50 protein-coding genes (1 of these 50 running past the window's edge) are annotated in these 57,671 nt (G+C 42.4%); 14 read left to right on the top strand and 36 right to left on the bottom strand.

What is annotated here, in order from left to right; all coding sequences use genetic code 11:
* From ftsY to gloA, 16 genes are all read right to left on the bottom strand, one after another.
* Positions 1-993 carry the 5' portion of a signal recognition particle-docking protein FtsY gene (gene ftsY, locus HWQ44_RS29660; RefSeq protein WP_292725524.1) on the bottom strand. Its footprint begins 678 nt before the window's first position, so 993 of the gene's 1,671 nt are visible here — the first part of the coding sequence; it begins with the start codon at positions 991-993; its stop codon lies beyond the left edge, outside the window.
* 254 nt (positions 994-1,247) lie between these two features.
* Positions 1,248-1,889, bottom strand: a complete 642-nt coding sequence (gene nusB, locus HWQ44_RS29655; protein ID WP_292725523.1) for a transcription antitermination factor NusB — start codon at positions 1,887-1,889, stop codon at positions 1,248-1,250.
* A 162-nt stretch (positions 1,890-2,051) separates the two neighbouring features.
* The gene (locus HWQ44_RS29650; protein ID WP_292725525.1) at positions 2,052-2,816 is read right to left on the bottom strand and encodes a DUF502 domain-containing protein; all 765 of its coding nucleotides are present in this window, start codon (positions 2,814-2,816) and stop codon (positions 2,052-2,054) included.
* Positions 2,817-3,441: 625 nt separating this feature from the next.
* Positions 3,442-4,350, bottom strand: coding sequence for a glycosyltransferase family 2 protein (locus HWQ44_RS29645; protein ID WP_292725522.1), 909 nt, complete (start codon positions 4,348-4,350; stop codon positions 3,442-3,444).
* Positions 4,351-4,718: 368 nt separating this feature from the next.
* The gene (locus HWQ44_RS29640) at positions 4,719-5,561 is read right to left on the bottom strand and encodes an HpsJ family protein (protein WP_292725521.1); all 843 of its coding nucleotides are present in this window, start codon (positions 5,559-5,561) and stop codon (positions 4,719-4,721) included.
* Between the two features lie 473 nt (positions 5,562-6,034).
* Complete coding sequence (locus HWQ44_RS29635; RefSeq protein ID WP_292725520.1) at positions 6,035-6,682, bottom strand: TIGR04282 family arsenosugar biosynthesis glycosyltransferase; 648 nt, start codon at positions 6,680-6,682, stop codon at positions 6,035-6,037.
* Positions 6,683-6,714: 32 nt separating this feature from the next.
* Entirely contained in the window at positions 6,715-7,281 is a 567-nt protein-coding gene (locus HWQ44_RS29630) for a type II secretion system protein (protein ID WP_292725519.1), read from the bottom strand.
* Complete coding sequence (locus tag HWQ44_RS29625; RefSeq protein WP_292725518.1) at positions 7,247-8,323, bottom strand: glycosyltransferase; 1,077 nt, start codon at positions 8,321-8,323, stop codon at positions 7,247-7,249. The genes HWQ44_RS29630 and HWQ44_RS29625 overlap by 35 nt, the downstream gene beginning before the upstream one ends.
* 1 nt (position 8,324) lies before the next feature.
* Complete coding sequence (hpsE, locus tag HWQ44_RS29620; RefSeq protein ID WP_292725517.1) at positions 8,325-9,317, bottom strand: hormogonium polysaccharide biosynthesis glycosyltransferase HpsE; 993 nt, start codon at positions 9,315-9,317, stop codon at positions 8,325-8,327.
* A gap of 21 nt (positions 9,318-9,338) precedes the next feature.
* Positions 9,339-10,298 carry a hormogonium polysaccharide biosynthesis glycosyltransferase HpsE gene (gene hpsE / locus HWQ44_RS29615; protein WP_292725516.1) on the bottom strand — a complete coding sequence of 320 codons (960 nt, stop codon included), beginning with the start codon at positions 10,296-10,298 and terminating at the stop codon, positions 9,339-9,341.
* Between the two features lie 196 nt (positions 10,299-10,494).
* Positions 10,495-11,217, bottom strand: a complete 723-nt coding sequence (locus tag HWQ44_RS29610) for a prepilin-type N-terminal cleavage/methylation domain-containing protein (RefSeq protein WP_292725515.1) — start codon at positions 11,215-11,217, stop codon at positions 10,495-10,497.
* A 38-nt stretch (positions 11,218-11,255) separates the two neighbouring features.
* On the bottom strand, positions 11,256-12,254 hold the full coding sequence (gene hpsC / locus HWQ44_RS29605) for a hormogonium polysaccharide secretion pseudopilin HpsC (protein ID WP_292725514.1): 999 nt from the start codon (positions 12,252-12,254) through the stop codon (positions 11,256-11,258).
* 71 nt (positions 12,255-12,325) lie between these two features.
* Positions 12,326-13,051, bottom strand: coding sequence for a hormogonium polysaccharide secretion pseudopilin HpsB (gene hpsB, locus HWQ44_RS29600; RefSeq protein WP_292725513.1), 726 nt, complete (start codon positions 13,049-13,051; stop codon positions 12,326-12,328).
* A 195-nt stretch (positions 13,052-13,246) separates the two neighbouring features.
* Positions 13,247-18,154 carry a hormogonium polysaccharide biosynthesis protein HpsA gene (gene hpsA / locus HWQ44_RS29595; protein WP_292725512.1) on the bottom strand — a complete coding sequence of 1,636 codons (4,908 nt, stop codon included), beginning with the start codon at positions 18,152-18,154 and terminating at the stop codon, positions 13,247-13,249.
* A 550-nt stretch (positions 18,155-18,704) separates the two neighbouring features.
* Positions 18,705-21,347 (bottom strand): ATP-dependent chaperone ClpB, encoded by a 2,643-nt coding sequence (gene clpB / locus HWQ44_RS29590; protein ID WP_292725511.1) that lies wholly within the window; start codon positions 21,345-21,347, stop codon positions 18,705-18,707.
* Positions 21,348-21,940: 593 nt separating this feature from the next.
* Complete coding sequence (gene gloA / locus HWQ44_RS29585) at positions 21,941-22,375, bottom strand: lactoylglutathione lyase (RefSeq protein WP_292725510.1); 435 nt, start codon at positions 22,373-22,375, stop codon at positions 21,941-21,943.
* A 269-nt stretch (positions 22,376-22,644) separates the two neighbouring features.
* Between gloA and eno the strand changes: the two genes are divergently transcribed.
* The gene (gene eno / locus HWQ44_RS29580) at positions 22,645-23,934 is read left to right on the top strand and encodes a phosphopyruvate hydratase (RefSeq protein ID WP_292725509.1); all 1,290 of its coding nucleotides are present in this window, start codon (positions 22,645-22,647) and stop codon (positions 23,932-23,934) included.
* A gap of 152 nt (positions 23,935-24,086) precedes the next feature.
* Here eno and argC read toward each other — a convergent pair whose 3' ends face one another.
* A complete protein-coding gene (argC, locus tag HWQ44_RS29575; protein ID WP_292725508.1) occupies positions 24,087-25,145 on the bottom strand; it encodes an N-acetyl-gamma-glutamyl-phosphate reductase in 1,059 nt (352 codons plus the stop codon).
* Between the two features lie 316 nt (positions 25,146-25,461).
* Here argC and ribBA point away from each other — a divergent pair, with 316 nt between their 5' ends.
* Both ribBA and HWQ44_RS29565 read left to right on the top strand, forming a co-directional pair.
* Positions 25,462-27,135 carry a bifunctional 3,4-dihydroxy-2-butanone-4-phosphate synthase/GTP cyclohydrolase II gene (gene ribBA / locus HWQ44_RS29570; protein ID WP_292725507.1) on the top strand — a complete coding sequence of 558 codons (1,674 nt, stop codon included), beginning with the start codon at positions 25,462-25,464 and terminating at the stop codon, positions 27,133-27,135.
* Positions 27,136-27,227: 92 nt separating this feature from the next.
* Positions 27,228-27,458, top strand: a complete 231-nt coding sequence (locus tag HWQ44_RS29565) for a hypothetical protein (RefSeq protein ID WP_292725506.1) — start codon at positions 27,228-27,230, stop codon at positions 27,456-27,458.
* 336 nt (positions 27,459-27,794) lie between these two features.
* Here HWQ44_RS29565 and HWQ44_RS29560 read toward each other — a convergent pair whose 3' ends face one another.
* The 6 genes from HWQ44_RS29560 to HWQ44_RS29540 all read right to left on the bottom strand — a co-directional run bounded on the left by HWQ44_RS29560 (position 27,795) and on the right by HWQ44_RS29540 (position 32,263).
* Positions 27,795-28,022 carry a hypothetical protein gene (locus HWQ44_RS29560; protein WP_292725505.1) on the bottom strand — a complete coding sequence of 76 codons (228 nt, stop codon included), beginning with the start codon at positions 28,020-28,022 and terminating at the stop codon, positions 27,795-27,797.
* A gap of 65 nt (positions 28,023-28,087) precedes the next feature.
* A complete protein-coding gene (locus HWQ44_RS29555; RefSeq protein WP_292725504.1) occupies positions 28,088-28,330 on the bottom strand; it encodes a hypothetical protein in 243 nt (80 codons plus the stop codon).
* Positions 28,311-28,529, bottom strand: a complete 219-nt coding sequence (locus HWQ44_RS29550; RefSeq protein WP_334726519.1) for a BrnT family toxin — start codon at positions 28,527-28,529, stop codon at positions 28,311-28,313. Before HWQ44_RS29550 ends, HWQ44_RS29555 begins: the two co-directional genes overlap by 20 nt.
* On the bottom strand, positions 28,480-28,590 hold the full coding sequence (locus HWQ44_RS33705) for a BrnT family toxin (protein ID WP_334726518.1): 111 nt from the start codon (positions 28,588-28,590) through the stop codon (positions 28,480-28,482). The genes HWQ44_RS29550 and HWQ44_RS33705 overlap by 50 nt, the downstream gene beginning before the upstream one ends.
* 86 nt (positions 28,591-28,676) lie before the next feature.
* Positions 28,677-30,389 (bottom strand): diflavin flavoprotein, encoded by a 1,713-nt coding sequence (locus HWQ44_RS29545; RefSeq protein WP_292725503.1) that lies wholly within the window; start codon positions 30,387-30,389, stop codon positions 28,677-28,679.
* 149 nt (positions 30,390-30,538) lie between these two features.
* Positions 30,539-32,263, bottom strand: a complete 1,725-nt coding sequence (locus tag HWQ44_RS29540; protein ID WP_292725502.1) for a diflavin flavoprotein — start codon at positions 32,261-32,263, stop codon at positions 30,539-30,541.
* 109 nt (positions 32,264-32,372) lie between these two features.
* Between HWQ44_RS29540 and HWQ44_RS29535 the strand changes: the two genes are divergently transcribed.
* Positions 32,373-33,215 (top strand): pantothenate kinase, encoded by an 843-nt coding sequence (locus HWQ44_RS29535; protein WP_292725501.1) that lies wholly within the window; start codon positions 32,373-32,375, stop codon positions 33,213-33,215.
* 197 nt (positions 33,216-33,412) lie between these two features.
* Here the strand turns inward: HWQ44_RS29535 and HWQ44_RS29530 are convergent, their stop codons facing one another.
* The 3 genes from HWQ44_RS29530 to HWQ44_RS29520 form a co-directional block, all read right to left on the bottom strand.
* Positions 33,413-34,537, bottom strand: a complete 1,125-nt coding sequence (locus HWQ44_RS29530) for an acyltransferase (protein WP_292725500.1) — start codon at positions 34,535-34,537, stop codon at positions 33,413-33,415.
* Between the two features lie 208 nt (positions 34,538-34,745).
* Positions 34,746-35,576 (bottom strand): alpha/beta hydrolase, encoded by an 831-nt coding sequence (locus HWQ44_RS29525; protein ID WP_292725499.1) that lies wholly within the window; start codon positions 35,574-35,576, stop codon positions 34,746-34,748.
* 188 nt (positions 35,577-35,764) lie between these two features.
* On the bottom strand, positions 35,765-36,259 hold the full coding sequence (locus tag HWQ44_RS29520; protein ID WP_292725498.1) for an NUDIX hydrolase: 495 nt from the start codon (positions 36,257-36,259) through the stop codon (positions 35,765-35,767).
* 598 nt (positions 36,260-36,857) lie between these two features.
* On the opposite strand from HWQ44_RS29520, the gene HWQ44_RS29515 reads away from it, so the two are divergent.
* Positions 36,858-37,025 carry a hypothetical protein gene (locus HWQ44_RS29515; protein ID WP_012412073.1) on the top strand — a complete coding sequence of 56 codons (168 nt, stop codon included), beginning with the start codon at positions 36,858-36,860 and terminating at the stop codon, positions 37,023-37,025.
* A 133-nt stretch (positions 37,026-37,158) separates the two neighbouring features.
* Here the strand turns inward: HWQ44_RS29515 and argH are convergent, their stop codons facing one another.
* From argH to trmD, 6 genes are all read right to left on the bottom strand, one after another.
* Entirely contained in the window at positions 37,159-38,544 is a 1,386-nt protein-coding gene (argH, locus tag HWQ44_RS29510) for an argininosuccinate lyase (protein WP_292725497.1), read from the bottom strand.
* Between the two features lie 104 nt (positions 38,545-38,648).
* A complete protein-coding gene (locus HWQ44_RS29505; protein WP_292725496.1) occupies positions 38,649-38,855 on the bottom strand; it encodes a hypothetical protein in 207 nt (68 codons plus the stop codon).
* 105 nt (positions 38,856-38,960) lie between these two features.
* On the bottom strand, positions 38,961-39,749 hold the full coding sequence (gene larB, locus HWQ44_RS29500) for a nickel pincer cofactor biosynthesis protein LarB (protein ID WP_292725495.1): 789 nt from the start codon (positions 39,747-39,749) through the stop codon (positions 38,961-38,963).
* Between the two features lie 66 nt (positions 39,750-39,815).
* Entirely contained in the window at positions 39,816-41,597 is a 1,782-nt protein-coding gene (locus tag HWQ44_RS29495) for an ABC transporter substrate-binding protein (protein WP_292725494.1), read from the bottom strand.
* A gap of 63 nt (positions 41,598-41,660) precedes the next feature.
* The gene (gene ispF / locus HWQ44_RS29490; RefSeq protein ID WP_292725493.1) at positions 41,661-42,146 is read right to left on the bottom strand and encodes a 2-C-methyl-D-erythritol 2,4-cyclodiphosphate synthase; all 486 of its coding nucleotides are present in this window, start codon (positions 42,144-42,146) and stop codon (positions 41,661-41,663) included.
* Between the two features lie 31 nt (positions 42,147-42,177).
* Positions 42,178-42,879: a tRNA (guanosine(37)-N1)-methyltransferase TrmD gene (gene trmD, locus HWQ44_RS29485; protein ID WP_292725492.1), complete on the bottom strand. Its 702-nt coding sequence runs from the start codon at positions 42,877-42,879 to the stop codon at positions 42,178-42,180.
* Between the two features lie 537 nt (positions 42,880-43,416).
* On the opposite strand from trmD, the gene HWQ44_RS29480 reads away from it, so the two are divergent.
* Positions 43,417-44,280, top strand: a complete 864-nt coding sequence (locus HWQ44_RS29480; protein ID WP_069072616.1) for a cyanophycinase — start codon at positions 43,417-43,419, stop codon at positions 44,278-44,280.
* Positions 44,281-44,655: 375 nt separating this feature from the next.
* Positions 44,656-47,361 carry a cyanophycin synthetase gene (cphA, locus tag HWQ44_RS29475; protein WP_292725491.1) on the top strand — a complete coding sequence of 902 codons (2,706 nt, stop codon included), beginning with the start codon at positions 44,656-44,658 and terminating at the stop codon, positions 47,359-47,361.
* A gap of 179 nt (positions 47,362-47,540) precedes the next feature.
* Here the strand turns inward: cphA and tatA are convergent, their stop codons facing one another.
* Both tatA and HWQ44_RS29465 read right to left on the bottom strand, forming a co-directional pair.
* Entirely contained in the window at positions 47,541-47,708 is a 168-nt protein-coding gene (gene tatA / locus HWQ44_RS29470) for a twin-arginine translocase TatA/TatE family subunit (protein ID WP_292725490.1), read from the bottom strand.
* A gap of 268 nt (positions 47,709-47,976) precedes the next feature.
* Positions 47,977-49,380: a serine/threonine-protein kinase gene (locus HWQ44_RS29465; protein ID WP_292725489.1), complete on the bottom strand. Its 1,404-nt coding sequence runs from the start codon at positions 49,378-49,380 to the stop codon at positions 47,977-47,979.
* Between the two features lie 94 nt (positions 49,381-49,474).
* On the opposite strand from HWQ44_RS29465, the gene cbiT reads away from it, so the two are divergent.
* On the top strand, positions 49,475-50,077 hold the full coding sequence (gene cbiT, locus HWQ44_RS29460) for a precorrin-6Y C5,15-methyltransferase subunit CbiT (RefSeq protein WP_292725488.1): 603 nt from the start codon (positions 49,475-49,477) through the stop codon (positions 50,075-50,077).
* A 126-nt stretch (positions 50,078-50,203) separates the two neighbouring features.
* Positions 50,204-51,094 carry a phosphatidate cytidylyltransferase gene (locus HWQ44_RS29455; RefSeq protein ID WP_292725487.1) on the top strand — a complete coding sequence of 297 codons (891 nt, stop codon included), beginning with the start codon at positions 50,204-50,206 and terminating at the stop codon, positions 51,092-51,094.
* Positions 51,095-51,230: 136 nt separating this feature from the next.
* On the opposite strand, the gene HWQ44_RS29450 is transcribed toward HWQ44_RS29455, so the two are convergent.
* A complete protein-coding gene (locus tag HWQ44_RS29450) occupies positions 51,231-51,944 on the bottom strand; it encodes a DUF2993 domain-containing protein (RefSeq protein ID WP_292725486.1) in 714 nt (237 codons plus the stop codon).
* Positions 51,945-52,078: 134 nt separating this feature from the next.
* On the opposite strand from HWQ44_RS29450, the gene HWQ44_RS29445 reads away from it, so the two are divergent.
* Positions 52,079-52,891 (top strand): pseudouridine synthase, encoded by an 813-nt coding sequence (locus HWQ44_RS29445; protein WP_292725485.1) that lies wholly within the window; start codon positions 52,079-52,081, stop codon positions 52,889-52,891.
* Positions 52,866-53,678 carry a RodZ family helix-turn-helix domain-containing protein gene (locus HWQ44_RS29440; RefSeq protein WP_292725484.1) on the top strand — a complete coding sequence of 271 codons (813 nt, stop codon included), beginning with the start codon at positions 52,866-52,868 and terminating at the stop codon, positions 53,676-53,678. The genes HWQ44_RS29445 and HWQ44_RS29440 overlap by 26 nt, the downstream gene beginning before the upstream one ends.
* A gap of 100 nt (positions 53,679-53,778) precedes the next feature.
* Here the strand turns inward: HWQ44_RS29440 and malQ are convergent, their stop codons facing one another.
* Positions 53,779-55,287, bottom strand: coding sequence for a 4-alpha-glucanotransferase (malQ, locus tag HWQ44_RS29435; RefSeq protein WP_292725483.1), 1,509 nt, complete (start codon positions 55,285-55,287; stop codon positions 53,779-53,781).
* A gap of 188 nt (positions 55,288-55,475) precedes the next feature.
* Between malQ and HWQ44_RS29430 the strand changes: the two genes are divergently transcribed.
* From HWQ44_RS29430 to HWQ44_RS29420, 3 genes are all read left to right on the top strand, one after another.
* Entirely contained in the window at positions 55,476-55,907 is a 432-nt protein-coding gene (locus HWQ44_RS29430) for an NUDIX hydrolase (protein WP_292725482.1), read from the top strand.
* A gap of 131 nt (positions 55,908-56,038) precedes the next feature.
* Positions 56,039-57,346, top strand: a complete 1,308-nt coding sequence (locus tag HWQ44_RS29425) for a Rid family detoxifying hydrolase (protein ID WP_292725481.1) — start codon at positions 56,039-56,041, stop codon at positions 57,344-57,346.
* 38 nt (positions 57,347-57,384) lie between these two features.
* Positions 57,385-57,585 carry a hypothetical protein gene (locus HWQ44_RS29420; protein ID WP_292725480.1) on the top strand — a complete coding sequence of 67 codons (201 nt, stop codon included), beginning with the start codon at positions 57,385-57,387 and terminating at the stop codon, positions 57,583-57,585.
* Positions 57,586-57,671 lie beyond the last annotated feature (86 nt).

Here is a 57,671-nt window from a genome sequence, read left to right as displayed (position 1 = left end):
CCGGAGGATTTTTTTCAGGAAAGCGATCGCTTCTTCTGGTGCAGTAACTTCTTCTCGAAGCTTTGTCTGTAGAGCATTGATAATAAAGTCTGTCGCCTCTACACCCACATCAGCTTGCAGGAGCAATGCTTCAATTTCAGTCACAGCAGCTTGGTTTAGCGGCCCTTGACCAACGATCGCCTTCAATTGGTTGAGAATACTACGGCGAGTTTTGTCTAACCCTTGCCGGAGCTTTTTCAGCCAGGTAATTTCTTCAATAGAAACGTCTTCTGCACTTCTACCTTGAGCCGCTAACACTTTCGCCGACCAGACAAACCCATCATCAAATACCAATCCGGGAATTTCTTCTCCTGTCTGTGAGGTTGTAGCTACTGGCTGTACTACCTCCGGTTCTGGAACTTCAATGGCAGTGGCTATTAGTTGTTCTAGCTTGGCTTGCCGTTCTGCCGCCGCCCGTTCTAAGAAGGATAAGGTGGCTGGTGCTGTTGGCTGTGTTGCCTCTGGCGTAGCTAGTGGTTCGGTGGGTGTTGGTTCAACTTCACTTGTCGTTAGTTCTGGGTTGGAGACATCTGGCTGTTCAGCAATTGCTGCCAGTGAGGAATCTTCTGTAATTTCTTCCTCAGTAGCAGTTTGGATAACTTCTGGCTGTGCAGTTTCTACAGTTGTACTAACAGGTTCCTCAGTTGCTTCTGGTTCAATGATTTCCGCAATTGCTGTTGCTGCGGTTTCAGCCTGTGTTGATGGTGCTAAGGTATCTGCTGAATCAGGCGGGGTTTCTACTACCTCGGCTTGCTGTTTTTGCTGAATATTTTTGTAGGCAGCTTTAGCAAAAGCCAACAAGTCTGCCGTTGTGTCTGGTGCAGTTTCAGCAGTTGGTGTTGAGGTTTCGGCTGGCTCTGGTTGGGGTTCTTGTGCAGGAATTTCTTCCTGTTTCTGATCAGAGGAAGTGTTAGAGGAATCGTTATGTTGACGACGGAACCAATTAAAAACCATTGCAGCAGTATTAGTTATATGAGTTATAAGTTATAAGTTATGAGTTTAATTTAACTTTGCACTTTTTCTTGGGGTGAAAACTTCCGGGTTATCCTCACCTTTGGGCGCTAGTTTAAGTAAAATCGGTACAACAGAAGGTTCCTTGCGTTCGCGCATAGTCTCCCTTTGGGAGAAATTCCCCTTGGAATAAGCCGCAGAAGCGGCTACAAACTTTTCTCCACGGCTGTATAGAAATGATGAATTCCGCAGCGGTACTATGCAGTTTTTTTCTGCTCAGTGACTCGGCGCAAAACACCGTTAATAAACCGATGACCATCCTCTCCACTGTAGCGTTTGGCTAGCTCCACAGCTTCGTTGATGGCGATACTGTCTGGAACTCCTAAGAACTTCATTTCTGCTACAGCAATTTGTAAGATATCGCGGTCAATTTGGGCAAGGCGAGTTACTTGCCAATCTACTAAGGCACTAGAAATGAGTTCATCTATAATGTGTCGATTTTCGTTGACGGTAATCACAAGCTCTTTAGCGTAATTCCGAACTCCCTTGTCCTGATTAGCTAACTGAATCAATACTGGGAAATCAACTGCCGTACCTAACTGATTGATTGCTGTCTGGGTGCAGGCGATCGCTTCTTGAAGCATTGTTCTAGCAGTATTGAGGTCGGAGGCCCGAGTTTGGCTACTTAAGAGGCGATCGTTACTGCGTTGCAGTTCACCTGCGGCATTATCGAGGGTATCTTGCACTTCTGAGGTCAGAGTCCGTACTGCTCCTAGCACCAACTTGGATACGAGTTGATCGTCTTCCAATTTATCTAACTTCTTTGGGTTAACTGGCAATTGGCTAAGGCTTAAAAGCGCCAATTCACGAGCAATTTGCTGGGGTTTACGAGGTTGCATAAAACTGAGGGGTGATTGTGCGAGAACTGATTAACTCGGCTGGACAAACTTATAAGTCTATCAATTTTGGCACAGTCAAACAACAACTTTACGGATTTGCTTGTGACTTTGCCAGATTGATTTTAACCAAAGAGGCAGGAGAAATATGGCACTCTGCCTTCTTCACGTTTCTTCAACAGAAATAACCTGCTGCTTGATTTCGTCCTGTTTCACTTCCAATATGGACTCTTTGGGGAAAACCAAGGACGTATTGGGAGCAACAATGCCACCTGATACAACTATTTTAAATGCGTCTTCAATGGACATGGAGAGGTTGACCACTTCGTCTTCAGGAACGACTGCGTACCATCCAGTAGTCGGATTCGGGGTGGTAGGGATAAAAACACTTAGCACGGGGCGAGATATTTGGGCTTGGATGTCACTGCTGATTGCACCAGTAACAAAAGCGATCGCCCAAATTCCTCGGCGGGGATACTCTACCAAAATTACCCGACGAAACTTGCCATTAGAATCTTTTAGTATTGTTTCTAAAAGCTGTTTGAGAGTTTTGTATACCTGTCCGGCTAAAGGAATTGCCTGTAATAATCGCTCACCAAAATCTAACAACCAACGCCCAGCAATATTCCTTGCCATCAAACCCATCAATAGAATACTGAGTAAAGGTACAGCCAACCCTACCAATAAATTAAGTAAATTTACTACAACCGGGTTTAGCCCATCAAAGGGATTCAGTTGTTTGGGAATTTGGGTGAGGAAGTTGATTACCCAAGTCGCGATGGTAATTGTCAGCCAGATAGTGGTTGCTAGGGGAATTATTACCAACAAACCAGCAATCAGGTCGTTTTTTAAGTCCTGTTTGAGGCGATCGATTACCAAGCCCTGATTCTCCTGTTTTAAGCTAGAGGAATTCTTGTTATTGGTATCCATACCAGCAGATTCGTCAAATTCCGAAGGCTTTAACTTTGGCAATTTCTGCCGCAAGCAACTGTCTAAAACGCTAGCAAGTTGCCTGCTGCTGTAAATCAGCTATTTTCCTATAAGCATACACATAGACATTAACCAATCCGATGGCGACTGGTTATTCTCAGAGGATGTTACTTTTCTTTGTAAGACTTGTAAATGATTGTTGCAAGTTCTTAGGTATTACTAATCTACCGCGCTCAATCAAAAGCTGCTCATGATTATGAAAGTACCACTGAGTAAACTAAGAAATTATTTTATCTGTTCAGTTACTCACATTTGAGCAGGAGCGGCTTTTATGAAAATGTTCTGTTAAAAATATTAATTTATTAAGGATTTCCAAGAAATAAATTATTCATTTAGTAGGTGAGTATCCTGCCCACCCTAAATATAGGACAGATGGGGACACCCATCCCACTAGAAAATTTAGGATGTTTTTTGATTTGGAAGTCCCTTATTAGGTAGCCTTGAATCATCAAAAATAAGAACCCCGACTTTTCAAAGAAGTCAGGGTTCTGTGTAGCACATCTGTGTACCCCTATGATTTTGCGATCGCTGATTTACTGGAAATCCTTCTAATCTCCAGTCTCCTTCACGCTGCATCAACCGGTGTAGTTTCAGAATCCGCGCACTGCACCTGTTGTATATTCTCTTGTGCCAGAGTTGCTGTTGCGTCTAAATTAGGTTGTGGTAAATACTTCATTTCCCAGACTTTCAGCAAAATCAGATATTCGTAGAATGCCTGCAATGTACACCAAGCGGTTCCGGCACGTCCATCTAAACAGCCTCCTAAGATAAAATACATATATACAAACCGTAGCAACGGTCTAGCAGGTAAACGTAAAGACAAATCTTTCAGGGCGCGGCGTTTTTCAACTTCCGATTTGCCAAAAAATAAATCTCGCCAGTTAACCTTCCCTTGTTCTAGCTGATACAGTGTTTCTTGAGCTTCATCTGTAGAATAACGGTTATGTTTTTCAATCCAGCGGCTCAAGCCTTTGCTACAAGTGTAGTGTGGGTATGTTTCTTTTAAAAAGCTAGTTGCACCCTCACAAACTTCCCGTTCAGTATGACCATAGTCTGTAAACCACACTTTACCGTGGCGGAAGAGTCGCATTTGGTAACGGGGATACTGTGTGCTGTAGCGAATCCAACGATTCATGAACATGACACGTTCAGCTACATAGTAACCGATGTAGTCTGGATTTTGACTTGACTTTTGGCATTCCGCAAACAGTTCTGGTGTCATCCGCTCGTCAGCTTCGAGAATATAAACCCATTCGTGCTTCGGGGGGATAGACTCTAACATCCAGGTGCGTTGGCGTCCGTGGCTTTCAAAAAAGTGTTGAACGACGCGGATGGGATAGCGACTGGCGATTTCCACAGTGCGATCGCTACTGCATGAATCTACAACAATGATGTCATCCGATAGCATCGCCGATTCGATACAAGCAGCAATATCTAACTCTTCGTTATATGTCAGTATGTAAATTGAGAACATTACCCAAGTTTTATAGCGATTTTACTCAGTGATAATTGTCTTTTTATTGTTATTAGCTATTAGGCGTATGGCAGTATAATCCGTCATTCAGGAGACAAGAGGCAGAAGGCAGGAGTAACCCACGAAACGTCAGACTTAGGCTAGTGAAAGCTTTGTATCGCAATTCGTGCCGCTACGCGTTAGCGCAGCGCGTCTCGATACAATTCTTATTTTTAAACTGGGTTTTTGATCCATAAGTAAAGTAATCAATCATACTCCTTTCCTCCTGCCTTCTGCCCGACGTTCGCGGACTTGCTAACGCTTCGCTATCTGCCTCGTGCGTTATCTTACAATTTTTGGATATATCCTAATGCCATGCCAATACTGGATTAACGTGCGGTAGCTCTAGGTTTACCACCTTGTACAGCACCCCTGCCTCTTAAGCCTGTCCAGCCGATGATAATGTAACCAATAGACAACAGTAAACTGCTAATCCCAATCCGCAGTCCAGACTTCCAAGCAGTATCTTTAGCTTGATTCTGTGCTTCGTCTCTGCGCTGGCGAAGTTGGCTCAGTTGTTGAGTTTGCAGCGTCTGAATATCTGTTTGTTGTTCAATAGCTTTGTCAAGTGCTTGGGGATTTGTTTTAGCCTTCTTGAGTAACTCTTTTATATTTGCGGGAATTTGAGAGCTTTCAAGTGCTTGCTTATATTTTTGGTCATCTTTGAGGATTTCACTAAACTGAGCTTTGGTTTGGTTTCGCAGCTGCTCTAGTTGCGCTTTTCCTTGCTCAGTATTCAGTTGTGCTTGCAATTGCGATAACCGAGTGTTCAGTTGATTTTCTGCCTGATCTGCTTCTTGGGTGATTCGGTTGAGTGTTTGAGTCTTCGCTTGATTGACGTTATTTAGGTGCAGGGGAAAAATCAGCAAGAACATCAACCCTAAAATACTTGAGAGGATCAAGGCGGGAAATCTTAAATCGATACCTTGGGGGCGATCGCCTCCTGCATCAGCATTATCAATCCAATAGGCAGCAAATAGAAGCCCCAAACCTACTAAAGGAACAATTCCCCGATCAACTAGCGCTGTTGCCAAGTTGATTTGCCACACCCGATCAGTAGGTTGAAAGGGTAACAATAAAATGAAAAAGTCAACGAAAAAGGACAAAATGCAGATTAGTCCAACTACCTTAAGTGTGAGGGCAGTACTCATGGAAGCAAAGCGGTTAACCATAGTTTTTCAAACTGGCGGTGAATACGAGTGATTTTCATATTTCAAGCTACTTGAATATTGTGCCCATGAGCGTAACTATTGTGTAGAAACACAAATGCAGATTCAATACTGGTAAAGGCTATCTGCCTCTTGGTTTTCAACTAGGCCACAGTAACATTTGTTATGTACAGTGTCTTCAGGAAATTCCTGGTGTTTTAAGATACGAAGCTAATGCAGGGCTAGAGGAAAAGACTCATTAATTACCCGATCTCCCTTATAGCAGTTCTTGATTGGTCGTAATACAGGCATTTTCTAGGGTCACACAGATAGATATACACCCCTAAAATGAAATTGCATCCATACAAAAATCGCTCGCATTGCTGAATAAGAGGATATTTTGGAATATGGATCAAAAATAATCACCGTGTCTTTGCATCAGCCTCAATCATCCCCTTATTGAGCAACGCTAAATCTCTATAGTTCTCTCATCTGCCTCATTTTTCGATCACTCCTGCAAGGGCTTGTTCCCAAATCGGCAGATCCTCTGGTCGGTCAACATCAGCTAAAGGCAACAAGTTCACATGTAATAAATTAAGTTTGTGGGCAATGTCCACAGTTTTCTGGAATACTTGAGCAGTACCCCACTCGATGTTAACGAATAACTCCAGGATGGGTTGGCGCAAACCAATTAAGTAATATCCACCGTCGATCGCAGGGCCAAGTACAAGGTCAAAGTTCTGTAACTTATCAAAGGCTGTTGCTAGAATTTGGGCATTCAATCCAGGACAATCCGTACCGATGATAATTACTTTTTTTCTACCGGATTGAAAGGCATCGAAAAGCGATCGCGCCATCCGCAAACCTAGATCCCCTTCACCTTGAGACTGGTAAAGCAAATCCAACCCCAGCCAGTCTTGCATGAGTTGTGAATCACCACCTGCAAACCGCACTTCCACAGATATGTCCATAGCTTTTTGCAATTCTTCAACCTGAAATATTGTATGCTCAGTCATTTCACGTTGAAGATTAGCAGCACCAACATTCCCCAAAACAGGTATCAATCGTGTCTTTGTCTTACCTGGTTCTGGATAGCGAGTAAAAATAATTAGGTGCTGTTTCGGGTTTGCTGGTAAGTTAAGCACACAATACCTTGTTTGAATCAATTAAAAATATCTTAATAGCAATACTTGTCGTTATTGGTTGTAGTATGCTCCTTTGCCGTTCGCATTGACCCTAAAATTGTTGAAACTATTACACAACGTTTAACTTTGCCACCGGACTTACTGGATAGCGTGATCCTTCCTAGTGGTGGTTTACTGACATTACCTCTGTAATCAAATTGGATTTGCTTGATGCCATTTGACTCTGATAGAGTTGTTTCCTCATCTAAGCGCACATTGGAATCTAGATTATTCCAGTTAGCGTTAGATGGGTTTACCGTAGCAGGATGAACTGCCCATTGAACGATGCCGTTTTGTTCACGAAAGCTACCTTGCCAAGTCAATTTATCTTTGGTGGCTTGCCTTTGTGCTTGCCGCATAGCATAATAGACCTCGTTTTGGGCAGTGTTGAGACGGCGAGTCTCCACAAAAGCCAGCCAGTTAAGTATTCCGATTGTAGCTAATATACTAATTAATACAACAACTACTAACATCTCTGGCAAGGTAAAACCACTGTTAGAGTTCTTATTGCAAAGATTTTTGGCATTAACTAGAGATCGTAAATACACCTGGGTATCCATTTTTACTTTCTGGTCGATTTTCAGCTACCCATATATTGAGCAATGTTTCAGCTTCTTGGCTTCTGACTTCGCGCCGATTAAGAATACTGTAAAGCAAGGTAGGCGAAATAAAAATTATGAGAATTTTCAATAGCAGTTTTAAGGTGAAATTTATATTCTGAAGTCTTGAAGGGTCATTAAGAAAATACTTCCACAGAAATCTAGCAGATGCTAAACCTTTTTGCCGGTTAAACGGCTTTTGTAGGGCTTTGCAGGTCAGGTATTTATATAAATTTGCTAGGCTTATATTCCAACTATGCTTCAGTGTCGATCGCGTAGCGTCTCGTAGAGAAGGTTTTTCATTATACGCTCTCTCAAGTACTTGCAAGCAGGCTTTTTCCTGCCTGACAAGATTAGAAGAAACTGAATTAGCACTTATGCGATATAAGATTTGTACAGATGGTACACATATAAAATCAAACTTAGAGGCTAATCGCAGCCACATATCCCAATCCTGAGCTGCATTTAGAGATTCGTCAAAGCCACCTAATGTAATTAAAGCTTTTCTACAAATTAACGGATTGGAACCATTCTCTAAAAAGTTATTTAGTAACAATTTATCATAAACATTTTCATTTACATTAATGCGCTTACCTGAAAGTATAAATTGACCATTTGCGTTAATATAGTCAGTCCAACTGTAAGCAACTTTTGCATTAACGTTTTCTTGCAGAGCTTTTAACTGAGACTGAAGTTTATCAGGTGTCCAAAGATCATCCGCATCTAAGAAACTAACAAATTCTCCAACTGAATGGTGTAGCCCTCGGTTACGGCTAACGTTTCCACCAGCATTGGAATAGGAAAATACTTTTATTCGTGAGTCTTGGATTTTTGTTACAACTTCTAAAGTCGAGTCTTGTGAACCATCATTAATTACAATTAATTCTAGGTCAGTAAAAGTTTGATTTAAAACAGATTCAATTGTGTGCTTAATAGTTTTTTCACTATTATAAGCAGGGATGATTACAGAAACTTTTGGCAAATTTTTACTGGTTTTCATCATTTTATAGGGCTAACTTATTTTTTAATACTCTACCTAGATAACATTTTAAGTAGTAGATAGGACTCATCATACTAGCTATGTAAAATTCCATCTCAAAAAGAGCAATTAGATTACTTTTAAATTGCCCTCTATAGGAAATCTGGTGCTGTAATGCTCGGCGTAAATTCCCTAAAATAGTTTTCATAAACACTATTGGTTTTTGCCAATTTTTAGTATTTATCAAGCGTAACTGGAAAATACACAAGCCACAGCCGCGTGCCAGAGTTAGGAGGTAATCTCTCTCAAGGCGCCAATGGGGTATTTGATGATAAGTATGCATGGTAGGGTTATACCAAATTTGCCAGCCTGCATAATGGATGTAAAGCAATGGTTCATAGTCATCACCCTGCACTAAAATACCAGGCAGCTTCCCGCTTAAATTAGGCCGCTGTGGTACATTTTCACGCCATACCTGTTTCCGAACAACAAGCGCTGCACCAGGAGGAAGTCTTAAATTATCCGCATCAAACAAATATGGATTTGAACCATGTTCTCTAATGGCTAAAAAAGCTTGAATTCTTTCAAAATTTTCTGGCGGCTTTACTTCAAAATCACCATGAATCTGTCCACTCCAAGCACCTGCTTGAGGATGATCTAATCCAAATATATATGCTTCTGATAACCAATCCGATGCAGGTAAGTTATCATCATCTAAAAATGCAATTAACTGCCCTTTGGCTTCACGTACTGCTCTGAGTCGTGCAAAAGCAGCTCCCTGTTCGGTTTCTAAAAAATATCTTAAATGACAGTTTCCATCATATATTTTTTGGTAATTCTGGATTATTTCAGATGTGTTATCAGAACTGTTGTTATCCACAACAATAATTTCCCAGTTAAGTTTTTCTACTCCTACCTGGGTTAATAGTTTATCCAAAATTTTAGGTAAACGGGTTGCTCCATTATATGCAGGAATGGCTACGCTAATATCTAAACTTTCAACTGTTAATTCAGTCATAATACCTAATATTTTGATAATTTATTTTTTAAAATATCCATTTTTCCAAAGATAAAAAGGACTAATGAAACTACTTAAAAAAAGTTCCATTTCACAAGCAACAACCAAATCATATTTGAGCTTAGTTCGATATTTGAGTAAGTGGAAAGCGATTTTACGTAGGTCATTTATCATATAAGGTAAAAGAGCAAATGGTCTATATACCTGTTTTATATTTATCATTCTAGTTACATAGCGGCTAAGTCCAATACCTCGAAAAAACGGAATTAAATAATCTTTTTGTAAACGGAACTTTGGGATTTTGTGAGAAATTTCCATTTCTGGGTTGTACCAAATTTCCCATCCTGATTTTTGGATGTAAGACAACATTTCTAAGTCTTCACTGGTAAGCATATTGCCTTTAACTCTTCCAGTTAAAATAGACTTATCTGGTACACTTTCTAACCATGCTTGTTTACGAACAACAAGTCCAGCAGAAGGAGGTAGTAATTTTTTAGCTGCTTCATATAATAGCGGTAAATTACCCCGCTCTGTAATTGCCAAGAATGGAGCAATCCGCTGAAAGTTTTCTGGTGGTTCTACTTCCCAGTCAGGATGAATTTGGCTGCCATAAGCTCCCGCCTGAGGATATTTTTCACCAAAAGTATAAGCCGCGGATACCCAATTTGATACTGGGTAGTTGTCATCATCTAGAAAACCTATGAATCTACCTTTAGCTTCTGCAACTGCCCTTTTTCGGGCATAAGCTGCGCCTTGTTTGGCTTCAAAGTAATACTTTAAAGGGTAAGGACACTGCCAATTTTTTTGATAGGTTTGAACAACTTTAGCTGTATTATCAGTGCTGTTGTTGTCTACAACTATAATTTCCCAAGATAAATTTTCGGTGTGAAGTTGGTTTTGTAGTCGTTCTAATAGTTCAGGCAAACGACTTTCACCGTTATAAGTTGGGATAGCTACAGTAAAGTCAAGGTTCTCAGTCATTTGACAAAAGTTACATTTTGATATTTTGATTAGAACGCTTTTTATATGTTCAGCTAATGGCTAATTTATCAGTTGGCTCTTAAATAAATCTATCAAACATTAAAACTGCACATGATGTTTCAATTTTGCTATCAACATGCAGTTTTATGTACAGTATTATTGCGTGTTTTTGAATAAATATTGCTACCTAAAGTACTTAACTGCATTTATCGTCTTTTGCTGTGAGCATTGAGCCTAAGAGAGTCTTCACAATGACGCATCGCTTTACGCTACTAGCCGAGGTAGAATTTGTAGAGCTTGGTACAGCTACCACTATTTTTAACCCAGCAGGCTCTGTCGAAGGGGCTGTAACTGTTCCAAAGCTTGCATTGGGTAAAGTCCCCATATAGTCAAAGGTAATTTTTGTTGGCGTACTTGGGGGAGGGTAGGATACAGGAGAATTAGTAGTAGAATTGGCAGCGTTTTCACCACTGAGATTTGCACCTAGCAGAAATTTATCAGAGCTAACGCCTACATCTGCCCCCAAAGATTTCCATGTCCATGTGGCGATTGCAGCATTGGTACGATAAATAGCAACCTCTACATTTTGAGTTGTGGTATTTTTCTGAAAACTGACACTGTAGCTAAGTTTTTTGTTTTTAGCTTCGCGTTGTGCTTGTTGCAGTGCGGCGAAAACAGCGTCATTAGCCTTATTTACCTGTTGTCGATTTACAAAGGCAAGCCAACCAGGAGCTGCGATCGCTGATAAAATTCCTACTAACAGCATTACTACTACTAACTCTATGAGACTAAATCCGGCATCTTGTTGATTGTAGCCATCGGTATAGGGTCTATTTGCTAAATATTGCTGTTTTGGTTTTGTTTTTAGACTGTGCAACTGGAAATAATCTAATAGTCTTAAACTAGAAATATTGGACATACTATTCTGCTTTTATTAATCTTTGTCAAAAATATAAGCTATTTGGTAAAGATGAAGCTGCTTCCTTGAACCTTAATGTTTGAACTCGGAAAATAACTAGATTTGCTCTGACCGTAACGTACTTTAGTTTCATCTTGTATTAAACGAGCTTGTGCGTTACCCCTTAAATAAATTTCAGCAGCACTTCTATTATTTGCACTAACTGAATTTATACAAGCATAGAATCCTGTTCTGACACTGGTTGCTGCTACTGGAACTTGACTAAAGTTAGTAGAGCATGTCCCTGCTGGCGCTCCCTGTGCTATTGTTGTTTGATCTATAAAATCCATTAAAACTACGGGAACTTGATCGTAAGTCCCTCCTCCTGTCCAACTATTCATTTTTGCTTGTAATGTTACGCCTTTTTGTGACAAGTCAAATGGTTTAAAACCTTTATCTGGACATGGGAGATATTTTTCAGTGGAAAATCCATCGCAAGCACCTAGTGTAGCAGCAGTATTTAGAACGCCATCTTTAATTTCCCATCTGGCGATGCGGGCAGCTTGAGACCAGTTAGTATTTGTATCTTTAATTAAATAGTAGGCAACTAATGAGTAAACAAAAGTATCATCTTTTTGAGTGCCAATTGTAATTGCTTGGCTAACTAACTCTCGTTTCCAAAAGACAAGCACAGGAACTCCACCTGTTGGGCTAGGTAGTTGATTTGTACTTGCATTTGGGCAAGTACTAGGAGTATTAGTAGCATCAACAGTACCGCTTAGACAGGCAATTCCAGTCACATCATATATATATATTGCTTGTTGGAGATCGCGAGTGATGTAATCTAGTGCAGCTTTAATTTCTTGCTCAGAGTTGGCTTTGGCTTGTTCCTGTCCATCAGTGTTTAAAATGCTGATCATAAAACCTAGTAACGGCGTAATTACTAGAAATGCAATGAGCATACCCACTAGTAATTCAATCAGAGTGAAGCCACTATTTTTATTCTGCTTTTGAGAGGATTTTAGCTGAGTACTTAACAGCCACCTCAATATATTCATCTTGCTACAGTTTCTCCTTAATGACAGATGCTGAGTCATAAAATCATTTATGTTTGCTGGGTTAATTATGGTTATTGACAACCACCAAGCCTTCCGCACAAAGCGTTATAGGAGCTTTGACCCCTGACAATTTCAGTTGTCATTTCTACTAGTGGTGCTTTGCGATCGCCTAATCCCCCAGTGAATGTTGCTGTTGTTTTTTGGTTACCACTGTTGTCTGAAGTTTTCTTGAGAGAGCCAAACTCAGCATCTGAACGATATACCCGAACTCCTAAACGATAGCTTTGACCGCTATCGATTTGAGCTTGAGTGGTACTTGTGCTAATAGTTCCAACTGTATTGCCAAAAGCCTGAATATAAAACTGAACTGAGCTAGTTGTTTTGTAGGTTGTACACTCGGTTGGTAGAGTGATTTTGCCATCGTTATGAAAGCAATACAATGTAGTTGCGTTTGCGGGAGCATCAGCATTGCCTAGTAAATAGCGCTGTAAATTGCTACTGGTTGCAGTTGCAAGTTTTGTGGTAGCGGTTGCATATGTGAGTACTGGGGACATTGTATCTGTGATGCTGTTTTCTGAGATTGTTTTAGACTTAATAGCATCAATGAAGGCTTTAGCGGCTCCTGTTGCCAATTCTATCCGTTTAGCTTGCACACGAGTTGCTGTTGAGATGACTAGGACAGGTGCGATCGCTACCAGCAAAACGCTAACCACGAGGATCGCCACCAGCGACTCAATGATCGTAAAACCAGATTGGCTCGACTGGGCAGATGATTGTTGTAGTTGGTGTGGGATCATAGTTTGTTACTCAATAGGGTTATGTCTTACAGAAATTTGCGATCGGGTGTAATACATTCGTAACCTCTCTCCAAACCTTGTAGGGGAGAGGCTTTGAATTTTCCCCCTTCCCTACTAGGGAAGGGGGCTAGGGGTTAGGTATCTTAACGTGATCTATTACCTGAAAAGTGCTGTAAAAACTCTCATTCACACACTTCAGGATGGCTGGAGTTTGCAATTACTAGGACGTTCAATTGCAGGTAGCGCAAATTTAAAATTGCGGTCAGGGGTAGCAGGGATAGTAGGAGGAGTAGAGACGATGGTGCCAAAGTAGTCGCTGGGCGCATTCTCAAACCCATCCCCTGCATCCGCATTTTCATCTTGGACAGCACACAACAGAGTTTGCACCCAAAGGTCATCCCGACCTACTTCTCTGAAGTATTCATTTGGAGGATCTGTTGCTGGAGTTACAAAGCGCTGGGCAAACAAGTCAGGGTTTTGCGCCAATAATGCCACATCAAAACCCCAATTACGGTTAGGAGGCATATAATAAGGCGCTTCACCAGCAGCATTAGTAATGAAAGTACTATCTGATGTGTAACCAAGTCTGTCAGAATTCAGAACTCTGTAAAAGATACTGTTATTCTTAGCAAGGCTAGCAGTGTCAGTATTATTAGGGTCAGCAGTGGTTGCTGGAGCAGTTGTTGGTCCTGGTCTAACAAAAACTTGGAATGGTGCAGTGGCATAGATACTGCGTTTAAATTGGATAAATGAACCGTTGATATTGGCATCAATCCCACCCCAGTTTTCTAAGAAGCGCACAAAGTTATGCAAACCCCCATTGATTTCGTAAGTACTTGTACCCACACGAGCAGGACTATCACCACCCGCAACTACTAGATTAAAAGTTGTTGCACTTGCCTGAGACAACCATCTAGTGTTTTTAACGAGACTAGATGAAGATGATCCTGCTAAACTGGGGTAATCTTGATCTTGAGGTGCTGCGGTTGTGACCTGTAATTGCAATACAGGTTCTAATAACGGCTGGTATGTCGCATCTCTGGGTACAATAATCAATCCTGTTGTGGTTCCAGGAAAATCCCTAAAACTCTGTGCTGGCGGTTTGTGGTACCTGAAGAATAGACGATTAGTAGCGTTGTATTTTATCTTATCGAGTCCTGACCCTGGTGCTTTACTGTAATCAGTATCTATTGTAGTTGCAAACCATAGGGCATTACTTGCTGTTTCAGGTAGGGTGCCGTCACTAAATAGGTCTACTACCTTTTTTCCACCCACTGTTTTTATGCCCAGTACAACCGGAGTAGCGGTATTAAAAGGTATAAAAATATTAGAAGCATTAACTGTTTGACCCAAAATATTTCGTTTGTAGGCAACCCGACGGGCAAATCTTTCAAAACCAGCCTGTGCTGGTTGGGCGGTAGTACCAGCTAAGAGTTTGCTACGCTCTGCATTTGCTGGAAGATTATGGGATTGTATTGTTCTATCGCTATCGTAACCAATATACCAATCAGTTACTCCACATTCCGAGACTGGTATCTTGAAGCACATCTCCATTACATACTCTGGAAAATCTCCTCGGCGCTGAATAGGTGTGACGAAGTTGTTCAAGTAAGAACTGTTATTGTTTACTAAGTCGGTAGAAGTGGGAGTACCTCTATAGTAGGCATCACTACCAGAGTCAATTAAGAATTTAGATGAAGTGACGAAGTTGTTATTCCAGAAACCTACCTTTAGTCGGCTGAGTATGAGGTTAGGGTCACTTCCTTGATTATTTCGCAAGTCGTAATCACCTTCATTACGAAAACCTTCGCGGAAGCTACCAGAAAGCAAGGTAACAGCATCAGCAATCACTGATGCTGGTCGCCAGGTTTCGCCTGTTGTGCAATTGGGTAGTCTAGGGTCACTAGGCCGACAAGCAAAGTTAGGATCGCGATCTGTCGCAGCACGAGTGTAAAATTTAGTATCGTAGCTAGTATCACTGGGAGCAGGTAAAAGACCGGAATTTCTGAATTCTTGTTGAGTGTGCAGATTAAAATTGCCTTTAACATACACTGGTAGCTCAGTTGCTAAAATTAAGCCTTTTTCTTCTGGTCTGTAATTAATCTGGCGACTCAAGTCACTGCCATTAATCAACATAATGGCGTTGGGTCGCCGTTCTGGATCGAGCCTGTAGTCACTAGCACTAACATTTTCACTAGCTGAGTTACTGGCATCTTTTTGAGCATCATCACGAGAGGCATAGATAATGCCGCTATTGGGCAATAGATATTCTTTATCGGATGCAACGCCGATTGCTTGTGTGCGAAGCTTACTTAAATCTATGGTAGTGGCACGAATTTCTAGAGGCTGACGCTGTTCAACTTCTAGATTATAGTTTCCAGTTAATGTAGCGCCTTTATCTATAGCTTTAATTTGTCGGGCATCAAGAAATGCAGTTTCTTTGATTGCACCATGAGGAATGTAGGTAGTACTCTGAGCCAGAGTGCCATCAGCAATGTTTATTGCACAGATGGTAGAGTCAATTGCTGATTGCTCAGAGAGAGTGAGTTTGCTGGTTGTTGCTTTGGCCAGTGCTTGCCGTAGTAGAGGATTCACAAGGCGGCTATTGGGAAATACCAAGTTAGCTTGATATTTCAAGCGATTTAGCAAAGTTACACTAGTGTTAGTCACATCATCAGCGCTAATCGCAGGTGTAAAAAAACCATTGCTATCTACTGTTTGTCCTCTAGTTATGCCAGCAGATGTAGTAGCGGGAGCAGCGTAAATAACCCCATTATTTGATTTGGCTCCAGCAGGCCTAGCACCAACGACTTCACCGCTGACATCCGGCAGTGTGCCTGTATTTCTTGCTGTCTCATTGTTTGTGGGATCATAGTAGCTACTTACACAGGCCATAGGTGTTTGATAATCGTCTGGTGTAGCTGCCTGAGGATCGTAGGAATCAAAATTGTAGTGATACACTGCCGTTGCACGCATCACCAAATCACCACGTTTTTGTTTACTCGCATCAAGAGGATCGGTCGGATCGGGTACAAGCATAGGCATAGTATCAGGCCAGACTACTGTGCCGCCATTTTCGTTGACTCCTGACGTGGTTGGATCATCACTTGGTGTTGGACGAGTAGGTGTTAGTCCAGAACCTGTCGGTCTATATACTCCCGCACCTGTAATCACCCTCAGTCCACCCACCACATCAAGGATATTAGTTCGGGGTGAAGCCGCTGAAATTTCCCAAAAACCATCACGTCCTGTTACCCCTAAATCTGATAACTGTTTGACGCGAGTGGTACGAGTCCGATCTTTGGTAGTGCTACTTGTCCACTTCACAGCAGGAGTGATGGGTTGAGGATCGTCCTCTCCTACAAACTTTCCTTTTGTATTGTCCCATATTAGTTCAGGCAGGTTGTTACCTACTGCAATGCGATCGCCTAACTCTGTTTCTACTACAGGAGTATTATCTACGATGTCTGGATCTCTAGTAGGTAGTTGTGCTGTATCTAGTGTTAGTTTTGTATTAGTATCTGTTGGATAAATCCAGGCATCCATTGGACGGAGAATATCACCAGAAGTCGGCATAAAAGTTGCTGCATCTGCTGTTGTATAATCTACGCCAGCAGATTTTTCAATCCCAGAAGTACCATAAGGAACTTCTTTAAATGGTACACGCCTAGTACGTTTACGAAACCAATTTCCCAATTCTTCCTTACGTACTTTAGTTGTGTCTAAGCTTGGATCGCTTCTAAGCCGATTACTTATATTATTTTGGATTTCTTGAGGATCAGTATTAGTAGCATTAGCTGATTGTGCGTTCACTAATAAGTCTATGCGTTGAGCATAAGCCTGAGTATTATAAGCAATGTCATTCGAGTTATTTGAGGTAGTTTTATTAGTAGATGCTAAAGATTTATTTGTTGTAGGTGCATTATTTTCTACAAATAAATCTACGAATGTTCCACCTTTATCACTTGCATTAACACTAATTGGGCTACTAGTTGCAATATTACCGCCAATAACTATCCTGGCATTTTCTCGTTCGTAGTAACATGAATACCTACTACTCACCTGAAATAGGGTTATATCTTTATCATTTTTAGCAGTAAATAAATTACTATTCGTAAAGATACGTCCATTGAGGCGGAATCTAGGCCCAGGTGTAATATCTAAGTCATCTTCATAGACAACAGCATTATTAGTAATAGAAACTTGACTGCGGTCTTGTTGCATTTCTAAAGCTGAGAAGCCTTTATTTAGACTTCCATACTTCTCATATTTGGTTGTATCAAGAGAAGTAGCTTTAGTAATATCACTAATAGGAACCGTTACTGCATATACGAAAAAGCTTTTTTTCAATTCGCCAGTTGGTAGTTTATACCAACCCGAACTACCTACTAAGCTGGCGCTAGTATCACCAGCGACATCACAAGCTCCACCTGCCTTAGCTGGTAGCATAGGAGGGGTTCTAGCATCTAGTGGGCTTCTGTTTCTGGTTTGGGTTGTACCAGTTTGGGGGGGAGTACGGAAGTAGATACCGTAGAGAATAAAGCTATCAAATTTACCGTTATTATCTGTATCGGCAGGAAATTTCCAGGCTGTTTGGAGGTTTTCTTTGTTTTCTAAAAGGATACTACTACCTGCTTCAATTGTAGTATTTTTATTAAGGTTATAAGCCAGAGTTATGGGAGTTTCATCACCAAATGTATAGACAGGAAGTTTATTAGTTAAGGTATTGTATAGTGTTACATTTGATGGGACAGAACGTGGTAGAGTTGGGTCGGCAAACAATGCAGTTATTTTAGCTTTAGCCCTTTCTAAGGCAGGGGTAGCGGCTTGCATTGTTGCTTCATTCACTCGGACATTACTAGCGTTTTTAGAACGCTCAAAAGACCGAAACAAAATTGCAGTTGTTAACAGCACAACTACCAAAATTACCATAGCCACTGTTGGTAACACGAAGCCAGCATTCACTGAACTGCGTCTTCTTCGAGTCCCAAAAATAGTCCGTAGGAGCCAAATAATTTGCTTGTTAATTGCAGATAAAAACTGCTTGCTAATTTGTTTGAAGGTTTTTTGAATTGCCTTGACTAGCTGACGTTTTCGAGACATAGCTGCTTCCCTGTCAAGTGGATTTTAGCGGATTTTCTATTTTTTTCGACATCTTGATTTATGCCTGTCAAGTATTTATCAGGCAAAATCTGAGGCTATATTTGTCTCACTACTGCATCTGGTTTTACTAACTTCCAAATAACGTAGCAACAACAAAAGATAATTTATTTAAAGTTATATCATTCATGAATTGTCGATTTTATCCGGTAAACACTGATTTTTGCATAATTATTTAATTCAAGTCTGATAAAGACTAAAAGCATGACTTCACAGTAAAATTGCGGAAATGTATTTTATTTGAAGGCAAATTTATGAAGATGTTATTAGCAGAGTAAACTTATAATACCCATCTGTTAAAGGAAAGATATCAGTTAGATGCAAAATAAAAGCAATGTTCAGCTAAGATTCCCAACTTCTCAGAAAATTCGGGAATCTTGTTGTTCACATTGCCTTTATTAAGAGGTCATTTATAAAGTTAAAAAGGCGGTTATAAACCGCGTCTACACAGGCAAAACCCACGGAGGTGGATTTCCATCGAATTCGCCAGGTGCTATGTAGCAATCTGTGATACTGACACCTTCACCAGTACTTTTTTGCTAAAAGACAGACCAGTTTCATTTTTGTCAATGATAATCGTGTCTCCAGAGATAAAAGTATTTTCCAATAATTTGGTGGCGAGGGGGTTTTCTACTTCTCGCTGAATCGCCCGTTTGAGTGGGCGGGCACCGTAAACAGGGTCATAGCCTGATTCGACAAGGTGATCGCAAGCTGATTGGGATATCTCAAAGAAGATTTTTTGCTCGCGCAGGAGATTTTCTACCCGTTTGAGTTGAATACGGATGATATGCCGCATCTCTGTGCGATTTAGGGTATGGAAGAGAATAATATCATCGACGCGGTTGAGAAATTCCGGGCGGAAATGCGATCGCAAGTTTTCCATTACCCGTTTCCGCATCGTTTCATACTGGGAATCATCACCAGATACATCCAAAATATGTTCGCTACCAATGTTACTGGTCATCACAATAACGCTGTTACGAAAATCTACCGTTCTTCCCTGAGAATCAGTAATTCTCCCATCATCCAACACCTGCAATAAAATATTGAACACATCGGGATGCGCCTTTTCCACTTCATCCAACAGCACCACTGAGTAGGGACGGCGGCGAATTGCCTCGGAAAGTTGACCGCCTTCTTCATAGCCTACATACCCTGGAGGCGCACCCACTAAGCGAGAAACTGAGTGTTTTTCCATATACTCAGACATATCCAAGCGCACCAATGCATCATCAGAATCAAAGAGAAACTGAGCTAAAGCACGGGCCAGTTCGGTTTTGCCCACACCTGTAGGGCCCATGAACAAAAATGAACCAATAGGACGAGAGGGATCTTTCATTCCCGCACGGGCGCGGCGAATTGCCGCTGCTACTGCTTCTACAGCCTCTTCTTGCCCAATGACTCGTTGATGCAAATGACTTTCTAATTGCAGCAATTTTTGTCGTTCCGATTCCAACAAGCGATTGACGGGGATTCCTGTCCACTTTGCGACAATTTCGGCAATATCGGATTCAGTAACTTGTTCTCGCAGTAAAGTGGAACCTTGATTTTGAATTTCTAAAAGGCTCGCTTCTTTGGCTTCGCGCTCGTGCTGCACTCCCTCCAATTTGCCATATTTTAGTTGGGCAGCTTTATTTAGATCGTAGGCGCGTTCTGCCTGTTCAATTTGCACTCGCAGCGCATCTTCTTCTTTCTTTAAGGCGCTTATAGCCTCCAATATCTGCTTTTCACCTTGCCATTGCTCATTAAATATTTGCTGCTTTACCGTTAAATTGGCGATTTCTTGTTCAATGCGCTCTAAACGTTCTTTCGTTTGGGGAGTACCCTTTTCTTCGCCAGCTAATGACAGCTTTTCCATTTCTAACTGCATGAGGCGGCGATCGATGGTTTCCAATTCGGCTGGTTTGGAGGTAATCTCCATTTTCAACTGTGCTGCTGCTTCATCTACTAAGTCAATAGCTTTATCTGGTAAAAAGCGATCGCTAATGTAACGTGCTGACAGAGTGGCTGCTGCTACCAACGCCGAATCAGAAATTTTGACGTTGTGATGCACTTCATAGCGTTCTTTCAACCCCCGCAGAATGGAAATAGTATTTTCTACACTTGGCTGATCGACAAATACTTGCTGAAAGCGGCGTTCTAGGGCAGCATCTTTCTCAATGTGTTTGCGGAACTCGTCGAGGGTAGTAGCACCAATACAACGCAATTCTCCCCGCGCCAGCATTGGTTTGAGCAGATTTCCGGCATCCATTGCCCCTTGTTGAGTAGAGCCTGCGCCGACTACGGTGTGCAGTTCGTCAATAAACAGAACAATGTCACCGTTAGATTCAGTAACTTCCTTGAGAACTGCTTTTAGGCGTTCTTCAAATTCACCGCGTAATTTTGCTCCAGCAATTAAACTGCCGATATCTAATGAGATCAACTTGCGGTTTTTCAGAGATTCAGGAACGTCACCATTCACCATTCGCTGTGCTAAAGCTTCTGCGATCGCAGTTTTACCTACCCCAGGTTCACCAATGAGTACGGGGTTATTTTTGCTCCGACGAGACAATACTTGAATTACCCGTCGAATTTCATCATCCCGCCCAATTACCGGGTCGAGTTTTCCCGCTTTTGCCTGTTCTGTCAAATCTCTACCAAATTTTTGTAAGGCTTCATAGCGGGATTCTGGGGTTTGATCTGTCACCTTTTGGCTACCGCGAACGGTTTTGATAGTAGCTTCGAGTTTAGGTGCATCCGCGCTAAAGCCTTTGAGAATCTTTCGTCCAATGCGATCGTCTTCAGCAAAGGCCAAAAGTATGTGTTCCACGGAAATGTAGGAGTCTTTCATCCTAACTCTAGCTTCCTCGGCTCGGTCTAGTAAAATATCTAAATTGCGGCTAAGGTAAAGCTGATCGCTTTTACCAACTTTGGGCTGGCGTTGGGTAAAGGCTTCTAGCTGCTGCTGCAAGCGGATTGGATCGACCTCAGATCGAGCTAAGATACGTATTGCTAGACTAGTAGGTTCTTCTAACAGGGCAATAATTAAATGTTCAACATCTAGTTGCTGTTGTTGATAAGCACGGACTATATCCTGAGATTTAACTATCGCTTCCCAGGCTTTATCAGTAAATTTATTCGGATCTGTAGGTTGCATCTTTAGAATTTTGGAATTTGGATTTTTAGTTTAGGGTTGGATATTGGGGATTGGGAAGAAAATTAAGTCTCTAGTCCCTAATTTCCAATTATCCAAACATTCTTAGCGTATATCCGCGTGTATCTCTGGTGGCAATTTGGGATTATTGATTGGTGATAGTTTAATCTATTGCCTATTTCCTAATTTAAAACGAAAATACTGTTCTGAGCAGACTTTGCCAGATGGTGATATTGGAACGATGTCTACGACGGGCTACGCCTACGTTATTAGTGTTGCTCATCAACGACAGCATGGGAGTAATACTAATAGGATTTACGCACAGGAGATCCCCCAACCCGCCTAAAAAGGGGAGGCAAAAAGGGAAAAGTCTCGCGCGTCTGGGTTTCCCGGCACGAGACGCCAGTGTGTGCGAATAATTAATCTCTCTCTAACTCAACTTTTCAAGACATCAGTGTGGATTTTCCTATAACTCTTAAGCAAAAATTGCTGCCCAGATCCCGCACTTCATCAAGAAGTCGGGGTTCTAAATCCACCTTAAGCTAAGTGACATTTGACCTACTGGATAATTTATTTTTTGTAAATCCCTGATCAAATTATTGACTCACAAGTTGCTCTTGTGATTCCTGTTTGACTCCTGAACCTTGAGTTCCCAGTTGAATCAGTTCAATTTTATACCCATCTGGATCTTCCACAAAAGCAATTACCGTCGAACCATGTTTCATCGCTCCTGGTTCGCGCACGACTTTACCGCCTTGATTGCGAATTTCTTCACACGTAGCGTAAATATCATCAACGCCAAGGGCAATGTGACCGTAAGCATTACCCAATTCGTACTTTTCCACGCCCCAGTTGTAGGTTAGTTCGATCACCGAGTTGTCGCTTTCGTCGCCATAGCCAACAAAAGCCAGGGTAAATTCTCCGCTTGGATAATCTTTTCGACGCAGCAGTTTCATTCCTAAAACTTCACAGTAGAACTTTAAGGATTCTTCCAGGTTGCCCACCCGCAGCATTGTGTGTAGTAATCGCATATTGACCTTTTCTCTGTAATTGATTTAGTGTTATTCTCTGCAAACATTTTACCTAGCTCAAAGTCTTAAGGTAAAAATGCCGTCACAGAAAGAATTAAAAGCCGAAAGGACAGGATAAACAATTATCCATTCTTGGTGTTGCTCCCTATCCCTATAATGGAAATCTTCTTTAATCTCAGCCGAGAAAGTCTCTTAACCGCCTATGCTAGCGATTGGGTTAGGCAACTGGACTGGATGCGTAACACACTCGAATAAAGGATAAAGTACAGATGAGTAAATTTCTAGATACTGCCATTGAGGCGATCGCAGCCCGTGAAATTCTTGATTCACGCGGTAGACCGACAATTGAAGCCGAAGTGCATTTAGCTAACGGTGTTGTCGGACTAGCGCAAGTTCCCAGTGGTGCCTCGACTGGCACTTTTGAGGCTCACGAACTGCGTGATGGCGATAAAAGCCGTTACGGGGGCAAAGGCGTACTCAAGGCAGTACAAAACGTCAGAGAAGCACTTGCGCCAAAATTGTTAGGCTTGGATGCCCTCAACCAAGAATTACTAGACCGGACAATGATCGCTATAGATGGTTCTGCTAACAAATCCAATTTGGGCGCTAATGCGATTTTGGGGGTTTCCTTAGCAGCTGCTAAAGCTGGTGCTGAATCTCTGGCAATTCCTCTGTATCGCTATTTGGGTGGCCCTTTAGCGAATTTGCTCCCAGTGCCGTTGATGAACGTGATTAACGGTGGCGCACACGCCTCAAATAACGTGGATTTTCAAGAGTTTATGATTGTCCCAATTGGCGCAACTTCCTTCCGGGAAGCATTGCGCTGGGGTGCTGAGGTGTTTGCTACCCTCAGTCAAGTGTTAGATGAGAAGGGTTTGCTTACTGGTGTGGGCGATGAAGGCGGCTTTGCCCCTAACCTAGAATCTAATCAGGTGGCTTTAGAATTACTGGTTGCTGCCATTAAGAAAGCTGGTTACAAACCAGGGGAACAAGTCGCTTTGGCGTTGGATGTGGCGGCTAGCGAATTTTACAAGAATGGTCAGTATGTTTACGATGGTAAACCTCACGCCCCGACTGAGTTTATTGATTATTTAGGACAACTAGTTGACCAATATCCAATTGTGTCAATTGAGGATGGCTTGCACGAAGAAGATTGGCAAAGTTGGCAATTACTCACGCAGAAGTTAGGTTCGCGGGTGCAACTGGTAGGGGATGACTTGTTTGTGACTAACGTTACTCGCTTGCAAAGAGGCATCCAAGAAAAAGCCGCTAATGCCATTTTGATTAAACTCAATCAAATTGGTTCGCTTACCGAAACCTTGGAAACGATTGATTTGGCAACTCGCAATAGTATCCGTTCAGTAATTAGCCATCGTTCTGGTGAAACAGAAGATACAACGATCGCTGATTTAGCTGTAGCAACCCGTGCCGGTCAAATCAAAACAGGTTCTCTGTGTCGCAGCGAACGCGTAGCAAAATATAATCGCTTGCTGCGAATTGAAGATGAACTAGGCGATCGCGCCGTTTATGCTGGTGCTGTGGGGTTAGGGCCGAAGTAGGGACTGAGGACTGGGGACTGGGGACTGGGGACTGGGGACTAGGGACTGGGGACTGGGGACTAGGGACTGGGGACTAGGGACTGGGGACTGGGGACTGGGGACTAGAATTCTTCCCAATCCCCAATCCCCAATCCCCAATCCCCAATCCCCAATTACGGATAAAACCCCAATTTGGGCAACCCCAAAGTTTCATCCCAGCCCATCATCAGGTTTAGACACTGAATAGCTTGACCCGCCTGCCCTTTGATTAGATTGTCAATTGCTGACATGACAATCACGCGACCTGTGCGCGGGTCAACTTCTACACCGATATAACAAAGATTGCTACCATTAGCCCACTTGGTTTGGGGGTAAACCCCGCTACCGCAGACTCTTACCCAAGGAGAGTTGCGGTAGAAGGCTGAAAAAATTGTGATTAAGTCATCTCGCACTAGACCGGGATCGCTCATTTTGGCATATACCGTTGCCAAAATACCGCGTACCATTGGGATCAGGTGTGGCGTAAATTGGATCATGAGTTCGTGACCAGCTAAGTCACTGCAAATTTGCTCAATTTCTGGGGTATGACGGTGACGACCGACGTTGAAAGCTGCTATGGAGTTGTCTGCTTCAGCTAGTAATAAGTTGGTTTGAGGCTGTCGTCCACTGCTAGAGGTGCCAGACTTGGCATCGATAATAGCTGTTTCTGGTACGATTAAACCTTGCTTTAAAAGTGGCGAAAGTGCAAGGAGACTAGCAGTGGGATAGGAACCAGGACAGCCAATAAGTTGAGCTTCAGCAATGCGATCGCGGTAAAGTTCTGGTAATCCATAAACTGCTGTAGCTGCAATTGTGCGATCGCTTCTCTCTGTGCCATACCAATTTGTATAAGTTGTCAAATCACTAAACCGATAGTCTGCACTCAAATCTAGTACTTTACATCCTTTTTCCAACAGTTTGGGTGCGATTTGACAAGCCAGACCATTTGGTAAAGACAGGAAAACTACTTCACAGCGGTGAGCAATTATTTCTGGTTCTACCGCTTCTATTAGCAGGTTAGTTGCATGAGCAAGATGCGGGTAGAGATCCCCAAAGGATTTCCCGATACTAGTCTCACCTCCTAAATAAACCATTTCGACTTCTGGGTGATCCATCAGTAGTCGTACTAACTGCACTCCACCATAGCCCGACGCGCCAACAATCCCAACGGGTACGCGTCTAAATTTGCCCATGATCTGAAATCCTTATCCCATGAATGGTTAATTCGTTCTCAGCTATCAACAATATCAGCGACCAGACGCACAGCGCACAAAAGGTCTTAAACCCCTCTACTTTGTTTTGGGAAGATGGCGGAGCAAAGAAACGATATTATTCTTCCTCATCCCCTTCATCCTTTACTGTCGCTGCACTTTATCGCCACTTTTTATGGCAAAAATTTTTGCCCCGTTATCAAATCATTGCTAGTCTACTTCTCTGCCTTATAAAGGAGCTACAATCTAAAAGAAGAAATTGTTAAAAAAATTTACGTTTATAGCTGGAAATCTTTCTGTGTCACAGACTAATCCTACCCAAGCTTTTAAATTTGATTCGATTAATGCCGCTTTAGCAGACCTAAAAGCTGGTCGCGTCATTGTAGTGGTAGATGATGAAAATAGAGAAAATGAAGGCGACTTAATTTGTGCTGCCCAATTTGCCACACCCGACACGATTAATTTTATGGCGGTGGAAGCAAGAGGACTAATTTGTTTGGCAATGACAGGCGATCGCCTAGACGAGCTAGACTTACCCTTGATGGTAAGCAACATTACAGATACTAACCAAACTGCTTTCACTGTCAGTATTGATGCTGGGCCAGAATTAGGTGTCACCACAGGCATCTCAGCAGAAGACCGTGCCCGGACTATCCAGGTTACTCTCAACCCAGCCACAAAACCTACCGATTTACGTCGTCCTGGTCATATTTTTCCCATTCGGGCTAAGGCTGGAGGCGTACTCAAACGCGCAGGACATACGGAAGCTGCTGTGGACTTAGCTAGATTAGCAGGACTATACCCTGCGGGGGTAATTTGTGAAATTCAAAACTCCGATGGTTCAATGGCGCGGTTGCAGCAGTTAGTTGAATATGCTCAACGTCATAATTTAAAAATAATTAGTATTGCGGATTTAATTAGTTATCGCCTACAGCACGATCGCTTAGTGTATCGTGAGGTGATTACCAAGCTGCCTAGTCAATTTGGTCAATTTGAAATTTACGCTTACCGCCATACTCTGGATAACACAGAACACGTTGCAATTGTCAAGGGCGATCCAGCTAACTTCAAAGATGAGCCAGTGATGGTGCGGATGCACTCAGAATGCTTAACTGGTGATGCTTTGGGTTCTTTGCGCTGCGACTGTCGGATGCAGTTACAAGCTGCACTGAAAATGATTGAGGCTGCTGGTCAAGGTGTAGTTGTATACTTGCGTCAAGAAGGGCGGGGAATCGGTTTGATTAACAAGCTGAAAGCTTACTCGTTGCAGGATATGGGACTAGATACAGTAGAGGCAAATGAGCGTTTGGGATTTCCCGCCGATTTACGAGACTACGGGATGGGGGCACAAATGCTCATGGATTTAGGCATCAAAAAGATTCGCCTGATTACCAATAATCCCCGTAAAATTGCTGGAGTTAAGGGTTATGGGTTGGAAGTAGTTGATCGCGTGCCATTGTTAATTGAAGCAAACGACTACAATTCTTATTACCTGGCAACAAAGGCGAAAAAGCTGGGTCACATGCTGTTACAGACTTATCTGGTGACAGTAGCAATCCATTGGCAAGATGACCCGGAAGCTGTGACGGAACGTTATGAACGTTTAGAGAAACTGCGACATTTAGCGAAAAGTAATGATTTGTTGTTGCAAGAAGAAGCGCGTCCCTTAGCGATCGCTATATTTGACGAGCCATCTTTAACTGTACACTTGGGTTTCGATCAGGCAAAAGTTGCTAGCTGTGATTGGTATCAGCAGAGTGGCCATCCTTACATACAGGCAATCTTCCAAATTTTGGACAACCTCGCCACTTTGCCATACATCCAGAAATTAGAATTTCTGATTTCTTCTGGTTGCGATCCTTTGAGTAATTTACAAGTCCAACTAGATCGGCAGACATTCGCGGATGGTACACTGCCTTCATCAATTAGCGATCGCTTGGAGACACAGCAAATTTACAGCTTTAGCAAATAGTCACAACCCTAAAAGCCAACTTTTTAAGGGGTTGGAGGATTTATTGTGTGTAAGTCCTACATTCCTCCTGAACTTTTCAGCAGTTCTTTTATATGACAATGAGAGCAATTAAAATTATTGTTGAAAAACATAATGACGGTTACGTAGCATATCCCTTGGGTATCAAGGGGGTTGTAGTTGGCGAAGGTGACAGCTATGAAGAAGCACTAGCTGATGTTAAATCTGCTATCCACTGCCATATAGAGATATTTGGCCAAGAGGTTTTAGAAGAGGAATCACCAGTCCTAGAAGCTTTTGTAGCGGAAGCTGAGGTTCCTATTTAATGGTTAAATTCCCAGTAGACGTACCTAAAGCTAAAGTAATTAAGACATTACAATTTCTGGGATTCACCGTTATTAGGGAGTGAGAACATATTGTTATGGAGCGAGAAAACGAAGATGGAACAAAAACTCCACTGACTATGCCTAACCATTCTCAAATTAAAGGTTCGACGTTGAGATCCATCTGTACTCAAGGGGGTATCTCAAGAGAGGATTTTTGTCTGCTTATGAGCAAATCTGAAAGCAATCTGCTCGGTTAAGACTAAAAAATAGAAATGTGTAGCGAATTAGGCGAGGCTTTGGAACTGAAGTTCAATTATAAAACTCGCATTACAGGCATTACAGATACTTTTGCACCAACCGCTGATCTAGCATGGCTTTTACTTTTTCATCTGTAGGTGGCAGGGTGTCAGTCTTGGCAATACCGATTAAACTTGCAGCTAAACCCTTTGGCTTTGACGTTGGCTGAAGTTTTGGTTGGAGCGATCGCATTAATGTATTAATTAACTGCCAACGATCTTCGGCAGATAATCTCAGTGCTTGATTTTCAAGTTCACGTAAAGTCATGGTAATAATTTCTAACAGAGAGCGATGAGTTATCAGAATAAGACGGCTTCCGATGCAACGGAGTGTTAAGCTGTCTCGCCCTTTGCTGCTTGTGGCATTGACTCAATCAATGCCCTTAACACTTTATTGACCGACTCTGGTGTGGTAAAAACCTGAGCCACATCTTCATCTAAGACTACAACTGTTAATTGTTGCGTTCCACTACGGACGGCAAAGCGATTGGGCTTTGCCTTTTGATAATCGAAGCGATACTCAGCTTGAAGCTCGTCGTCAGAATTTTGCGATTTTTCAAAAGGTGTTTCGTTCATAATCTTCACGTTCCTTTCGAGTAGCTAGACGGGCGCTGATGATACCGATAGCATTGGAACGCTCAGTGAAAGAAATCAAAAGCAAGAAATTTTGTTGAGAGTGACCAATAATGATTTCTTGCTGCTCATCTATAGAGTGCGCTTTATCATCAAAGATGACTGCCAAAGTAATTGTTAAAGACGGTTTTGGCTTCTTCAAAGCTGACACCGTGCTTCTTCAAATTTGCGGCTGCTTTTGATTGATCCCACTCGAACTCCATGACCAGATCATATCCGATTAGCTATGCAGAGTTTATAAAACTACCAAAAATAGGCTGGGGTCGGAAATTGGCAATGATTGAATTGATTAATAATGAGTTGCCGACTTGCGATGATGGACGGCTGTAACGCCATCAGTATCTAGCAATTTGCCATTCTCGACAGTGGCATAAACTAGCCAATGGTCGCCAGATTCCATCCGGTTTTGTACGGAACATTCGAGATATGCTAGAGCATCCGTAAGTATAGGAGAACCGCTTTCAGTTTCTTCGGCGCCGACATCAGCAAATCGGTCTTGTCCTGGCCCAAAAGGTTTGAGGAAGTGCTTCATCAATCCTAAGTGATTTCCTTCCTTAAGGATGTTGAGGACAAATTTGTTTCCTGTATGAGTCAGTGTTTCTACTGCGCGGTCTTTGGCGACGGCAATAGTTAAACCAGGTGGACTAAAGCTGGCTTGAGATACCCAAGAAGCTAACATGGCACTGGAGCGATCGCCTTCCTTGGCTGTGAGAACGCAAAGAGAACCCACAATCCGACCAACTGCTTGTTCTACAGTTGTCGCAGGTTGACTTGGCGATCGCACTTTTCTGGCTTTCTTCAGTGCTTGGGCAAAGTCGGTTCCAGCTTCTTCACATAATTGTAAGGTGGCATCGTCGGGTTTGAATTTTACGCGGATTGTATCAAAACCAAACCGATAGCCAGCATCTTTTAATTTACTCTCAATTAAATCAACTGCTTCCCCACTCCAGCCAAAGGAACCAAAAGCACCAGCGAGTTTATTGTTAGTAGCAGTGGATAGGACAATTCCTAAAGCTGTTTGCACAGGTGTCGGTGCATGACCGCCAAGGGTAGGAGAACCGATGATGAAACCACCAGCTTTTTCCACAGCCGCCCGGATTTCTTCTGGTTCAGTAAACTCGCAGTTAATCGATTCTACGGCAACGCCAGCTTTAGTGATCCCACGAGCGATCGCTTGGGCTAATGTGGCTGTATTTCCATAAGCTGAAGCATAAATCAACGCTACTGTCAAGTCAGCAGATGTTTGCTGTTGACTCCATTCCCGATAAGCTTTAGTTAGGTCGATTAAGCCATAGCGTACTAAGGGCCCGTGTCCATTGGCATACATTCGCACAGGAAAATCTGCAAGTTTATCCAGCGCTGTTTCAACTTGACGGGCGTGGGGAGCCATGAGGCAATCAAAATAATAGCGCCGATCCTCGTTATATACTTCCCAACCTTCATCAAATACCTGATCTCCACAAACGTGCGCCCCAAATAACTTATCTGTGTACAGAATTTCTGTTTGTGGATCGTAGGTGCAAAGTTGATCTGCATAGCGGGGATTGGGAGTGGGAATAAATTGTAAATTATGCCCATTACCCAAATCTAGAGTTTCTTCGCCCCGCATCACGAGAATTTGCAAATCTGGATTTTCTAGCGCTGCACGTAAATTTATCGCCCCTGGATTAGAACACACAAAGATGATTTGCGGGGCAATTTTTAACAAAGCTTTTAAAGTTGCAGCCCGGTTAGGATTTACGTGTCCCAAAATTACATAATCTAAATCTTCAAAATGGAAACGTTGTTGCAAAGCTTCTAAATAAATTTGCGTAAACGTTTCCCCTGGAGGATCGATTATGGCGGTTTTCTCGCTTTCGATTAAATAAGAATTAGCAGTTGTACCCTTAGCAAGAGCATATTCAATTTCAAATCTCAGCCTTGACCAACTGCGCGATCGCAGTATTCTTGTATCTGTAGCAATGGGAAAAACTTGAACATCACGGGGTTTATTTTTTGACATGGCTTTATTGGGGATTGGGGATTAGGGATTGGGTACTGGGGAATGGGGACTGGGGACTGGGGACTGGGAAAGTTATTCCCAATATCTTAATATTCAATCCCCAATATCTAATACCTAATACCTAATCCCCAATCCCCAGTCCCCAGTCCCTAATAATGATTACCAACTTTACGATGATGCACAGCAGTCAAACTTTCTGGTTTAGAAACCCGTCCGGCGTAGACTGTGCTATATACTGCCCAATGGTCGCCGCAATCCATTCTACTGATGACTTCGCACTCCATGTAGGCGAGGGCGTCGTTGAGGATGGGCGCACCATTTTCGGCTGGCTGAGTTCTCACACCTTCAAAGCGATCGGCACCAGGGGCGAACCGTTTCAAAAAGTGTTTCATTAATGGTTGGAAATTGCCTTCTTCTAAAACGTTGAGAACAAAGCGATCGCCTACTTGCATGAGTGATTCAATTGCCCGATCTTTGGCGACTGCAATGGAGAATCCCAAGGGTTTGAAGCTAGCTTGAGCAACCCAGGAGGCTAACATGGCACTGGATACATCGCCTTTTTTGGCAGTAATAATATATAATCCGCCGCTTATTCTACCTAATGCTTTATCTAAGTCAGCACCAAGAGATTTCATGGCTTTGATGTTGCGATCGCGTGTTACCCATTGAGCTAAGTCTGTACCCGCTTCTTCACACAGTTTGTAGGTATTTTCTGTGGGCGTTTGTTTAATCCGAATCGCTGGAAAAACTGTTGTCAAACCCAAATTACGGAATTTACTCACCAAAGGATCTATCGGCTCATCATCACCACTGCCGGTTTCAAACACGCCAATAGCTTGCTTTTCTTTGGCAGATCCTAAAACTGTGCTGAGTGCAGCTTGGATGTTTGCAGTGCCAGAAGCCGGAGGTAATCCAACGATTAGTCCAGCACAGCGGCTAACTAGTTCTCGCAGTTCTTGTAAATCGACTTCCGATCCCAAATCGACAATTTCCACGGCGACACCGGTTTTACCGATACCGTTGGCAATTGCTTGCGCGAGGCGATCGCTATATCCGTATTCAGAAACGTAAAATATCCCAATTGTTGTTTCTGCCTTGGTTTGGCTTTGGCTCCAAGTGCGATAACGTCCAACTAGTTCTTCAACATTGTGAGATAATAACGGCCCGTGTCCTGTGGCAATCATGTTGATGGTTTTCAGTTCCGCCATCCGCTTCAGGGCAGACAGAACTGACCGAGCATTCGGGCCCATCAAGCAATCGTAGTAGTAATGAAAGTCTTCTTCGATCGCTGGCAAGTTTTCATCAAAGGTGCTATCTGAGCAATAGTGCAACCCAAAAGCATCGCAGGTATAGAGAGTTTTGGTTTTGTGGTCAAAGCTGAAGATAGTATCCGGCCAATGTAAATTTGGAGCAATCACAAATTCAAATTCATGCCCATTGCCCAAATCTAAGCGATCGCCATTTTTCACAATCCGCCGTTTAAATGGCTGATGTACTAAATCCTCAAGAAACTGAATCGCCACTTTAGAACCGACAACGGTTATTTCTGGAGCCATAAGCAGCAAATCTTTGACTAAACCGCTATGGTCTGGCTCAGTGTGACTGATAATTAAATAATCAATCTCTGTTGGGTTGATTAGTCCAGTAAGCGTATCGAAGTATAGTTGACGAAACTTTTCATGGGAGGTATCAACTAAAGCAGTCTGCTCCCCGCGAATGAGAAACGAGTTATAAGTAGTACCGTTTTGCAGACCAAACTCAATATCGAAGCGATCGCGATCCCAATCCAAAGAGCGAATAGCCGTCGTCTCTTGAGCAATCTCTACAGTCTGTATGGTGAGCCGTTTTTCAGTTTTTTCGGTGAGCGCTACCATAACTCCCTCCTTGACACAATGAGTATTTGTTCCTCTTCTTTTATTGTGACACGGCTTGAATGTTAATTTTTATTAAAAAACCTATAGTTGACTTAAAAAAGTTAAAAGTGTGAAACCACAGAGGCACAGAGAGAAAATTTGGCTAGCCTTGGAAATTGGGAATTCTCGGCTGCATTGGGCATTATTTATTGGCGAGACACTTTACTCAGCCTGGGATACCGACTATTTTCCTCAGTCTGTCATACAATATCTAGCTGAATGTCAAACCCTAGATGATTTATTACTAGCAATTTCTTCACCCCATCAACAAAGTAATTTTCTCACAAATACTCCACCCCTTTGCGCTTTTGTTTCTCTGCCTCCGTGTTCTCTCCTCCTCGCCTCGGTAGTTCCCAGCCAAACTGCTATTTGGCAAAGTTATCCTAACATTCACGTTATTACCTTAGACCAAATACCACTAACAGGTGTATATCCCACATTAGGAATTGACCGCGCTTTAGCTTTGTGGGGTGCGGGGAAAACTTGGAGTTTTCCTATCTTGGTAATTGATGCTGGAACAGCGCTGACTTTTACAGCTGCGGATGCTAATGAGTCTTTAGTTGGAGGTGCAATTTTGCCAGGGTTAGGTTTGCAATTTACAACTCTCGGTCAAAAAACAGGACAATTACCATTAGTAGAAATGCAAAACTTGCCGTCTCTGCCAGCACGTTTTGCTCTCAATACTACAGAAGCTATTCAAAGTGGAGTGATTTACACAATATTAGCTGGAATTAAAGATTTTATTGAAGTGTGGTTGCAATTATTTCCTAATGGTAAGATTGTAATTAAAGGTGGCGATCGCACTTTATTGTTAAACTATCTGCGAACCTTATATCCTGAAATAGCGGCACCTTTAATTGTGGAACAAAATTTAATTTTTTGGGGAATGAGGGAAATATTTAGGAATTATTAGGAATTATAAGTCATAAATTAAGAATTAATTAAAGCAGCTGCTGTGAAACAGATGTTGCTGAGTTATGTATTCTAAGACGATGTTTGCAAATTCAACAAATATACTGGAAACATCATCCTATATTTTGGATGTGAGTATTTGATCTAAATCAACTTTCACTTTCAAGTATCATAGGCACTTTTTCCTGACTTTTCAACCTATTTCAAAAATAATATAGCTAATATTTCTGAGTTATTATGACCAAATTTAGTATTCTGAATTAGCCTATAAATACTTTTTTTCTGAATATAAGTTGCTGTAACTGATAGAATTGTAATTAACAAAAAAAATATCATATAGTTAGTAGCAATATCTGGTTTAATTTGCACCAGTGATTGTTTAAAATATAGGAATAAGATGTGCCATAAGTATATCCATAATGTTGATGTGCTGATAAATACTATAGCTTTAAAAATTGGATTTTCTTGATTATTTAAATTATATTTTTTACATAATATATCAACCACGCTAAACGTAAGCATTGACATAAAAATTCCATAAGATAAATAGTAAATTCTTGGTGGGTATTTAAAACTTTGCGTTGATGGAATTACTCCTTGCGTATAGGATAAATATCCAGCTACTAGCAAAAACACTGTTAAAAAAACTCCAGCAACAACTAATATTGATTTTCGCTTCATCGTTGGTAAAGCAATACCTAATCCAAATAAACATCCATACGAAATAGTATAAAAAACGTAGTTATTTATCAAACTAGATAAGAATGGAATATTCACTATATTAATTTTTGTAGCTATCTCTAACAGTATTTCATAACATATATAAATGCATAATAGCACTGCAAAAAAATGATTTTTACTTCTACAAGACTTATATAAATTCATAATTATAGTTGAAATAATAGCCATGAGAATAAAGACACGTATTACCCATACGTAACCTATGCCATCTAATAATAAAAAACTATTAATAATCTGTTTTTTTAATAAAAAAGGGTAATCATTTCCTAATAAATAAGAAGCAATATAAATAGAAATAAAGTAAAAACTCAAAAACAACCATACAGGAGCAATAAGCCTTGGAATTCTCCTATGCAAATAAGTAAGCAAAGAATAGTTTTTCTTATAACTAGAACAGTAAAAGAGTGAGCCAGAAACGATAACCATTAGAGGAACATCAAAATTCCTAATATTAAAAAAGATGTTTTGAGGAATTATATGAGCAAGAATAATCGAAAAAATACCTAGAGTTTTTAGAATATCAAATCTAATATCTCTTGTCACACTCTTTTCTGCTTCTACTAGCTCTTTTTGGCTTTTCATCTGCTTAATTACTCTCTTAATTCCACGCAAGACTTTTCGCAGGTGTTTGCTGCTAGCGATAACTATCAAATTTAATATACTACGGCTTATGTGAAATGAGGTAGTAAAAAAGAAGGGGAAACCGCAAGATAAAGTTAACTACACTCCTGGCTGGGTCAATATTTTGGTATTGATGTGCTTCCTTTTGAACAATATAATATCCTGTAGCTTAATCTACATCAGGCGTTTGGAAGTCCCTAATAAATTCCTGAATTTCGTTCGCCACAACCTCAGCACAAGATTCTGGTAAGTCATTTCCGGCATGGGCAATCATTTTCAACTCAACTTTTGGCATCAGTTGGGCATAAACCCGGCTCTTAGCTAAAGCATCTGGTGTATCTTGCCCACCTTGTAAAATAAAAACTGGGACATCTATCATGTAAAGCTGCTTTTGCAGTAATTCCGCCTCAATTTCTACTTGTCGCCGTTTGAAAAGTAACTGGCAACCTATGGGATAGGGCAATAGCGCTTGACGCAACTGTAAGTCTTGTGCAATTTTTTCATGCCAACCCAGGATTTTAGTCAAAGGAGTTAGCGATCGCAACAATTTAACTACTAGTGGTGGATAATTCAATAATCGCCGCATCTTCTGGCAATATTCTTCTTGTCCTGCTATCTCTACGCCCTCTGGTGCTAGGAGTATCACACCATCAACTTTCTCTGGATACTTTAAAGCATAGCTAGCAGCAATCCAACCCCCAAGAGAATGCCCCACTAAATATACTTTTTCTAGCTTCACAGCTTGTAAAAATTCAGCTAGACATTCAACTTGTAAATCTATCGAATGGTGGATATTAGGATTTTCTGATTCACCAAACCCTAGCAAGTCAGGTGCAAAACAATGAAAATCTTGTGCAAGGGACTCCATCACAGATAACCATTGACTGCTTTCATTCCAAGCACCATGTAAAAAAATTATAGGAGTTTTTTCACCGACTTCACGCCAGAATAGTAACCCTTGAGATAGCTTTCTCCGGGAGTTACGGAATAGTGTATCCATTTTATTTAGTAGTTAACTTTTAGCACCATAATAATTAGTCATTAGTCATTAGTCATTAGTCATTGGTCATTATTAACTAGTTCTGGACAAATTACAAAGAGATAAGTCTGAGCCAAGGCTTCTTGAAATCATAACTTTGGCGGCAAATGACAAAGAACTAATGACTAATGACTCATGAAAAAATATTGTTATGCCAGTGTTGTCAAGCCATTCAAGTAGTCTTGCAACTGCCGAGTATGGTCGTGAGACATCTGTCCTGAAGGTAGTAAACTGGGAGAGAAAGCTTGGATTTCTATGACTTCTAACGTGTCTTGAATCTCCATTGTCCCATGTACCTCGGCTTCAACCACAATACAAATTGAATGGATTCTGGGATCGCGGTCTGGTGCAGAGTAAACTCCTACCAAGCGGTTAATTTTCACCAATTCTAGCCCGGTTTCCTCCATCAATTCCCGGCGGACTGTATTGGGAACATCTTCTCCCCAATCCACAATCCCTCCAGGCAATGACCAAAGACCATTGTCGCGCCGCCGGATCAGTACAATCCGACCATCGGGTAAAATTGGGATGATACTAGTGCCAGTAATGGGATGACGAAATATTATACCCAATACTGTTTGTCCAATCCGCCATAAGCTACGTGTGGACTCGACAGCTGCCGGAAAAAAAGCAATAACGTTCAATCTTCAAAATTTATGTGTTGTATTCTATAGTTCTCTACCACTTACATAGACTCAACTAATAAAATTTTTGTTGAGTTTTGTTTTATACAAAAATGTTTGTGGATTGAGATTTTATTCTCACGATTTACGTAGAATATTATTAATTCTAACATCAAGTTTCAATAGAAGCACTGTATTTATATATACATAATATTTTTTGAATTAGGAAAATTTTCAGTTTATAGCTAGCATTAGTGCTGCTGAAACTAGCTATCACTAATAATTTTTGAGTACACATTAAAAAAAATAATACAAATAAGAAGTCAGTCGTCAGAATTATCTCTTGAAAATATTAGTTTGTTTCAATAACAATAACTAGTTAGCTAATTTCCAATTGATTTGACAGATTGGAATCTAATAAAAGGGATTTTTTATTTAGCTGGCAGGGATAATTCAGAATCATTATTGACAGAACAAGGTTGAATGCGGTAGACTAGTACACTGTTTAAAGCGTATTTATTGCTGCACTAGGCTACAAGTATATCAATAATATTGGTAGCTGATATTGCCTACGTGATGCCTAGTTGCTACTTTTTTGTTGTTTATTAATGAGGTGAACATGGCCAAGCGCCGTAACCCGAAAAAAGAAAAGGCGCTACGTAACCAGGCGTATGCCAGAAAGTTTCGTAAACGGACTACGACAGGAAGAATGCAGAGAAGGTTCCAACAAAGACCACCAAAGAGTGAAGAAGAAGAAGGCGCAGCAACAGCAGCTGACACTGACTAAGCTGTCTGCTTAAATCCTTTTTAATTTAGATTATTTATCTTTTAGGGCGTACATTTGTACGCCTTTATTTATTTTTGGGCATTGGCAAAGAAAACTATTCTCAATTCCCCATTGCCCCTAATCCCCACTCCCTCTATCGATCGATTTGAGCGCGGGCGGCGATGAGTGCTTTACTAACCTGTAAAAAGCCAGTACCACCGTAACTGTTGCGGGCTGCCACAACTTGACGAGGGGATATCGCCTCATAAATATCTGCTGCAAATGCCGGATGTAGTTGTTGCCATTCTTCCAATTTCAAATCTTTTAGGAGTTTACCTGCGGCAATACTAGTTTTTACAACTTTACCCACGAGGTTATAAGCTTCTCGGAAAGGGACACCCCGGGCTGCCAGATAATCTGCTACATCGGTAGCATTGGAAAAATCTTCCGCGACAGCTTCTGCTAACCGCTGGGTACGGAATTCCAAGCCTTCCCTGAGTAAAATCGTCATCGCTTCTAGAGAGGCTTTGATTGTGTTGACGCTATCAAATAGACCTTCTTTATCTTCTTGTAAGTCTTTGTTATATGCCAGAGGTAGCCCCTTCATAATCACCAACATCGCTTGGAGATGACCAAATACACGTCCTGTTTTTCCCCGCACCAATTCTGGTACATCGGGGTTTTTCTTTTGGGGCATGATACTGGAACCCGTAGCACAGCTATCCTTGAGGGTGACAAAACGAAATTCTTCAGATGACCAAAGAATGACTTCTTCTGCAAGGCGGCTGAGATGAACCATAATCAAGCTAGCCGCACACAAGAATTCGATCGCAAAATCGCGATCGCTCACTCCATCGAGGCTGTTAGCATAGATATCGTCAAAATCCAAAAGTTTGGCTGTATAGTGGCGGTCAATGGGGAAAGTGGTTCCTGCTAAAGCACCACACCCCAAAGGTGAGATATTGACGCGGCGAGAAACATCTCCTAAACGTTCCCAGTCACGTTGGGTCATTTGAAAGTATGCCAAGAGGTGGTGAGCTAAACTCACGGGTTGGGCGCGTTGGAGGTGGGTATAGCCAGGAATCAGGGTTTCAACGTGCTTTTCGGCTATATCTAGTAAAACACCTTGAAATTCTCGCAATTCGCTTTTAATTTGTTGGATTTGGTCGCGGAGGTAGAGTCTGGTATCGGTGCCAACTTGGTCATTACGCGATCGCGCCGTATGCAACTTTTTACCGACATCGCCGACAATTTCTGTCAGTCGTCGTTCAACTGCAAAATGGACATCTTCAGCATCTACACCAGGCTGAAATCGGCCCTGGCGGTACTCTTGGCGAATTTGTTCTAAACCTGCAACCAGTTGCTCTCCTTCTTGTTGAGAGATAATGCCCGTGTGAGCGAGCATTTTAGCATGAGCTTGAGAACCAGTGAGGTCATATTCTATTAATTCAATATCAAAACCGATACTGGCATTAAAACGAGCGATCGCTGGATGCAACGCTGATTCAAACCTCTGGCTCCAAGTTTCTTTTTTGGTCATAAATTATGAAAGGAGTGGGAGAGAGTTAAGAGTTAAGAGTGAGAAATTATGAGTTTCTGACTCCTAACTTCTCACTCCTCACTTTCAACTCCTAACTTTTAAATTTAACCGTAGCTAGTTAGATTCCGAATCATATAGCCAATGACTAAACCAATCAACAATGCCCACACTTGACCTGTTTGTATAAAGTGGCTCCAAGATTTTTGAACCTGACCCATCAGGTCTGGGTCGGTAATTGTTTGTGCTAAAGCTGTCCAATTTACAGGCAAATGCCAAAATAACTGAGATATCAAATCGCTGTAATGGCTCATATTTGGTGATGAAGAAGTTAGTGGGGCAAATTTCAGTATCAGTTTATTTTTTACATTAATTACTGATATTTACTGAAATATTGGATATAACTTCAATGTCTTAACTCAAGATGTAGCCGATGCCAACCGCAATTTCTCGGCAGTCCGCAAAATTTGCCCCGCTAACACTGCTGCACCAAAACCATTATCGATATTTACTACGCCTACTCCCGCAGCACAAGAGTTAAGCATTGTCAACAAAGGTGCTAAACCACCAAAACTTGCGCCATAACCGATGCTAGTGGGTACGGCAATCACAGGACAACTCGCTAAACCAGCGACAACGCTAGGTAAAGCGCCTTCCATCCCCGCCACGACAATCAACACCGATGCTGACTCAATCAGGTGGCGGTTACTTAATAAGCGGTGAATCCCCGCAACGCCAACATCCCAGAGGCGCTGTACCTGAAAACCAGAAAGTTCAGCAGTTACAGCTGCTTCTTCAGCAACGGGTAAATCAGCGGTACCAGCAGAAAGAATACCAATCTCACCCCAGAATTGTGGTTCGATAGTAGGGGGAGCGATCGCACAAATTCGCGCTGATTCGTAATATCGCAAACCGCTAACTTTTGATTGCAGTACGGCATAAACTTCTGGTTCGATGCGAGTTGCCATCACCACCGGATTACGGACGCGCATCACCTCCATAATTTGAGCAATTTGATCGGGAGTTTTACCAGGGCCCCAAATCACTTCTGGGAAACCAGTTCTTAGCTGGCGATGGTGGTCAATTTTGGCAAATTCACCTACAGATTCATAAGTTAAGTCTTTGAGTGAGTCTAATGCCGTATCTGGCGTAACTTTACCATTGGCAACCGCAACGAGTAGCGATCGCAAAGTTTTTTCATCGGTCATGGGTCATTTGTCCTTTATCCTTTGTCATTTGTTCTTTGTGAATAACCAATGCCCCATGTCCCACGACTAATCCTTTATTTTGATTTGTTCAATATTCCAGAATGCGCCGCCAAGGGCAGAGAATTTAATGCCTTCAAAACGATTACGCACCGCTGACAATGAATAAGGATTAACCAGGTAAATAAAAGGTAAATTTTCCTGGGTAATCTGCTGTGTTTGGGCATAAATCGCTTTAACTTTAGCTTCGTCTAATTCTCGTGCAGCTTGAATGTAAAGATTCCCTATTTCCGCTTCCCAAGGAGCAACCTCCCAACCCTGAATCGGCTTTTGTCCTGCTTGTGGTTTCTGGTTAAACATGTGCAATCCGCCTTCAGGTGCCCAGACATTAGCACCATCATTCGGTTCTAATCCACCGGTCAGACCCATCAAAGAAGCTTCCCAATCCAGTGAATTAGAAACTTTGTCAGTAAAAGTATTCCATGCCAACGGAGTGAAATCAACTTGAATGCCGATTTTGCTCAAGTCCTGTTTAATCTGCGATCCCATTGCCTCACGGATTTTATTTCCAGCATTGGTAAGCAAAGAGAAACGGACACGATTTCCTTGAGAATCTACTAACTGATTGTTGTTGTACTTAAATCCTGCTTTTAGGAGTAAATCCTTCGCTTTTTGCTGATTGTAATCATAAACTTTTAACCCCTCTTTAGGAGAAAGGTAATAGGGGCTTTGCACAGAAATCGGGGAATTTTGTGCTACACCCAAGCCGCGAAAAGTGTTATTAATCATCGTTTGGCGGTCAATTGCATAAGCTATAGCCTGCCGAAATTGCACATTATTAAACCACCGAGATTTAACTGGATCAACCAGTGGCTTTCCGTTCCTTTTACCTTTGTTGAGATTGAACCAAACAAACGATGTAGCGGACGTTGGTCCACCATTATAAATGTTGAAATTACCCTGCTTTTCTTGCACCTTTAGCAAAGAAAAGTAATCTGGGGACACTCCCACAGTATCTAACCCCCCAGAACGAAATTGCAGCAAGGAGGTATCTGTTGATTCCACAATTTCCCAAATTACCCGTTCAATATAAGGCTGGGAATTGCCTTGAGCATCCTTGCGCCAGTAATGGGGGTTGCGGCGGAAGACCACACGCTGACTGGTATCGTAGCGCTCTATTTTGTAAGGGCCGTTGACAATAATTTCATCGGGAGGAGTATCTACACCCCATTTTGTCAGAAAGGTTGGACTGCCATTTTGGTCTTTCGTTTTTATCGATTTTTGCAATATATGGCTGGGTAAAATTGGCGAACCTGTACTTAGTAGGAAAGGTCTAAAGGGTTCCGGTACGCTAAACTCAACTCGACGTTCGTCCACTTTTCGCACAGTGGGCAGTTTCCTACTTTCACCAATCCTCAAGCTGTCTCTCACATCTGTAGGAATTGCTTCGTTAAGGTAAATATCGTTGTAGGTAAATACTACATCATCTACTGTTAGCGGTTGACCATCAGACCATTTCAACCCTTCTCGGAGGGTAAAAACAATCTTTAATTTATCATCGGAAATTTGCCAGGATTCCGCTAATGCTGGCTCGACTTTCGCAGTTATCGGATTTTGGGTGATTAACCCCTCGTAAATTAAAGGAAAAACATTGGGAGACTCTTGACTGAGAGGGTAGTTAAAGGTTTTGGGATCACTGAGAATACTACTTACTAATTGCGGTACTTGAGCTGCGGCACTTTTAAAGTTAGTTGGGTTGCAGGCGGCAAGTATAAGTGCTGTTGCTGAAGTCAAAATTATTGGCAACAAAAAATGTTGAATTGCCAGAAATATTTTTCTAAAAAATTTCATAATCTCAAATTTATTTCCATCCTAATTAGTCTTCAATATCTTTTTCAGAGACTAAAACAAAAATTACTCTGAAGCAACTAGTAAGACGACAGCATAAGCACATATTCCTTCTTCACGTCCAACGGGGCCTAATTTTTCGTTAGTAGTAGCTTTGATGCCAATTTGATTCGCTTGTAATTCTAAAACTGATGCTAGTTTGTCGCGCATATTGTGAATATGCGGTTTTAATTTTGGACGTTCTGCTACTACCACCGAGTCAATATTTCCGATTTGCCACCCTTGCTCCCGAATCAGTTGATGTACTTGAGTTAATAGTACTAAACTATCTGCTCCCGCCCATTGGGGATCGCTAGGGGGAAAATAATAACCAATATCCCCCAAAGATAATGCCCCAAGCATGGCATCCATAATTGCGTGAGTCAGCACATCAGCGTCACTGTGACCTAATAAACCCAGTTCATGGGGAATTTGAATTCCACCTAAAATTAAAGCGCGATCGCTCACCAGTTGGTGAATATCGTAGCCGTTACCAATACGAATTTTAGTCATTAGTTATTTGTCATTTGTCATTTGTCAGGAGTTAGGAATTATTATTCTCCCCCTGCTCCCATTTCTCCAACAGATCGGGGCGGCGATCGCGGGTTTTTTGAATTTGTTGTTCGTAACGCCATTGGGCGATCGCTGCGTGATTCCCACTGAGCAAGACTTCAGGCACTTTCAAGCCGCGAAAATTAGCAGGACGAGTATATTGGGGATAGTCCAACAACCCTTCCTCAAAACTTTCTGCTGTGAGAGACTCCGTTTTGGCTACAGTTCCTGGTATTAACCGCACTACACCATTAATCAAAGCCATTGCTGGAATTTCCCCGCCGGTGAGAATAAAATCGCCTAAAGATACTTCACGAGTTACCAAATGTAGCACCCTCTCATCTACTCCTTCGTAATGCCCGCAAATAACTACTAACTGGTCATAATTTATCGCCAATTCTTTTAAAAGAGGTTGATTAATTGTTTGACCCTGTGGACTCATCAAAATTATTTCTCTTCGGGGTAGAATTGGCAGCGACTCCACAGCGCTAAAAATAGGTTCTGGCTTCATTAGCATCCCAACACCGCCGCCGTAGGGTTCATCATCTACCTTTCGGTGCTTGTCAGTGGTAAATTCCCGTGGGTTAATCAGATGCACTTCGGCAATCTGTTTGGCTAAGGCTTTACCTAGCAGCCCAGAATTGAGAACAGAGTTAAAACAGTCAGGAAAAAGCGTAACTATATCAAAGCGCACAGTTATTCGTATTCGAGGACACTAATCTTAAATTTGAATGTCTAGCAAACACCAGCAAGCCAAGGTCGGGTCAAACTCCAGTTAAACTTTATCAATAGTATCTAAAACTACCAGACCTCTTGGATTTTAGATGGGAGCAAAAGTTTTTCTAATTACTTAATTTATGTTTAAATGTTGTCACAACTACATTTAAATTAATAATCATATCAAGTTAACAACTTCCAGGATGCATCGAGCTAGCCTCAGAAAAAAGCGTAGTCTTAACTGCTCGTCCCCAACCCTAGAGTGGGAATCTAGCCCCCAAAGACTATTTCGCCCTGCTGCAAGTGGACAGGTGAACAACAAGACGCTGGCTTTGAGGAATAAGAACGACACGTTTAGACTGAGGCAACGCGAGCGTTAAGCGAGAATTTGGAGAGTAGCTGATCCAGTTCCAAACTTCCAAAAAGTGTCCTCTCAAAGAAGTAAAGCGCAAAAATCATGACTGCTTCTGAACCTTGTTAAATTCACCTGAAAGTTGTTGACAGGAGAAACACAATGCCGCAATTACAAGCTAAATCGCTAGAAATGAGGACACCCCAAGCAACTAAAACCGCCGTTCTGGTTATCGGAGGCGCAGAAGATAAAGTTCATGGGCGCGAAATCCTACGAACTTTTTTTGGACGTGCCGGTGCTAGTAAGGCTTATATTACAATTATTCCATCTGCCTCTCGCGAACCCGCTATCATCGGTGGTCGGTATATTCGCATTTTTGAAGAAATGGGTGCCCAGAAGGTAGAGATTTTAGACATCCGGGAACGGGAACAGTGTGAAGCCTCCCAGATCAAAGCATCCTTAGAAGCCTGTAGTGGGGTATTTTTGACAGGAGGAGACCAGCTGCGTCTCTGTGGCGTATTGGCAGATACGCCAGCAATGGAAATTATTCGGCAGCGGGTGAGGGCGGGGCAACTTACGTTAGCAGGCACCAGTGCAGGAGCGGCAGTGATGGGGCATCATATGATTGCTGGCGGCGGTAGTGGAGAGTCGCCCAATCGTTCCCTAGTAGATATGGCAACGGGTTTGGGATTTATTCCTGAAGTTATCGTTGACCAACACTTTCACAACCGTAATCGGATGGGGCGACTGATTAGTGCGATCTCAGCTCATCCTGATCGCTTAGGTATTGGCATTGACGAAGATACTTGTGCTGTATTTGAACGCGATGGTTGGTTACAAGTTATGGGCAAAGGCAGTGTCACCATTGTTGATCCCACTGAACTCACCCACACCAACGAACCCCATGTCGGTGCTAATGAACCGTTAACCGTGCATAATTTACGTCTCCATATCCTCAGCTACGGCGATCGCTTCCACTTGTACCAGCGGACTGTATTGCCTGCTGTACACCGAATCTCCAGCTGACGGGATAGAGTATCTGAGGTTACACTGAGTTGACCGCAAATTTTAGGTTTTGGATTTTGGATTTTAGATTAAAAGAGCTTTTTGGTACATACCACAAGAAAGTGGACGAGACCAATGAAAAAGACGCTCAGTGACTCGGTTTAGCTACGCTATCGTCAATCTAAAATTAAGAGAGCCAAGTCCTCTGATAGTCTCTTTTAATCCAAAATCATAAATCTAAAATCCAAAATCATTTGACCGCACATTTATTTCTTACCGTAGAAAAATGATAAGAATACCATGTAAAAAGAAAAAACTGTTTGCAATGAACAGTTTAGCGGTCAATTCCAGTAAGAAACTAGAATTTTGGTTCCGAATCTCCATCTACCTATTCCCATGAGAATCCTCAAGATCCAGACCTTACGCGGCCCAAACTATTGGAGCATTCGACGCCACAAACTGATCGTCATGCGCCTCGATTTAGAAACCCTTGGCGAGACGCCCTCGAATGAAATCCCTGGCTTTTATGAAGGATTAGTTGAGGCGCTGCCGAGTCTGGAGGGTCACTATTGTTCGCCTGGCTGTCGTGGTGGTTTTCTGATGCGAGTCAAAGAAGGCACTATGATCGGCCACATCGTGGAACATGTAGCGCTAGAACTCCAGGAATTAGCTGGTATGCATGTCGGCTTTGGTCGTACCCGCGAAACTGCCACACCCGGAATTTACCAAGTAGTGTTCGAGTACCTGAATGAGGAAGCGGGACGCTACGCTGGACGAGCCGCAGTGCGGCTGTGCCAGAGTATCGTTGATCGAGGCCGTTATCCCAAAGCAGAACTAGAGCAAGATATCCAAGACCTGAAAGACTTCACCCGTGATGCTTCCTTAGGCCCTTCGACTGAAGCGATCGTCAAAGAAGCAGAAAAAAGAGGTATTCCCTGGATGTCTCTGGAAGCCCGCTTTTTGATTCAGCTAGGCTACGGCGTGAACCAGAAGCGGATGCAGGCTACAATGACTGACAACACCAGCATTCTAGGCGTAGAACTAGCTTGCGATAAAGAAGCCACTAAACGCATCCTCGCTGCCGCTGGTGCGCCAGTCCCCAGAGGTACAGTAATCAACTTCTTAGACGATTTGGAACAAGCCATTGAATTCGTTGGCGGCTATCCCATCGTCATCAAGCCCCTGGATGGTAATCATGGACGTGGAATCACTATTGATATCAGAACTTGGGAAGAAGCTGAAGCCGGATACGAAGCTGCCAGACAGGTTTCCCGGTCAATTATTGTCGAACGATATTACGTTGGGCGCGACCACAGGGTACTAGTGGTAAATGGCAAAGTAGTAGCAGTAGCTGAACGTGTGCCGGCTCATGTCATTGGCAACGGCAGATCCACCATTGCCGAACTGATTGAAGAAACAAACCTTGACCCAAATCGCGGTGAAGGACATGATAACGTCCTGACCAAGATTGAACTAGACCGCACCAGTTACCAGTTGCTAGAAAGGCAAGGCTATATCCTAAATAGCGTGCCACCCAAGGGAACGCTTTGTTATCTCAGAGCAACGGCAAACTTGAGTACAGGTGGTAGTGCTGTAGACCGTACCGATGAAATTCACCCAGAAAATCTTTGGTTGGCACAACGAGTAGTCAAGATTATCGGTTTGGATATCGCCGGACTCGATATTGTCACCACGGATATTAGCCGTCCGCTGCGGGAAGTGGATGGCGTGATTGTCGAAGTTAACGCTGCTCCCGGCTTTCGGATGCACGTTGCCCCAAGTGTGGGCATCCCCCGCAACGTCGCTGGCGCAGTGATGGATATGCTATTCCCCAACGAGCAATCTAGCCAAATTCCAATCCTCAGTGTCACGGGTACTAATGGCAAAACTACCACTACTCGACTACTAGCACATATTTATAAACAGACTGGTAAAGTAGTAGGCTATACTACCACTGATGGGACATATATCGGTGATTACTTAGTCGAAGCTGGTGATAACACAGGTCCTCAAAGTGCCCATGTTATTCTCCAAGATCCCACAGTGGAAGTAGCTGTACTGGAAACGGCTCGCGGTGGCATTCTTCGCTCTGGATTGGGCTTTGAAGCCGCAAATGTTGGCGTGGTATTGAATGTAGCCTCCGACCACTTAGGAATAGGCGATATAGATACCATTGAGCAGTTAGCTAACCTCAAAAGTGTAGTAGCAGAAGCTGTATTCCCTGATGGCTATGCGGTACTTAATGCCGACGATCGCCGCGTCGCCGCCATGTCAGAAAAAACTAAGGCTAATATTGCTTACTTCACCATGAACCCCGATTCGGAACTAGTGCGGAAGCACATCCAAAAGGGCGGAGTAGCGGCCGTATATGAAAATGGCTATTTGTCCATCGTTAAAGGTGATTGGACACACCGGATAGAAAGAGCAGAACAGATACCCTTAACAATGGGCGGCCGGGCGCCGTTTATGATTGCCAACGCTTTAGCTGCAAGTTTGGCAGCATTCGTGCAAAACGTCACCATTGAGCAGATTCGTGCTGGTTTGAAGACCTTCCGGGCCTCAGTTAGTCAAACGCCGGGACGGATGAATTTATTTAATTTAGGCAACTACCACGCTTTGGTAGACTATGCCCATAACGCTGCCAGTTACGAAGCTGTAGGTTCCTTTGTGCGAAACTGGACTACAGGACAACGGATTGGCGTAATTGGTGGGCCAGGCGATCGCCGCGACGAAGACTTTGTTACTTTGGGCAAATTAGCAGCACAAATTTTTGATTACATCATCATCAAAGAAGACGATGATACACGGGGACGCCTACGGGGTTCAGCCGCCCAGTTGATTATTCAAGGCATCACCCAAGTTAAGCCTGATAGCCGCTATGAATCAATTCTGGATGAAACCCAAGCGATAAATAAAGGCTTAGACATGGCTCCTGATAACAGTCTGGTGGTCATTTTGCCAGAAAGCGTCACTCGAGCTATTAAGTTAATTAAGCTGCGTGGTTTAGCGAAGGAAGAGACACACCAACAAAATCCCGGCACTACTGTCATCGATTCCCAAAATGGGATCACACCTTCTTCTGTTGTTAATACCTTACTGTAGTCAAGAATCAGGAATCAGGAGTCAGAATTACTTCTGTGCAATGGGCGTATGACTCATTGCTGCAAGCGTCTCCCCTTATGGGAAAAACTATATTCAGAAATTTCTCAATATTAAAAATGCATCTTTTCGTGAGTGCATTTCTCCTGACTCCTGACTCCTGTATTCGACTCCTTTTATGATTATTTTTCTTCCTGATTGGTTTCCTCACTGGGAGTTTTCATCTCCTCCTTAAAACCTCGTAGGGTTTTGCCCAGTGCGGTTCCCAATTCGGGAATTTTTTTTGGGCCAAAAATTAGAACAGCGACTATGGTAATTACAGCTATTTCTGGCCATCCCAGTCCAAACATATAAATTTCCTCTAAGGGATCTGTAATTAAATATAAACATTGATGGCTCAAATCTGATCAGTTGGCCATTAATAAGCGCTCGACCCTCTTGCAGAAATAGGGTATAAATAAAATCAATAGAAACATGTTCCAGAAAATAAAGCTGAGAAAATTACGCTAGGAATTTCGCGTTAGGACAGAGAAACCGTGGAACAATTCCTATTATTTTTGAAGTCGAGTATGTTCAAGACAGAACTGGACACCTTGAACAAAGCGATGGTGAGCGCAACTAACTTCTAATTGGATTGGTAATTGGCAAACCTAACCAATCGCTTAATTCATGAGCTAGCCATTCCAATTCCGCTTCAGATTTAATCGCACCACCAATACCACCAAGCTGATATTTTTTTACTCCTACCCAAATATCCAATTGGGCGGGAACGGCAATTCTAGTACCTTCAGAGTCTTTAGTAAAATGTTTGGGAATGTAAACTAACTTATTAATACTTTGTCTTGACGATGCACGGGGACGATAAAATTTCCAAGTAAACAACTCCCAGGTTAGGGCAATTTGTTCGGGATTCAGGCGTAAGCAGATGCGTCCAAATAAATGAAATAAAAATTTATACACCATCATCAAGCCAGCACCCCAAAAAGGAAGTGAGAACAAGGCAAAGGGGATGTTGACAGGAAAAGGGGCCGAGAGAGCGCCAATTGTCCAAAATAAGATAAATGAATTCCAGACGATCGCAAATAAACCTGTGAATATTATTGATGGATCAAAACCAGCCGATGGAACGATAATTTCTAGAGAATCCCCATTTCTGGTTAGTTGAATCTTACTCCCATCTGGTTTGCCAACAACAAAAGTAGGCAAGTTTGTTGGTTGTGGTTTCTCTAAAGCTGCCAGTGCAGCACTCGCAGAACTCAAACGCCGTTCTAAACTAGGTTCAATCATCCACTTTAACCAATTGCTAAAGCTGGGACTGAGATTAGCCACTTGTTCAAACTGAATACGAAAATCCTTTTGGGGTAAATCAGCTGGGTGAGTCCCCGTCACTAAATAAATTAAGGTTGCGCCTAAACTATAAAGGTCAGATGCTGCAACAGTGCGTCCGCCAAATTGCTCTGGTGGCATATAACCATAAGTTCCGACCACGGTTCTTGTCCCGGTTTCGCTAGCCAAAACAGTTTGCACTGAGCCAAAATCTACTAAATAAACTTGACCGACACTATTTCCAGAACGCTCTCCCAATAAAATATTGCTAGGCTTAATATCACGGTGAATTACAGGCGGATGTAGTTCATGTAGGTAAACGAGAATCTCTAAAAGTGCTTTGGCTATCTGTTTGACTTCAGCTTCGGTAAAAGTCCGCCCAGTTTGTAAACATTGCTCTAAAGTTTGTGCAGGGATATAAGTTTGTACTAGAGCAAATCCTTTGATGGTTGGTAAATTTACCTCAAAATACTTTAAATAGCGAGGAATTAAGGGATGTGCTAGGTTTTTTAAAGTTTCGGCTTCCCGCTCAAACAGCTTGAGTGAATCCCACTCAAAGTCACTACTAAAAGAGAGTAACTTGATAACGACTAATTCCTGAGTTTGCAAATCACGAGCTAATAGCGTCCGCCTCCCTGCTTTTTTTCCTAATAGCTGCTGAACTTCGTAGCGATCGCTTAATATTTCGCCAATCATTATGGTTTCTTCTAATGCTACGGTTGAAAAGTTTTTAGAGTTTATGACTTTTCAATTTGGCAAATCGATATCTTTAGTATAATTGCGTAGTTCTATGCCCTCCCAACTTTGGCCTTATATTACCCCTGGTATTCCCGATGAATTATTCGAGCATTTGCCAGGAATTCCCCTGAGCCAGCGAGAAGTCCGACTACTGTTAATTGCCCAACTGCGACTCAAATCAGATTCTGTGTTGTGGGATATAGGCGCAGGGACAGGTACAATTCCCGTAGAGGTGGGGCTATTATGTCCAAAGGGAAAGATTATCGCTATAGAAAGAGATGAAGAAGTAGCTAATCTGATCAAGCGTAACTGCGATCGCTTTGATGTGAAAAATGTCGAAGTTGTTGAAGGCAGCGCCCCAGAGTGTTTACATGATCTCAAAATTACCCCTCATCGCGTTTGTATTGAGGGAGGACGCCCCATTCAGGAAATTCTGCAAGCAGCTTGGCATTATTTGCCGCCATCCGGTCGGGTTGTAGCCACAGCTGCTAATCTAGAAAGTCTGTATGCTATTTCCCAGAGCTTTTCCCTGTTAAGGGCTAGAAATATCGAAGTCGTCCAGTCTGCGGTTAACCGCTTAGAGACGCGCGGCTTTTCTCAAACCTTTACCGCCGTTGATCCCATTTTTATCCTCAGTGGTGAGAAACTGGACTAGGGACTGAGGATTGGGTACTAGGGACTGGGGACTAGGAAAAAGTTTTCCAAATAAATACCTAATACCCAATCTCCATTACCCAGTACCCAGTACCCCAGTACCCAGTACCCAACCCCAAATACTTCTATGCCTTGGTCTCGGATTATTAGTGGAATTGTTGCGATCGCTCTTGCTCTTTCTGTGACCCTTTTGGGGGGTTGGTATTTTACCATCATGTTTGCGGTTGTGGTTTTTTTGGGTCAACAGGAATATTTTAATTTGGTGCGAGCCAGAGGCATCGCTCCCGCCGCTAAAACCACTATGGCTGTCAGCCAAGTTTTGCTGGTGATTTGTACCCTTGATGGTAGTTTAGCTGATGCTGTGATGCCAATAGCTGGCACACTTATTTGTTTTTACCTGCTGTTTCAGCCCAAATTTGCTACGATCGCTGATGTTTCCGCTTCTATTATGGGGCTATTTTACGTCGGTTATTTGCCGAGTTACTGGGTACGATTACGAGCAATTGATAGTGCTGCTTTTAGCAATCTTCCTTTCGGAGGTTACTGGCCCACAACCTGGACAGATTTCTGGGAAAAGGCAAACTCTGCTTCTTTAGCACAAGGTTTTACAGCAACACTGCTGACTTTTTTATGTATTTGGGCAGCCGATATTGGTGCTTATACCATTGGTAAATTCTTTGGGAAAACCCGTTTGTCTGAGATTAGCCCGAAAAAAACTGTAGAAGGTGCTGTCTTTGGTATTACTTCAAGTGTTGCCGTAGCCATAGGAGGAGCCTATTATCTCCACTTGCCCAAATCCCCCTTCACTGGTTTAGCATTGGGTTTACTGATTGGCATTGCTAGTCTTTTAGGGGATCTTACCGAATCTATGCTCAAGCGGGATGCTGGGGTCAAAGATTCTGGACAGTTAATTCCCGGTCACGGTGGTATTTTAGACCGTACCGACAGTTATATTTTCACAGCTCCTTTGGTTTACTATTTTGTGACATTACTGTTACCACTCATAGCAGATAGGTGAGTTGGGCATTGGGTATTGGGTACTGGATATTTGGAAAAATTTTTCCCAGTCTCCGTCTCCAGTCCCCACTCACTCTTCTTTCAAGAAGCGCCATATCATTTAAAATAGGGTATTAATATTTTTTAATCCGTCATCATTAAGGATTAACGTTAATCCGTCCACGACACACTAGCTTGCCTGGGATCAGCGTTAGTTCTTGGATATCGACATCTGAACCAAGATCCAGATTGTACTGATGATTATCCTCTAATATATCTCCCTGATCGGGCTGGATTGGGATATGTGCCACTTGTAACTCATGCCCACTGAGTAACTGTAAGCCCAGACAGATATCTAGAGGTGTTGTTTCACTATTGGTTACTCTCAAGCCTCGCAGTATAATTTGGTTGTTGCCAAGGAAAATTTCTTGCCAATTAATTGGTTGTGACTGTGGGTAATGTGTTGGTAAAACCTTAACCAGTAGATCGCTCAAAGCAGTCGATAATAAGTTAGATGAGAGAGAAGCATTGAGATCCTTCTCGTCTACGATCAAATCGCCAACCACTGGTACTGTTTTTAACAGTCGTAAGGGTTGTCCCTTGAGTACGGAACCGATGTTGATCTGAATATTTTCTGCTATTAATTGAATTTGTGTAATCAGGAGACCTTGATAAATCGCATGAGTAGCAAAAATAGATACCGAGGGGATACGCCCAGAGAGAAGTTGGCGATCGCTAGCTTTAATCTCCACTTCTAGTTCAGATATTTGACTGACTTGCGCTCTCAACCAGAGCTTGACTGCTGTTGTGAGTACTTGCGTAATTATGCGGATTTTATTTGCATTTGTTGTTTGGGAATTTTGCTCTGGCATCTAACCAATCTGTTTATGAGTATTTGCTCAACAATCGAACAGAAATTAAACAAGCTTTAAATGTAACATTTATGCCTACTCACTACAAAATGCAAATATCATTTAATTGTTAACAGTAAATAAGCAATTTCCACATGGAGGAACGGTTACAAAAAATTCTTGCTCAATGGGGTATTGCCTCACGTCGTGAAGCTGAAGAAATGATTAGGCATTCACGGGTGCGGATTAATGGGGTATTGGCCCATTTAGGTCAAAAAGTTGATCCCCAAAAAGATGCGATCGCTGTGGATGGTAAACCTGTATCCGAAAAGCAGCGTCCGGCTTTAATATATCTATTGCTGCATAAACCAGCGGGGGTGGTTTCGACTTGCTATGACCCTCACCGCAGACCAACAGTCCTGGATCTACTACCAAAGGAATTACGAGAGGGTTCGGGTATTCACCCAGTTGGGCGTTTAGATGCAGAATCTACAGGAGCATTAATCCTGACTAATGACGGAGAACTGACATTTGGACTCACCCATCCCCGTCACAGTATTTCCAAGACATATCATGTTTTGGTCAAAGGACATCCTCCAGAAACAGTACTACAAATGTGGCGTCAAGGTGTGATGTTGGAGGGTAGAAAAACCAGGGCTGCTAAGGTACACCTTATAGAACATCGTGCCGAGCAAAGCTTTTTAGAAATAGTGTTGCAGGAGGGAAGAAATCGCCAAATTCGCCGTATAGCTCAACAGCTAGGATATCCAGTAATCAAACTGCATCGGACTGCTATCGGCCCAATTCAATTACAAACTCTAAAAGAACCCTTTTTGTCCGAGGGTAAATATCGTTCCCTCAAAGATCATGAAATTCACTTTTTGCAAGAGCAAATAACGCAACCTATTAAAGAATCAGCGGAGTTAAGGAGTGTCAGTAGGCATGAAATGGCTAAGAAAGAAGAATAATCACCAGCCATCACTTTCATTAGAGCAACAACGAGCCGAAAAGTTGGCAGAATTGGGCGCTCAACTTTGGGCATTGCGGCAAGAACAGGGTCTATCTCTAGAGCAAGTGGTTGTATTGACCAGGATTCCTCGGCGATTATTGCAGGCGATCGAAGAAGGTAATTTAAACGATCTGCCAGAACCAGTCTATATTCAGGGTTTGATTAGGCAATTTGCCGAAGCGCTAGGCTTGAATGGAGTAGAATTTTCTGGCACTTTTCCGATCAGTTCTGCACGAGTGAACTCCCGAAGTCTGGGGAATAATTCACCCATTAGTCAATTACGTCCGATTCATCTTTACTTTCTTTACATATTCCTAATTGTATGCTCTGTAAATGGTTTATCTCAGTTATTAAATAACGCGGTACTACAAGCAAGTAATAGCCAAAATCAGCCATACCTAAAACAAAAGTCCATTGTTAAACCAGAGCCAACCCAACCAAAAGAGTCACTAAAAGTTCAACCGGTTAGCGATACCCTTAGCGATGGACAACAGGGACAGGTTGTACAGATTGGTGTGACTTTGAAAGCCTCATCCTGGATTCGGGTAGTAGCCGATGGCAAAACCGAGTTTGAGGGTATTCTGCCAGAGGGAACTCATCGGATTTGGAAAGCCCAAGAGCAACTGACAGTGAAAACTGATAATGCTGGTGGTGTTTTGATGAGCGTCAATCAGGAAAAAGCCAAGGAAATGGGAGAGCCAGGAAAAGAGGAAGAAGTTAGGATTGCTGCCAAGCCTAAGCTTTGAAATATGGGGCATGGGGCATGGGGTATGAGGCATTGGGTATGATGATTTTCATTGTCCCCTGTTCCCTTGTCCCATGCCCCATGCCCCACTAACCAACTCCTCACTGGGCTTCTGGGGCGCGTCCATTGAGTCTAGTAAGAACTTTCAAGCGATCGCGTAATTCGTCTGTCAAAGCTGCTGCTTGATAGCGCCACTCCCAGTTCCCCTCTGCAACACTAGGAAAATTCATCCGCGCTTCGTTTCCTAATCCCAAAATATCTTGCAAGGGAATAATCGCTTGGTTAGCTATGGAACTCAAAGCTAGGCGAATTAAATCCCACTGCACACCTTCAGGGCTAATACAACCTAAATAAAGCCATAAGTTGTGCTTTTCGTTGTCGTTAGCTGAATTGAACCAGCCTACAGTTGTGTCATTATCGTGAGTGCCGGTGTAAACTACAGCATTCCTTGGGTAATTGAATGGTAAAAATGGATTTTCGGGATCAGAACCAAAAGCAAACTGCAAAACTTTCATCCCAGGAAATTCATACTTGTCTCGCAGCGCTTCTACCTCTGGTGTAATTACTCCTAAATCTTCCGCCAAGACGGGTAGCTTGCCCAACTTCTCCCTAATCGCTGCAAAAAAAGCATCTCCGGGCGCTTCCACCCATTTACCATTCATGGCAGTTTCTTCACCTTGGGGCACAGACCAATAGGCCTCAAAGCCCCGAAAGTGGTCAATGCGAATTATGTCTACATAATCCAGCATTGCCTCAAAGCGCTGTACCCACCATTTAAAATCTTGTTTTTGCAATTCTTCCCAGTTATAAACCGGATTTCCCCACAATTGACCGGTGGCGCTGAAGTAATCGGGTGGAACTCCTGCCATTTGTGCTGCTTGTCCCGTCTCTGGATCTAAGCAAAATATGTCGGGATGTGCCCACACGTCAGCGCTATCATGAGCTACGTAGATGGGGATATCGCCAATAATGTCAATGCCGCGCATATTAGCGTAACTTTTTAGGTCTGACCACTGGCGGAAAAACTCAAATTGGACGAATTTGTAGTAATAAATCTCTCCATTCAGGCGATGCTGTACTTGCTCCAAAGCTTGGGGATCGCGCTTGACAAGTTCTGGCTTCCATGCGTGCCAATTTGCATTGTCGTTGGCATCTTTCAGCGCCATAAATAAGGCGTAATTATCTAGCCAATAGGCTTTGCTGTCGCAAAAACCTGCAAACTCCTTCTGCTGGATGGGCGTAGCATTCCCTCTAAAATTTTCACAGGCTTTTTTGAGTAGCCCAATCTTAATTGGCACAACCTGCTGGAAATCTACCTTTTCTCCAGGAAATCCTGGTAAATTAGCAAAGTCTTCTTCAGATAGTAAACCTTCTTCTAAGAGTTTTTCTGGGCTAATTAGCAGAGGATTTCCTGCCATTGCTGAGTAGCACATATACGGAGAATTGCCGTATCCAGTGGGGCCCAGTGGTAAAACTTGCCAATATTGTTGATGGCTTTCTTTGAGAAAATCAATGAAGCGATAGGCTTCTAAGCCTAAATCCCCAATACCAAATCGACTGGGAAAGGAGGTAGGATGCAGCAAAATGCCACTGGATCTAGGAAAAGGCATATTTAACCTGAATTATGGAAGGGGGCAATTGTCTGATGGACACGCTACGCGATCGCATCGAATTTATCACGGAACAGTATTTGCAGGGTAAAGTCATTTGTCATTTGTCCAAAGTCCAATTGTGAATAACCAATGACCAATGACTAATGACCAATGACTAATGACTAATGACCAATGACTAAATAACTATGACTTACCGAAATCCTACACCGACAGTTGATATCATCATTGAACTAGTAGATCGACCTCATCGGCCAATAGTGTTAATTGAAAGACATAATCTACCTTTAGGTTGGGCTATTCCTGGTGGTTTTGTAGATTATGGGGAAGCGGTGGAAGTGGCGGCGCGGCGAGAAGCTGAGGAAGAGACGGGTTTACAGGTGGAATTAGTTGAACAATTACTGGTGTATTCTGACCCCGATCGCGATCCGCGTCAGCATACGATTAGCATTGTGTTTTTGGCCACAGCTACGGGGGAACCTGTGGCTGGGGATGATGCTAAGAGTGTAGGCATTTTTGAGTCTTGGCGAGTGCCTAGTAATTTATGTTTTGACCACGATCGCATTCTGCGCGATTATTGGCGATATCGGCATTATGGGATACGTCCGAGGTTGGGGTAGAAGGGACGAACCGTGAAGAACGCAAAGGGCGCGTTCGCGCAGCGTCTCGAAGAGAAGGAAGAAAAGAAAGCAATACCTATGACACAAAGTTTTTGTGATTATACTGTGTCAGTGGTATTCAAAGGTGCATTATGAACGCTGAGGAACTTTTAGAGAAATACGCCGCAGGGGAACGGAAATTTCATTCAGTAAATTTGAGTCAAGAAAATCTCAAAGGTGCAGACCTCAGTGAGATAGACCTAACTAGTGCAAATTTGACTGGAGTTGATTTAAGTGGGGCAAATCTAACCAAAGCAAAGCTTAATAGTACAAATCTTACTAACGCATCTCTAGCAGATGCAAAGTTAAATTCGGTAAGTGCTTCTTCAGCAATTTTTGCTTGGACAGACCTCTATGGTGCTGACTTAAGTCGGTCAACTCTGAATAGTGCAAATTTCAATCATGCAAACTTAGAAAAGGCAAACCTAACAGCTGTAGACCTAAGTATTGCAAAATTAATCAATGCAAACCTAGATACAGCAAATTTAAGTGGAGCAAATCTTAGTAGTGCGGATCTGACTGCGGCTTCTTTAGCTGAAAGTAATCTCAGCAAAGCTAATCTAACTAAAGCAGATTTGCGTGAGGCGTACTTAACTGGATCTGATTTAACTCTAGCAAACTTAACTGAGGCAACATTGAAAAGTGCCAACCTTCAAGGAGCCAGACTTCATAGAGTGAATCTTAACGGAGTTGATCTATCAGGTATGAATTTGGCTGGTGTAGATTTTACAGCAGCATCTTTTCAAAGTACAAACCTTACGAAAGCATTACTCCAAGGAGCGAATTTAGAAAGAGCCAACTTGCGACGGACAAATTTAACCAAGGCAAATCTGGATGGAGCAAACTTGAAAAGAGCAGATTTAACTGGTGCAATAACTTACGGTATGAGCTTTAAAGATGCAGACCTAACTGGTGCGATAATGCCAGATGGAGAAGTCTACAAGCCGATCGCAGCTGAAGCGGAAATCGGTAAACAGGAAACATCGTTAGAGAAAGTAATATCTATGACCCGTAAAGTAATTAATACTGATAACGCACCCGCACCAGTGGGCCCTTATAATCAAGCGATCGCAGCTTCAGGTCAATTTGTATTCATCGCTGGACAAATTGCCATCGATCCCCGCCTTGGTGATGTTGTCTATACTGATGATGTCAAAAAACAAACTGAGCAGGTATTAGCTAATCTTGAAGCCATCCTCACAGCAGCCGGGGCGACTTTCCAGGATGTGGTGAAGACCACTGTATTTTTAGCTGATATGAATGATTTCGCGGCGGTGAATGCCGTTTATGCTAAATATTTCCCAGAAGATACAGCCCCAGCGCGGGCTTGTGTCCAGGTATCGCGCTTACCTAAAGATGTGTTGGTAGAGATTGATGCGATCGCTGTAATTAGCGGTTAGGAGAAATAGAACAATGAGCAAAATTTTAACAGTTACATATGTGTGTTGTAAGTGTAGACACACAACTGCTCAACCGTGCTTTACAACTTTATCAGTCCCGTTTAGACAAAACCTGGGGGTTAACTGATTGTATTTCGTTTATTGCCATGCAGGATCGGGGCTTAATTATTGCAGCAACCGCTGATCAACACTTTGTCCAAGCAGGTTATCGGGCACTTTTGCTGGAAATACTCTGTTAATTATCTCTCAACAAACGCGATCGCTTCTATAAGGCATCATGTAAAAATAAATTGAACAATTTGCCGAATGGTTAGATGATCAGAAT

It is taken from the genome of Nostoc sp. JL34 (assembly GCF_017114945.1).
Lineage (GTDB): Bacteria > Cyanobacteriota > Cyanobacteriia > Cyanobacteriales > Nostocaceae > Nostoc.
This window is presented reverse-complemented; position numbering and strand designations above follow the sequence as displayed.

Excerpts from the sequence above, each read along its gene's own strand:
- nusB (WP_292725523.1), bottom strand. The coding sequence starts at position 1,889 with ATGCAACCTCGTAAACCCCAGCAAATTGCTCGTGAATTGGCGCTTTTA.
- HWQ44_RS29650 (WP_292725525.1), bottom strand. The coding sequence starts at position 2,816 with ATGGATACCAATAACAAGAATTCCTCTAGCTTAAAACAGGAGAATCAG.
- HWQ44_RS29645 (WP_292725522.1), bottom strand. The coding sequence starts at position 4,350 with ATGTTCTCAATTTACATACTGACATATAACGAAGAGTTAGATATTGCT.
- HWQ44_RS29640 (WP_292725521.1), bottom strand. The coding sequence starts at position 5,561 with ATGGTTAACCGCTTTGCTTCCATGAGTACTGCCCTCACACTTAAGGTA.
- HWQ44_RS29630 (WP_292725519.1), bottom strand. The coding sequence starts at position 7,281 with ATGGATACCCAGGTGTATTTACGATCTCTAGTTAATGCCAAAAATCTT.
- HWQ44_RS29625 (WP_292725518.1), bottom strand. The coding sequence starts at position 8,323 with ATGATGAAAACCAGTAAAAATTTGCCAAAAGTTTCTGTAATCATCCCT.
- hpsE (WP_292725517.1), bottom strand. The coding sequence starts at position 9,317 with ATGACTGAATTAACAGTTGAAAGTTTAGATATTAGCGTAGCCATTCCT.
- hpsE (WP_292725516.1), bottom strand. The coding sequence starts at position 10,298 with ATGACTGAGAACCTTGACTTTACTGTAGCTATCCCAACTTATAACGGT.
- HWQ44_RS29610 (WP_292725515.1), bottom strand. The coding sequence starts at position 11,217 with ATGTCCAATATTTCTAGTTTAAGACTATTAGATTATTTCCAGTTGCAC.
- hpsC (WP_292725514.1), bottom strand. The coding sequence starts at position 12,254 with ATGAATATATTGAGGTGGCTGTTAAGTACTCAGCTAAAATCCTCTCAA.
- hpsB (WP_292725513.1), bottom strand. The coding sequence starts at position 13,051 with ATGATCCCACACCAACTACAACAATCATCTGCCCAGTCGAGCCAATCT.
- hpsA (WP_292725512.1), bottom strand. The coding sequence starts at position 18,154 with ATGTCTCGAAAACGTCAGCTAGTCAAGGCAATTCAAAAAACCTTCAAA.
- clpB (WP_292725511.1), bottom strand. The coding sequence starts at position 21,347 with ATGCAACCTACAGATCCGAATAAATTTACTGATAAAGCCTGGGAAGCG.
- gloA (WP_292725510.1), bottom strand. The coding sequence starts at position 22,375 with ATGCGATTACTACACACAATGCTGCGGGTGGGCAACCTGGAAGAATCC.
- eno (WP_292725509.1), top strand. The coding sequence starts at position 22,645 with ATGAGTAAATTTCTAGATACTGCCATTGAGGCGATCGCAGCCCGTGAA.
- argC (WP_292725508.1), bottom strand. The coding sequence starts at position 25,145 with ATGGGCAAATTTAGACGCGTACCCGTTGGGATTGTTGGCGCGTCGGGC.
- HWQ44_RS29565 (WP_292725506.1), top strand. The coding sequence starts at position 27,228 with ATGACAATGAGAGCAATTAAAATTATTGTTGAAAAACATAATGACGGT.
- HWQ44_RS29560 (WP_292725505.1), bottom strand. The coding sequence starts at position 28,022 with ATGACTTTACGTGAACTTGAAAATCAAGCACTGAGATTATCTGCCGAA.
- HWQ44_RS29555 (WP_292725504.1), bottom strand. The coding sequence starts at position 28,330 with ATGAACGAAACACCTTTTGAAAAATCGCAAAATTCTGACGACGAGCTT.
- HWQ44_RS33705 (WP_334726518.1), bottom strand. The coding sequence starts at position 28,590 with ATGGAGTTCGAGTGGGATCAATCAAAAGCAGCCGCAAATTTGAAGAAG.
- HWQ44_RS29545 (WP_292725503.1), bottom strand. The coding sequence starts at position 30,389 with ATGTCAAAAAATAAACCCCGTGATGTTCAAGTTTTTCCCATTGCTACA.
- HWQ44_RS29540 (WP_292725502.1), bottom strand. The coding sequence starts at position 32,263 with ATGGTAGCGCTCACCGAAAAAACTGAAAAACGGCTCACCATACAGACT.
- HWQ44_RS29530 (WP_292725500.1), bottom strand. The coding sequence starts at position 34,537 with ATGAAAAGCCAAAAAGAGCTAGTAGAAGCAGAAAAGAGTGTGACAAGA.
- HWQ44_RS29525 (WP_292725499.1), bottom strand. The coding sequence starts at position 35,576 with ATGGATACACTATTCCGTAACTCCCGGAGAAAGCTATCTCAAGGGTTA.
- HWQ44_RS29515 (WP_012412073.1), top strand. The coding sequence starts at position 36,858 with ATGGCCAAGCGCCGTAACCCGAAAAAAGAAAAGGCGCTACGTAACCAG.
- argH (WP_292725497.1), bottom strand. The coding sequence starts at position 38,544 with ATGACCAAAAAAGAAACTTGGAGCCAGAGGTTTGAATCAGCGTTGCAT.
- HWQ44_RS29505 (WP_292725496.1), bottom strand. The coding sequence starts at position 38,855 with ATGAGCCATTACAGCGATTTGATATCTCAGTTATTTTGGCATTTGCCT.
- larB (WP_292725495.1), bottom strand. The coding sequence starts at position 39,749 with ATGACCGATGAAAAAACTTTGCGATCGCTACTCGTTGCGGTTGCCAAT.
- HWQ44_RS29495 (WP_292725494.1), bottom strand. The coding sequence starts at position 41,597 with ATGAAATTTTTTAGAAAAATATTTCTGGCAATTCAACATTTTTTGTTG.
- ispF (WP_292725493.1), bottom strand. The coding sequence starts at position 42,146 with ATGACTAAAATTCGTATTGGTAACGGCTACGATATTCACCAACTGGTG.
- HWQ44_RS29480 (WP_069072616.1), top strand. The coding sequence starts at position 43,417 with ATGCCGCAATTACAAGCTAAATCGCTAGAAATGAGGACACCCCAAGCA.
- cphA (WP_292725491.1), top strand. The coding sequence starts at position 44,656 with ATGAGAATCCTCAAGATCCAGACCTTACGCGGCCCAAACTATTGGAGC.
- tatA (WP_292725490.1), bottom strand. The coding sequence starts at position 47,708 with ATGTTTGGACTGGGATGGCCAGAAATAGCTGTAATTACCATAGTCGCT.
- HWQ44_RS29465 (WP_292725489.1), bottom strand. The coding sequence starts at position 49,380 with ATGATTGGCGAAATATTAAGCGATCGCTACGAAGTTCAGCAGCTATTA.
- cbiT (WP_292725488.1), top strand. The coding sequence starts at position 49,475 with ATGCCCTCCCAACTTTGGCCTTATATTACCCCTGGTATTCCCGATGAA.
- HWQ44_RS29455 (WP_292725487.1), top strand. The coding sequence starts at position 50,204 with ATGCCTTGGTCTCGGATTATTAGTGGAATTGTTGCGATCGCTCTTGCT.
- HWQ44_RS29450 (WP_292725486.1), bottom strand. The coding sequence starts at position 51,944 with ATGCCAGAGCAAAATTCCCAAACAACAAATGCAAATAAAATCCGCATA.
- HWQ44_RS29445 (WP_292725485.1), top strand. The coding sequence starts at position 52,079 with ATGGAGGAACGGTTACAAAAAATTCTTGCTCAATGGGGTATTGCCTCA.
- HWQ44_RS29440 (WP_292725484.1), top strand. The coding sequence starts at position 52,866 with ATGAAATGGCTAAGAAAGAAGAATAATCACCAGCCATCACTTTCATTA.
- malQ (WP_292725483.1), bottom strand. The coding sequence starts at position 55,287 with ATGCCTTTTCCTAGATCCAGTGGCATTTTGCTGCATCCTACCTCCTTT.
- HWQ44_RS29430 (WP_292725482.1), top strand. The coding sequence starts at position 55,476 with ATGACTTACCGAAATCCTACACCGACAGTTGATATCATCATTGAACTA.
- HWQ44_RS29425 (WP_292725481.1), top strand. The coding sequence starts at position 56,039 with ATGAACGCTGAGGAACTTTTAGAGAAATACGCCGCAGGGGAACGGAAA.
- HWQ44_RS29420 (WP_292725480.1), top strand. The coding sequence starts at position 57,385 with ATGTGTGTTGTAAGTGTAGACACACAACTGCTCAACCGTGCTTTACAA.